This window comes from Nitrosomonas sp., from assembly GCF_024282095.1.
GTDB lineage: Bacteria > Pseudomonadota > Gammaproteobacteria > Burkholderiales > Nitrosomonadaceae > Nitrosomonas.
Genome location: NZ_JAMWZS010000007.1, coordinates 1 through 56,722, shown reverse-complemented (window position 1 = coordinate 56,722; position 56,722 = coordinate 1). Strand labels below are relative to the sequence as shown.

Genomic DNA, 56,722 nt, shown 5'->3' with positions numbered 1-56,722 from the left:
TATCGGAGATATCAAACCTGACGTACTGATTGGCGCCACCGGTGTGGCAGGAACGTTTGATGAGGCCGTTGTGCGTAAAATGGCAGCAGTCAACGAGCATCCGGTGATTATTGCTCTATCAAATCCAACTTCGCATACTGAATGCACTGCTGAACAGGCGTATCGGTGGAGCGATGGACGAGTTATTTTCGCCAGCGGTAGTCCTTTTGATGCGGTGCAATATGGCGATCGGTTATTTAAACCGGCTCAGGGTAATAATGCGTATATTTTCCCAGGGATTGGTTTGGGTATTTACGCCAGCGCTGCGCGTATTGTCACACAGCGTATGTTTTTAGCAGCTGCCCAAGTGTTGGCAGACATTGTTACCGAACAAGAAATTGATACTGGAGCAATTTATCCTGCATTGACGCGTGTGCGCAAAGTGTCGCATGCCATCGCGGTAGCTGTTTGCAATATAGCAATTGATGAAAGGCTGACCGATGCCAACTTGCCTGACGATTTGGAGGGCTATATTCAGTCGCTGATGTATGAACCGGATTACTGAAGGTCGTTGAAAAACTATTTGCGTTGCCGCTACGGTGTTAGAAACAGGTTCAAGATGCTCATTACATCGCGCATAAACTGCGCTTTTTCGCCTGTTTTTGCCTGGTATCGGCTGCCTCGAAAGCGTTTCTCAACGCCTGCTAATCGGGGCGACTAAATAGGTTGGTGACACCATCCAGCCCTACATGATTGATCGAGTAGGTTGCATAGTCTTTGACGATCGGTTTGGCGTGATAAGCAATACTGATTCCGGCTTCACCCATCATGCCCAGATCATTGGCGCCATCGCCGATAGCGATAATCTGTTCACGTTGAATTCCCAGCTCATCGCGCACTTGTTTTAATACCTGTGCTTTTCCTTCCCTGCCGATAATTTTCCCGATCACTTTTCCGGTTAAGCGGTTATTCTCAATTTCCAATACGTTGGCGGCGGCATAATCGAATCCCAACCGTGCTTTAATCCGCTCAGTAAAGAATGTAAAGCCGCCTGAAATGACCATGGTTTTTAAGCCGGCGATTTTAGCCTGTTGCAACATTTTTTCCGCACCGGGGCTGAGCCGGACACGCTCATCATAAACCCTCTGCAGCGCCTCTTGAGGCAGGCCTTGCAATAATGCGGTGCGGCGTGTGAGGCTCTCTTCAAAGCTGATTTCACCCCGCATGGTTTGCAGTGTGATGGCAGCAACTTGTGGTTTGATATTGTGCATGTCGGCAATTTCGTCAATGGATTCAATTGCCAGTAGTGTTGAGTCCATATCCATTGCGATCAATCTGAAATCAGAGAGTTTGCGATCGGGATTTACAAAAGCAAAATCCAATGTCGCTTCAGCACAATAATCCGCTACATCGGTTGTATCGGTGGCGTTTGTCAGCCGAAAGGCTTGACCGGTAATTCGTTCAATTCCATCTGCGTGGGAGAGTTTTGCGAGAGCCCGTAAATCACTGTTACTAACTTCCAATCCTTGGATAACTAGATTCATAAGTAGATAATAATTTGTAATGTGCAAGGGCCGGATGAAAATGGAGAATTCATCATGGGCTCCATTCGATGATCTGATTGCGGCCCGCATGTTTTGCGGCATACAGTGCGGAGTCAGCGGCTTTAATCATATCCAGCGGTGCGTGAAAATGCGCTGCGTCTTTTTCATTGGAGGCGACACCAATAGAAGCGGTAATATGAATGGTGTAATGATCATCCAATTTATAGTCAATGGCTGCAATCGCGTCTTTTAATCGGGAAATAAGATTTCTTGAAGCAGCCAGTGTTGTGCCTGGTAAGATTAAGGCAAACTCTTCACCGCCATAGCGGCTGAGTGTATCGTCCTGGCGCATTTGCTCGTAAATTGTACTGACGACAGTGACCAACAGCGAGTCGCCTGCGAGATGTCCGTGGGTATCGTTCACTTGCTTAAAATGATCCAGGTCGATGATGGCAATGGTGAGCGGGAGATTATATTGCACGGATAAATTAAATTCACGCCGCAATGTTTCATCAAAATAGATTCGATTATGAGCGCCGGTCAAGCCGTCGCGTTGCGACTTCTCTTCCAACTCCTTCACTCTCGACAGACTGTGTATTATCAGCAATTCTTTGGCTGCAGCCATGATTTCTGCCGCTCCGGCGGAATGATGAATACGGATATCAAATAATTCCTCGACGGATTTTAAGCCAACTTCCATGAGTTTAATCACATCCACCAGCGCAGCATCGTCAAGCCCAAGCCAATTTTTGGCCGCTTCTGTCAAGGCCGTCATTTTTTCAGTTTCTTGCGGAGCAAGAAAATAATCCGCCAGGTAACGAGATACCGCGACACAAGACTGAAGGTTGGGTCCCAAATCTTTGGGTTCCGGTTGGTTATGACTGGCGATGCAAGCCAGGGCGATATAATCAGGAATGTGCCATTTTTGCAACAGTGCGCAACCCAGTTCATCGTGTCCGGCACCAAATGTTTCACGCTCTTTTTTAAGTAGTAAGTCGTGATCAGCAGTCGACGAAAAGATTTTGCCATATTCTTCGGGCATGATGGATGAGAAGGCCAGGATGCCGATTTCTTGTACTAATCCGGCTAGAAACAAATCATCCAGAAAGTTTAGACTCAGCTTTTCTCCGAGTGCGCGGCAGGCAAGTGCTGACGTAATAGACCGACGCCAAAACATATCGTTATCAAAATCCGGTAGATTGCTCGACACCGGTTTCTTCATCAGTGAATTGGCTAATGTAAAAGACAGGGCAATGACGATGACCGAATGCGTGCCAAGAATGCTGACCGCCTGCCGGATATTGGTTGCGACGCGGCGGGATTTATATAAAGGTGCATTCGCTGTTTTAAGTAATTTTGCGGCAAGCACCGGATCCAATGAAATATATTGGCAGGCAGCTCCTATATCTGCATCAGGATCATTCGCCAATTCAATGATTCTGATAGCAACTGCGGGCAGACTTGGAAGTGTTGTGCAAAAATTAAGTCGTGATTTCAATTTATCGTCAAGCACTTTATTATCCTTAAAATTAGATAACACTTATATAGTATTGAATAATTGAATGATTATTTTCTATTATATTATAAAGATAGCATTCTCACTCATTTTCAAGAGAATTATTTGTGAGAACTGATGGGGATTATCCGTCTTATCCCTATTGGTATGGTAGGAATTCATTACTTATTCTTTTGGTTAAGCGAATGCTACGCTGTTGGTTTTTTCGTGAAATTGTTTTGATTATTTGGAACAAAGCGGTTATAAGATGACTAATATTCCATAGATTAAATGGTATAAATCTGTATAAGCGAGTTGCTTAAAAGAAAATTCTTGATAAAGGAGTCTGATGTGGATTTTGGAATAAAAATAGGAACCCCGGAGAAACAACGCGGAGCCTGTGCGGTGATCGGTATTTTTGAATCAAAAAAACAGACGGATTCGGCTAAGATCCTGGATAAAATCACGCAAGGGTATATTAAAAATATCCTTGCACTCGGTGACATGGATGGCAAGACCAATACGTCATTGTTATTGCATAATGTACCGGATACTCAATTCAAAAGGGTTTTGTTGATTGGATTGGGTAAGGAGCAGGAGTTCAAGGAAAAAACGTTCTTGACGGCACTCAATACTATATTCAGTGCTTTACAAAAAATAGCGGTTGCTGACGCAACGGTGTTTTTGTCCGATTTTCCTGTTAAGGGACGGAGCAACGAATGGAAGGTTACACAAACTGTTATCGCCGCAACCGGCAGTAGCTACCGATTTGATCAGTTGAAAAGTAAGCCGGATAACGCCCCGGGCAATTTACGCAAGATGGTGTTATGCATTGATGACCGTGCTGAATTGGCCGCTTGTGAAGTCGCTATGCAGCAAGGTTTGGCGATTGCACAAGGTATGAGTCTGGCAAAAGACCTCGGTAATCTTGCACCGAATATTTGCACCCCGACATATCTTGCCAAACAGGCTAAAGATCTTGCCAAAACCCATAAAATGAAAGCATCGGTATTGGAAGAAAAAGATATGGAAAAACTGGGCATGGGCTCGCTGCTGGCTGTGGCGAGCGGCAGTGAACAGCCGGCCAAGCTGATTGTGCTGGAATATCACGGATCAGGAAAAAAAGAGCATCCCATCGTATTGGTAGGGAAGGGAGTGACTTTTGATACCGGCGGTATTTCACTCAAACCCGGTGCCGATATGGATGAGATGAAATTTGATATGAGCGGTGCCGGCAGTGTGCTGGGAACACTGCATGCGATCGCTGAAATGAAATTGCCGATCAATGTGGTCGGAATCATTCCTACCACTGAGAATATGCCCAGTGGTAAGGCGGCTAAACCAGGCGACGTGGTAACCAGTATGTCCGGTCAAACGATCGAGATTCTGAATACCGATGCAGAAGGACGGCTGATTCTATGCGATGCATTAACTTATGCGGAGCGCTATAACCCGAAAGCAGTGATTGATATCGCTACATTGACCGGCGCATGTGTGATTGCGCTGGGGAATTTTACGACGGGACTGATGAGTAATGATGATGCGTTGGCCGCAGAACTGCTATCTGCTGGCGAGCAAGCGGGTGATCGTGCCTGGCAGTTACCTTTGTGGGATGAATATCAGGATCTATTGAGAAGTAACTTCGCAGATATCGCCAATATCGGTGGGCGGGCTGCCGGAACCATTACGGCTGCCTGCTTTTTGTCGCGATTTACCAAGAAATATCGCTGGGCGCATCTGGATATCGCAGGCACAGCATGGAAATCCGGTAAGGAGAAAGGCTCAACCGGGCGTCCTGTGCCGCTGTTAACGCAGTTTTTGATTGCGCAGGCTAAAGCTGCGGCTAACTAGATGGGGTTCTGAAAGCTTGCTGATTAGTGGGTGAGGGTCAATGGAATCATTCCATGCGTTTGTAAATTAATCAGCAAGTGTGATTCTTTCTTGTATGCAATGCATATTGATGATTCGATGACGCAAATTTTCTTCTATTCAGGGTCCGATGATAAGTTGAAAACGGCTTGTCGGCTATGTGCTAAGGCGGTACAACAAAAAATGAGCATAATGATCTATACACCGGATACGGCGTTAATTAAGCAGCTCGATGAATTGCTGTGGACGTTTTCCGCTACCAGCTTTATTCCACATTGTGCTAAGCAGGGTGACGAACAAATGATCGGTATGACACCGGTGATTTTGAGCGACCGGATAGATCCGGGTGAGCATTTTGATGTGCTGCTTAATCTGCATTATCAATTGCCACCTTTGTTTGATCAATTTGACAGACTGATCGAGATTGCAGGTGTTGCGCACGAAGACAAGCTGGCTGCCCGTGAGCGCTACCGTTTCTACAAAGATGCCGGCTACGAGATCCAGCATTACAATCTTGATGATGAACGGCCTGTTGAGTAAAACCGTGGCAATGACGGTCTTTTTATCATGAACGAAGATAACGATACAACAAATCTCGATGATGCCAAGATATTGGCTAAGTTTAGTAATTTACTGAATAAATACCAAAGTCAGGGCAGAATAACGCATCCGGGCGCGGCTACTGCACCGGACATTTCCCCAGCGGATGGAATTTTGCCGGCAGCGGAGTCGGATGACATACCTACACTCACTGAAATCGTGATACTTCACCCGTCGGTGATACAGCCGCAACCGAAGCGCCGGAAATCTATCCAACAGATACTGGATGCTGCGCTGGAAGATGTCCATATAGAAATGGATACGTCGGATAGAAAAGCTTTAGCGAATGCGTTGGAGGTTCGTCTGACTGGTCAAGTCAAATAGTTGCACTCAAAAACTTACGTTCTTTATGTGTTCCATCTGACAGATATCACCGGTAAAGTGGTGTAGATTGAAAATAGAATCTGCCGCTTAGCATACGTGCCGATAGGTCATCCGCTATAATGACAGCCTTGTTTGTACCATTTAATCCAACTTTAAATTCCATGGAACTCGAAAAAAGTTTTGACCCGAAACATATTGAAGACCGTTGGTATTCGATCTGGGAATCAACAGGTTATTTCAAGCCAATAGCTGCAACAGGCCAATCCGCGTATTGCATTATGCTGCCGCCGCCCAATGTGACGGGCACGTTGCATATGGGCCATGCGTTCCAACATACTTTGATGGATGCGTTGACGCGCTATCATCGCATGTTGGGCGATAACACGTTATGGCAACCGGGTACCGATCATGCCGGTATCGCTACGCAAATCGTGGTTGAGCGCCAACTGGATCAACAAAATCTTGATCGCCGCGAAATGGGGCGGGAAGCGTTTCTGCAGCGGGTGTGGCAATGGAAGGAAGAATCCGGTTCCACCATCACCCGGCAAATGCGGCGCCTGGGTACTTCCTGCGACTGGACACGCGAACGTTTCACCATGGATGCCGCTTTGTCACGTGCGGTGACTGAAGTGTTTGTGCGCCTGTATCGTGAAGGACTCATTTATCGCGGCAAACGGTTGGTAAATTGGGACCCGGTATTGCAAACCGCAGTGTCCGATCTGGAAGTGGTATCGACCGAAGAAAATGGCTCCATGTGGCATATCCGTTACCCCGTCGAACAAGCCGATGGCGCCCAGACAAATCAGGCAGAAGCTTTGATCGTTGCGACTACCCGCCCTGAAACCATGCTGGGGGATGTGGCGGTTGCGGTGCATCCTGACGATCCACGTTATCAGCACCTGATTGGGCGTCATGTGCGATTGCCGCTGTGCGAACGCACCATTCCGATTATTGCGGATACCTATGTCGATCTGGAATTTGGCACCGGTTGTGTGAAGATTACGCCGGCGCACGACTTTAATGATTACCAGGTCGGACAGCGGCATCATTTGGTTCCGATCAATATTTTCACTTTGGACGGAAAAATCAATGAGCTGGCGCCAACCGAGTATCAGGGCATGGATCGTTTTGATGCCAGGAAAAAGATTATCGCCGACCTGCAGGCGCAGGGCTTTCTGGTTGAAACCAAGCCGCATAAACTGATGGCGCCGCGCGGTGATCGTACCAATACCATTATTGAACCGATGCTGACCGATCAATGGTATGTCGCGATGGAAGGCCTGGCCAGACGTGGACTGGAAGTGGTTGCGCATGGCGAGGTTAAATTCACGCCGGATAACTGGGCGCATGTTTACAATCAATGGCTGGAGAATATTCAGGATTGGTGCATTTCGCGCCAACTGTGGTGGGGACACCGCATTCCGGCATGGTACGACGAAGACGGCAACGTCACTGTAGCGCATACGCTGGAAGAAGCGCAGCAACTCTCCGGTAAAAATGACCTGACACAAGACGACGATGTACTGGATACGTGGTTTTCATCCGCACTGTGGCCATTCTCGACATTGGGCTGGCCGGATGAAACGCCGGAACTGAAAACATTCCTGCCGACTTCGGTGCTCATCACCGGTTTTGACATCATTTTCTTCTGGGTGGCGCGTATGGTGATGATGTCGCTGCATTTCACCGGCAAAGTGCCCTTTAAGGAGGTGTATATCACCGGCCTGATTCGCGATGCCGAAGGCCAGAAAATGAGTAAATCCAAGGGTAATGTGCTGGATCCGCTGGATCTGATCGATGGCATCACGCTATCCGATTTGCTGGCAAAGCGCACGACAGGATTGATGAATCCCAAACAGGCCGAGTCCATTGAAAAAAATACCCGTAAACATTTCCCCGATGGAATTCCGGCTTTTGGAACCGATGCCTTGCGTTTTACTTTCGCCAGTCTGGCTTCGCACGGTCGTGATATCAAATTTGATATGCAACGGTGCGAAGGTTACCGGAATTTTTGTAACAAACTGTGGAACGCAACCCGCTATGTGTTGATGAATTGCGAAGGCAAAGATACCGGGCTGGATGATACATTGCCATTGCGTTATTCCGCTCCCGATCAATGGATGATCAGTCGCCTGCAGCAGGCGGAGCATGCCGTTGAACAGGCATTCGGCAATTATCGTTTTGATCTGGTGGCGCGTGAAATTTACGAACTGGTATGGGATGAATATTGTGATTGGTATGTTGAATTTGCTAAAGTGCAGTTAAATAGCGACCAGGATTCGGTGCAGCGCGCGACACGCCGTACCCTGGTGCGGGTATTGGAAGCCATGCTGCGGCTTGCGCATCCGGTCATTCCATTCATTACCGAGGAACTGTGGCAGAAAGTTGCGCCCCTGGCAGGGAAAACAGGTGAGAGCATTATGTGTCAGCCCTATCCAAAAACTGATGCGGCTAAAATAGATAACAATGCCATACAGTCGATTGCTTTGCTGAAAGACATCATCAATGCGTGTCGTACACTGCGCAGTGAAATGAATCTGTCTCCGGCGCTACGGGTGCCATTATTGGCAACAGGCAATCACTCGGTTTTGACGGAATTTTCACCTTATTTGCTGGCGCTGGCAAAATTAGCGGAAATTGATTTTAAGCAGGACGAATTACCCAATGTCGATGCGCCGGTTTCTATCGTGGGTGAATTTCGGCTCATGCTGAAAGTTGAAATTGATGTGAAAGTTGAACGCGAGCGTTTGATGAAAGAAATCGCGCGGATTGAAATAGAAGTTACTAAAGCAAGATCAAAACTGACTAACCCCAGCTTTGTGGAACGTGCACCCGCAAATGTCGTGGCGCAGGAACAGGAGCGATTAGCGGGTTTCGATGCGAAATTGGATAAGCTGAAAGAGCAACTCAGTAAGTTGAGATAATCGCTGGGTGGATCTGAAAGAGATCGCAGTGGTTGAATGCATCAGAATCAATTGGCATAGTGGATAATCGACTAACAAAGTTATTTTTCTATATTGAGTCAGTTCTATGATAAAAAAGATAAAAACTGATGATGTTCGACTCGGCATGTATATTCATGAGATCCGCGGGAATTGGTTGGAACATCCATTCTGGCGAAAATCATTCAAACTGGACAATCAAAAAGATTTCGACAAACTGCTGAATTGCAATCTGGATGGGATATGGATTGATACCAGCAAAGGTCTGGATGTTGCTGTTGCTGTCGATGAAAAGCCGACAGCATCTTCAGATGCGTTGGATGCTGATGCAATTCAACTACCTGTTGAGGCACCGCGACCGGCCAAAAAACCTGTCTCGCCGGTCTCGATGGAAGACGAATTAAATTCCGCAAAGAAAATACATAACAAAGCAAAAGAAGTGGTGACGACCCTGTTTAGCGATGTTCGCATGGGTAAAGCGGTTGCAATCGAAGAGGTTGCCTTGTTGGTTGATGAGATTAATCAATCGCTGGAACGAAATACCAACGCGCTACTCAGTCTGATTCGATTAAAAAATTCAGATGAATATACCTACCTGCATTCGGTTGCAGTGTGTATGCTCATGGTTGCGCTGGGCAGGCAATTGGATTTGAGTGGCGATCAGCTCAAACAGGTTGGCGTTGCCGGATTGCTGCATGATATCGGGAAAATGGCGATACCGAGCGATGTATTGAATAAACCCGATAAGCTGACGGACGAAGAATTTAATCTGGTTAAGCAGCACCCGCAACGCGGTTGGGAAATACTGAAATCATGTTATCAAGTTGACGAAGTAGCCCTGGATGTCTGTTTGCATCACCATGAACGTGTGGATGGGCGAGGGTATCCGGAAAAATTATCAAACGATGCACTGACTTTATATGCGCGTATGGGGGCGGTTTGTGATGTATACGATGCGATCAGCTCGGATCGTTGCTACAAAAAAGCCTGGGGGCCTGCTGAATCAATACGCAAAATGGCGTCATGGAAAGACGGTCATTTTGATGAGGTTATTTTTCATGCTTTTGTTAAAACAATCGGTATTTATCCCAACGGTACTTTGTTAAGACTCAAATCCGGCAGGCTTGGTGTCGTCATTGAACAATCGAAAAAAAGCTTAACCACGCCCATTATCAAGGTTTTCTTTTCCACTCGCGCCAATACACATATCCCCATGGAAATTCTAGATTTATCAAAAGGCACGGATAGTATTGAGAGTATTGAAGATCCGCTTAAGTGGCAGCTTGATGTCAATACAATACAAGGCGTGTGAGATTTATTTCAGTCCGGATTTCAGCGATCCGCTAGCAAGAGATGGTTGATAGCTGTTCCGGAACGCACGCATTCCAGTGCAGTTTTTGCTCAATGGCGGTAACCAGAGCAGAAGCGTTACCAGGCTCGCCGTGTACCACAAAAATTTTCTCGGGCATTGTCCGGAAGTGACTCAACCAGTGGATTAAATCCGCTTGATCGGCGTGTGCTGACAGTCCGCCAATGGTATAAATAGTGGCTCTTACGCGAACATCCTGGCCATAAATTTTGACTTGCCTGGCACCATCCACTAATCGCCTTCCCAGCGTTCTCGCAGCCTGAAACCCGGTGATCAATATGCTGCACTCGGGTCTGTCAAGATTATATTTGAGGTGATGTTTGATGCGTCCGGCATCGCACATGCCGCTGGCTGAAATGATGATGATGCCGTGCTTCATCTGGTTGAGCTGCATGGATTCTTCAATATCCTGCACAAAGTGAATGCGGGGTTTTTGCACACTTTGATTTATCCACTGCAATGCTTCCGAAGTTTCCTGATCCAGCAGTGCAATATGTTTGAGCGTGATTTCTGTTGCTGCCCGAGCCATCGGTGAATCCACATAAATATCCATGTCGCCCAGCTTACCCTGACGATACAGATCGGTCAGCAGGAACAATAGATCTTGAGTTCTGCCCACGGTAAAAGCCGGGATGATCACGTTGCCGCCTTTATGCACCAGTGTATCGTTGATGGCATAAACCAATTCGTCGGTCGTGTCGGACATATTGCGGTGCAAGCGGTTACCGTAGGTTGATTCGATCAACAGGATATCCGCTTGTTCAATGGGTGTGGGATCGCGCACAATCGGATGACCGGGTTGGCCCAGATCACCGGAGAATACAATTTTTTTGTGCCCTGAATGTTGCTTGACCCAGAGTTCAATGATGGATGAACCCAGAATATGTCCGGCATCACGGAAACAGCAGTGTATGGAAGGGTGGGGTGAAATGTCCGTATCGTAATCCACACGGTTTAATTGCTTCAGGAGCGCTTCGGCCTGCGTGACGGTATAGAGCGGTGCGAGCTCCTGCGTTGATCGGCTGCGATGGCGCGATTTATTGCGCCACTCGATTTCTTTTTCCTGAATATGCGCACTGTCTTTGAGCATGACCTGGAGTAAATCCGCAGTTGCCGCCGTGCAATAAACCGGGCCGCGGAAGCCCCATGCGCTCAAACGCGGCAGTAAACCGGAATGATCAATATGGGCATGGGTTAGCAAGACAAAATCGATGGTTTTCGGATCGAATCTAAATGCGGTGCGGTTCTTTCTATCCGCTTCCCGTCCACCTTGAAACATGCCGCAGTCAACTAAAAAGCGGATGGTTCCGGTTTCAATAAGATAACTGGACCCGGTCACTTCACCGACTGCACCTAAGAAAGTAAGTTGCATTGTATTAAAGCCCTGGCATTGATTTAGCAGCCTGTTAGCGTGTATTCAGCACATGCAGTGTACCACCGACCAGCAAGTCCATTTCCTGTTCACTGATGATATAAGGCGGCATGAAATAAATGGTTTTTCCCAATGGGCGTAATAGCAATTGTTGTTCCAAACCCGCTTGAAAACATTTTGCTGCAAAATCGCGATCTTCCGTTTCGACTTCGAAAGCCCAGATCATGCCGCAGTTACGGAAATTTTTCACTTTGGGGTGGGTCGCAAGCGGTGCTGCAATTGCATTCAGATACGCTGCTCTGGTTTTGTTTGTTTCGATGATGCTGTCCCGCTCGAAAATGTCCAGCGTGGCCAATGCCGCCCGGCAAGCCAATGCATTGCCGGTATGCGAATGCGAGTGTAAAAAAGCGCGCGCTGTTTTGTCATCATAGAAAGCCTGAAAAATCGCATCCGGTGTCATGACGACCGAAAGTGGCAAATAGCCGCCGCTTAAGCCTTTGGATAAGCACAAGAAATCCGGCGCGATGTCAGCCTGGTTACAGGCAAATAGGGTGCCCGTGCGGCCAAAGCCCACGGCAATTTCATCGGCGATTAAATGAACCTGGTAACGGGTGCAGATTTCTCGGGCGCGTTGCAGATAAACCGGATGATACATGCCCATGCCCGTTGCGCCTTGAACCAGCGGTTCAAGAATGAGTGCGGCAATCTGTGCATGGTTATCAGCCAGGTGACGTTCCAGCGCTGCTGCGGCACGGAGGGCATACGCTTCCGCCGATTCACCCGGGTCCGCATAACGCCAATCCGGCGTGGGAACGTGCGTGCACGGGCGCAGCAGCGGTGCATAGGTTTCTTTGAAGATGGCCACATCGGTCACCGATAACGCACCCAATGTTTCACCATGGTAATCATTCTGCAAACTGATGAAATGGTTTTTCTGCGGCTGCCCACACAAAAGCCAATAGTGGAAACTCATTTTTAACGCGATTTCAATTGCCGAAGCACCATCGCTGGCGTAAAAGCAATGTCCGAGCGAGCCGGGTGCGATGGTCTTGAGTCGCTCCGATAATGCTACAACCGGTTCATGAGTAAAGCCCGCCAACATGACATGCTCTATTTTCTCAAGCTGATCGCGAATTGCCGCATTAATCGCAGGATTGGCGTGCCCAAAGAGATTGACCCACCAGGAACTGATCGAATCAAGATAGCGCTTGCCGGCAGCATCATAAAGCCACACACCTTTGCCGCTGACAATCGGAACGAGCGGGTAGGTTTCGTGTTGCTTCATTTGTGTGCAAGGGTGCCATACCGTTTTGAGGCTTCTTGTCTGGAGTTGTGCGGAGGCGGGTGACGGCGGTGTAGGGGAGATATTCAGCATGTTTATTGGATGGAAAATTAAATTCAGTGGAGACTTGTTTCAGATTGTATCGGTGGCGATGGTAAACATCCAGCAGAAGTGCCGCATGATCGGGCAAAGCGGAAAAGATGCCGAAATCCGGGTGGGTGCTTGATGATTGATCACAGTTGCCTATGAGTATCAGTTTGCGCCAGAATTACGTGCCACAAAACGTTTGATACACACGCTCTGAAGGTGCCGGTGGGGTACGGTAATCGTAATATTCGGGAACATCGGCATATGGATTTGTCAGTGCCGCAAGCAGTCGTTGCATCGGTGAGTAATCCCCATGCTCAGTGGCTGCTGCCAGTGCTTCTTCAACGCGATGATTGCGCGGGATGATCGCAGGGTTATGCTGCTGCATCAGGCAGAGCGATGACTGCCTGGATTCGGATTGACGTGACAGTCTTGCTTGCCAATGTGCGTGCCACGCAATAAATGCTGCATCATGAAACACCGCATCGGTGGGCAAGGTTTCCGATGCCAGTGCACGGAAGCTGTTGGTGTAATCGGCCTGATGCGCTTGCATCCATGTCAGCAGGGTTTCGATGAGTTGCATATCTTCGGTTTCTTCAGTGAATAATCCCAATTTCTTGCGCATCCCGTTCAGCCAGTGGGTTTGATGAATATCCGGGAAAGCGTGGATGGCTTCTTCCGCTAACGCCACTGCCTGCGCTTGTACAGGGTGGAGTAACGGCAGCAATGTTTCAGCGAAGCGTGCAAGATTCCATTGCGCCATATGGGGTTGATTACGATAGCCATAGCGGCCATGATGATCGATCGAGCTGAAAACAGTATGCGGGTCGTACGCATCCATGAATGCACAAGGACCATAATCAATCGTTTCGCCACTAATGGTCATATTATCCGTATTCATCACGCCGTGAATAAAACCAACCAGCAACCACTTTGCCACGAGCGATGCCTGGCGTTCAATCACCCTTTTTAAGAGTGCGAGATAGGGATTCTCGGCTGAACTAAGATCCGGGTAATGGCGTTGGATAACATAATCGGCCAGAGTTTTAACGCCTTCTTTATCTCCCGTTCCCGCGATATATTCAAACGTACCGACACGAATATGACTGGCCGCTACACGGGTGAGAATCGCGCCGGGGAGCATGGTTTCCCGTATTACAGATTCACCGGTGGTGACGACAGCAAGGCTGCGTGTGGTGGGAATGTTAAACGCGTGCATTGCCTCACTAATGATGTACTCGCGCAGCATGGGTGCAAGCGCCGCACGGCCATCGCCACGCCGTGAGAAGGGCGTTTGACCGGAGCCTTTCAGCTGAATATCAAACCGTTCTCCCGCCGGAGTGAGATGCTCGCCCAGTAATATCGCACGTCCATCGCCCAGCATTGTAAAGTTGCCGAACTGATGGCCGGCATAGGCTTGCGCAATGGGGTGGGCCGAATCAGGCAGTACATTGCCGGCAAACAGCAGGGCGGCTTCTTCCTCGGACAGTGCGTGGAGATCCAATCCCAGCGATTCTGCCAGTGCATGATTCAATACCGCTATTCGCGGTGCGCGCACTGGTACCGGAAGAAGCTGCACATAGAAAGATTTGGGCAAGCGGGCGTAACTGTTATCAAATCGCCAGCCAATGCGATCGTCCGCAGATTTTGTATTTGTTTTTATGTGCACCATATCGTATGTCATGAGGTGAGTATTATTTGTCAAAACAGGCATTGTAGAGTATTAGCCGATGAGACATGCTGCGCGGGAATAGGTTGCAAAGTGCTTTGCTGGGAAATTCCGGTACAACCCCGCCAAATAGTAAGCAGCTAATAATCTGGGGTTGCCCGAATTATATAGCGCCTTACAGAGCATAAGTCTGCCTTCAATTTGACAAATCGGGAGAATTGAAGCAAAGAACGCCTCCGGAGATTGGGTTCATAGAATCTTGATTTGAGATTTTAAGAATGTGCTTGCTTTAAGTATCCACATCATTCAGTATCAACTATAGACTAATCATTTAAAGACTACGCGATGAATGTACCTAAGTTTCGCTCTATTTTCACACCCGCATCCAAACAAGAACGAACTAACAATTTTGAAAATTATTGGCTCTTTACCCAGCATCATAATGGTGAATTGCTGGAAGAAGATAAAGATTTAGTAAAGAAACGTAATAAATTCAACTCCTTTAAAGATAACCCGATTCAGTTAAGGGTGCCACTAGCCAATCCTGATGCTTTCTATCGTAATTATGTGGATATGCAGGATGATCCCAAGACTCTGGATCATATGACGCTAATGTTAACGGGTATGTATAAATTTGCTCGGCATGAGTGGGTTGGTATTAAAGGTGCTTGGGATGCCGTGCCAACTATGGATAATTCACATTCAATTGAAGACAAGATTAGTCGTGTACATTTGGCAGAAGAGTTCTGTCATGTTCGTTTGTTCGATGAAATGTTGCGTACCTGCGGTTTGGATAAAGTAGAGTGGGTGCCGTTAAGTCCGATTAAAGAAAAAATTTATGAGCAGTTTCCAAAGTTTCCCGATTTCTTACTGGATACACCTGCTTTTGTGACGGAATTAATGGGAGTTACCTACTATCGCCATTTAAATCGTTTAATTGATGAACTATTTGTAAATGAACCAGAAGTCCGGACGCGTCTCAAAGAACTGCTGGATGAAATCACTATTGATGAAGTAGCACACGTTGGACAGCGTAGAAATTTCATTGGTCCTATCGGGATCCGAGTTTCTAAATGGTTAGTTAAACCATTTTATACAATGTTTTTTAATGATATCCCAGAAGTTGGCATACTATTTGATGTGAAGCAAATGATCACTGATGGGGAATCTTTTGATTTCAATCAATTACCTGACTACATTATCGAGAAAAGCTGGGTTCCTTCTTACTGCAAAGTTTAAAAATGTGTAATTTGATGTGATGGAAACAATCTCGATGACCAGGAGAGATTATCTCGTTTTTTCGATTAAACGCTCATGGGGCTGCAATCTGTGGTAATAACAGATTTACTATTCAATTCGAGGAGAGAATCCCGCTCCGCTATTAAACCCCGTTTACACAAAATCTAGGAAACCCCTCTCAACCGAATGGATGCTTGGCGGAATGTTTGTGGGCGTCCATGTAAGGTCAATTATTCTTCATTGCATTAGTTTAAGGCCTTTTCCTGTTGATATTCTACAGATAGATCGCTTCCTTGCGCATGATAGTATTGCCGACTCTGACAATTCAGAAATTTAAGAAGCCTCCGCATCCAAGGGGATTCATCCTATAAAGCTAGATTTAGAAATCTAGCTTTTGTATTTGTAGGCGATATTCTTACATCGTGATAAGAATATTACCTAACCTCATTTAGGCCTAACTTCCATTTACTTCGACTTCGTGATGATTGAAAATCTACACATACGATTTATGTGTTTTTGATGTAAAGATTTTTTAATCTAAAGGAGTATTAAAATGGAATCAGATCAAATTCTAGATGAAATTAAAGATATCAATTTGAGCTATCTGCTGCTTGCTAAGCAGATGTTACGAGAAGATAAGGTGTCCGCAATGTATCGATTAGGTATTAATCAAGATATCGCCGCAATCTTGGAAAAATTAACTTCCGCTCAACTCATTAAAATGGCCGCTTCAAATATGCTTCTTTGTCGTTTCCGCTTTGATGATCGCCTGATTGCAGAAATGTTATCCAATGACACTCGCGATCAAGCGGTAACAAAATCACACGCAGCTATTTTAATGGCTGGAAAACCAGCAGAAGCGATAGTATAAGATTGATATCCAAATGAGAGGTCTATAATGCGCAATAAAAGCATTCTAACCGAAGCCAAGCAAATTCAATTGGCAACCGAGCTCATCACATTGGGCGCGCGATTACAGGTTCTGGAAATGAATACCGACCTGAGTCGCGAACGACTTGTTAAGCTATATAAGGAAATCAGAGGAGTATCTCCTCCTAAAGGTATGTTGCCTTACTCGGAAGATTGGTTCATGAGCTGGCAACCCAATATGCATTCCTCGTTGTTTATTAACATATATCATTATGTTACGACGAATACCAGTATTGATGGCATTGATGCATTGATTAAAAGCTACCGGTTATATATGGAACATATCAAAGTAAACCAACAAGAAAGAGTCTTAAGTTTGACCCGAGCATGGACTTTAATACGTTTTGTCGATAGCGGTGTATTGTGTATAGCGCCATGTGTCAGTTGTCATGGTCAGTTTGTTGTGCACTCTTTGGAAATTCACTCTAATCATGTGTGCGGTCTATGCAATATACCTTCGCGAGCCGGGAAAACCAAGAAAGCTGCTGTAGACTTTCATTAGCAATCCCGAGAATTAAGTAATTATTTGAGTAGGTTTTTAATACGAGTTAATGCCTGCTTTAGGTTTTCTAGTGAAGTAGCGAAGGATAAACGCATATATCCTTCACACCCGAATGCGGAGCCTGGGACAACGGCGACACCGGCATTCTCCAAGAGGTATTCGCTAAACGCGATATCGTTCTGCGTGCTAATTAATTTTCTTTTATAAAGATCATCCATCGCTTGGCGGACATCCGCAAACGCATAAAACGCACCATCAGAGGATAGGCAACGAACACCGCTTATCTGATTCAATTGCTCAGTCACAAAAGCATTGCGTTCTTTAAACGCAGATACCATTGGATTAATACAAGACTGATCACCATTGAGTGCTGCTTCAGCAGCTGCTTGGGAGATGGAACTGGGATTTGATGTACTTTGCGACTGAATGTTTTCCATTGCAGTGATAATGTGCGCAGGCCCGCCACAATAACCGATGCGCCATCCAGTCATTGAATAAGCTTTGGATACGCCGTTCAGGACGACAGTTTGCGGAAACAAATCCGGACAGGCATTGACAATATTAATAAATCTTTGATCCGATAACAGAATATGTTCATACATGTCATCGGTGGCGATCAGAATTTGTGGATGTTTGCGTAAAACTTCACCCAGCGCTTTGAGTTCATCCATGGTATAGACAGCGCCGGATGGGTTGCTGGGGCTGTTGATGACAAACATTTTGGTTTTGGGAGTAATTGCTGCTTCCAGTTGCTTTGCCGAAATTTTGAAATGCTGTTCGATACCGGTATTAATAAAAACCGGTTTGCCTTCGGCGATTAAGACGATATCAGGATAAGAAACCCAGTAAGGCGCTGGAATAATGACTTCATCGCCTGGATCGATCACTGATAAGACTAAATTAAAGAAACTCTGTTTACCACCACAAGAAACCAGAATTTGCTTGGCTTCAAAATCAAAATTATTTTCACGTTTAAACTTTGCCACAATGGCATTTTTTAAGCCGGGTGTCCCGCCGACGGCGGTATATTTGGTCAAGCCTTTATTGATCGCAGTTATGGCAGCATCTTTAATGTGCTGAGGTGTATCAAAATCAGGTTCGCCTGCCCCCAATCCAATGATATCTTTACCTTCGGCTTTGAGTTTGGCAGCACGAGCGGTCACAGCAAGGGTAGGGGATGGTTTGATGGTTTGAACGCGGTTAGAAAGTTTCACAAAAATCCTCGCACTAAAATAGGGTGATCAGCATGTTAAAATGACTCGAAGAAGCAATTCAATAATGGAATTATACTCGTGATCGTAACCTTCCCCAATAGTCCGTATCAACTACATCAGACATTTGAACCGGCAGGAGATCAACCGGCAGCCATCGCACAACTGGTTGAAGGTATTAGTGATGGCCTTGCCTATCAGACCTTATTGGGAGTGACCGGCTCAGGAAAAACCTACACGATTGCCAACATGATCGCACGTCTTGGCCGCCCGGCAATTTTAATGGCACCGAATAAAACGCTGGCGGCGCAGTTGTATGCTGAAATGCGCGAATTCTTTCCTGAAAACGCGATTGAATATTTTGTTTCTTATTATGATTATTATCAACCTGAAGCGTATGTGCCGTCACGAGATCTGTTTATCGAGAAAGACTCCAGCATCAACGAGCATATTGAACAGATGCGCTTATCCGCTACAAAATCTTTGCTGGAGCGCGATGATGCCATCATAGTGGCTTCGGTATCGTGTATATACGGTATTGGCGATCCGGTGGATTATCATGGCATGATTTTGCATTTGCGCACTGGCGAAAAAATTTCTCAGCGTGACATCATTAAGCGCTTGGCCGAGATGCAATACGATCGCAATGAATTGGAATTTAAACGCGGTGTATTTCGCGTCAGAGGCGATGTGGTGGATATCTTTCCCGCCGAAAGTGCTGAAGCGGCGGTGCGGGTGTCATTATTTGATGATGAAGTCGACAGCATGTCGTTATTTGATCCACTGACCGGCCGTATGCTGCAAAAATTATCGCGTTTTACCGTCTATCCTTCCAGTCACTATGTCACGCCGCGAAGTACTACGCTACGCGCAATGGAAACCATCAAAGCCGAACTGCGTGAACGCCTGGAATATTTCTATCAGGAGCACCGATTGGTTGAAGCGCAGCGCCTGGAACAGCGCACACGATTTGATCTGGAGATGTTGAATGAATTGGGTTTTTGCAAAGGCATTGAAAATTATTCACGTCATCTTTCCGGTAAGCAACCCGGTGAGCCGCCGCCAACTCTGCTCGATTATCTACCGAAAAATGCATTGATGATCATTGATGAAAGTCATGTTACCGTGCCGCAAGTTGGTGGCATGTATAAAGGCGATCGTGCGCGTAAGGAAAATCTGGTGAATTATGGTTTTCGCTTGCCATCTGCCTTGGATAATCGCCCGCTAAGATTCGAGGAATTTGAAAAAAGGATGCCGCAAACGGTGTTTGTATCAGCAACGCCAGCCGATTATGAAAAATTACATAGTGGGCAGGTGGTGGAGCAGGTGGTTCGACCCACGGGTCTGGTCGATCCAATCATTGAAGTGCGACCGGTGACAACCCAGGTGGATGATTTAATGTCCGAAGTCAATTTGCGTACAGCCAAGAATGAGCGCGTGCTAGTCACCACGCTGACTAAGCGCATGGCCGAGGATTTGACGGATTATTTTTCTGATCACAAAATCAAGGTCCGTTATCTGCATTCGGATATCGACACCGTCGAGCGCGTTGAAATCATCCGCGATTTGCGCCTGGGTCAATTTGACGTGCTGGTCGGGATTAATTTGCTGCGAGAGGGGTTGGACATTCCGGAAGTCTCGCTAGTCGCCATACTGGATGCCGACAAGGAAGGTTTCCTGCGCTCGGAAAGATCGCTGATTCAAACCATCGGCCGCGCCGCGCGCCATATCAACGGTACCGCAATTCTTTACGCCGACAGAATAACCAAATCAATGCGTTTTGCAATCGATGAAACAAAACGCCGGCGTGATAAGCAAACACAATATAACCTACAAAATCACATCACACCGCGGTCTGTGCACAAACGCATTAAAGATCTGATCGACGGCGTTTATAATTATGAATCTGCGCAGCAGAACCTTAAAGCCGCGCAAGTCCAGGCACGCTATGACGTCATGAACGAAACGCAGCTGGCCAAAGAAATTCAGCGAGTTGAGAAGCAAATGCTGAGTGCTGCCAAGAATCTGGAATTTGAACAGGCAGCGCAATACCGGGATGAACTGAAAAGCCTCAAGAATAAGCTGCTGATCGGTTTTACTGACATGACATAAGCTAGCACGCTTTATTTGAGATGTAGGATTGCATCGATGACATCATCGAGTGGTTTTTCGCCGCTTGATGTGGATGCTTTAAAGTGGGGCGTGTAGCTTATTCTTCTGCCATTTCGTTCGAAAACCCAGCTATTTGATTCCTCAGTAGAGGAGCCGTATTGCACTAACTCAACGTTCTCAAGAATGACAGTAGCACCTGATTTAAAGATTACCTGATAGGTACCTATACTACCTACCACTGCTTTTAAATGCTTTTCCATGATTTTTCCCTTTAGAAAGGTTTCGTAAAAATTACATATTGTAAAAAACACACCAATGTTCAGCCGTAACGCCCATTTTTCTGCAGTATTACTCCGATTGCCGGTAGCTGGATACGCCACATGACAACAGACATCCCCGCGCATGTTACCCACTCAAACCAATCATCCATGAAATCTACAATCATTGTTTCATAGTCTGACTGTTTTTTTAGAAGGATTTTCAGTTTCGATAGGATCTCAAATTTTGAGGGATAAGCTATTTTCCTATTTTTATATCTTTTATACTGATTGCTTCCAAAGCATCGAATTTTTTTGGATCCATCATCTCTTCCAATAATTTTTTTATGTCTGCAATACTGGTTTTATATAGATTTGTGTCTAATTCAATCGTGACTTCGACTTTCATTAATCAGCTCCTTTTAGCAATTGCCCTGTCGTAGCATACATAATTTGATTCTAAAATAATATTTGTTTGTACTGAATTGTAAATTAATCCAATGATCTAAAATGAGTGCCTATTGATGTGATCAGGCTGATATGAAAAACTATATTTGTAATGATGATACGTCATACGTTTGCCGTGATGTTTACTGCAAAATTAACTAACTTTTCGGAGGTTGCCATGAAGATAAGTCAATTACTGCGTGTGGGGGTGCTTTTGCTTATAATTCCGGTGCTATCGGGTTGTTGGCTGCTCGCAGCGGGAGGTGCAGGGGCTTACGGCGGCTATAAAGCGAAGGAAGAGGGATACACATTGCGGAATCCAGTCACAAAGGAACAGGAAGAAAAGCCAGCCTCGAAAGAAAAACCAGCCAGTGACCAGAAGAAGGAGTAGCGTAGAGCTATAAAAACGCTTGGTTAGATGATCAGATGGCGGGGTTTATTGTCTGTATAACCCCATGAAGAATGGTATCGGTGGCTTTATCGTTAGCTGGAAGATAACGAAGAATAAATGGAGAATTATGGAGAGTGAGCAACCAAATTTGTGTGATAGGACATCAAATTTCGAGCGGCATATCTTGCGCGAAGAACAGCAATGTCAGGTTGCTGTTCTTCTTAATTCTTTGATTAAATCTGAATTAACGCGTACGCCATGAATAAAAATGACAGTATTTGCGGCTTAATTTTCTCAGAAATTATTTTTTTACTTCCGTAGAAGTGACGAAAATCAGTGTGCTGAAGGTGCGATTCAGTGTTTTGCTGGTGAAGTTGGTCATTACCATATTTTCAATGAAACGGATATGATCGCCTTTATTGACTTTGGTCGTGGGGGCGGCAATCCAGAATCTATTGCCACCGTTTTCTAATTCCATATAGGTATAACCGGTGGTGTCAATAATGTCGATGACTTTTCCTTCATTGTTGGGCATTTTTCCACCGGACTCTTGTGCATTCTGTGGTTCATGGTGCAGCGCCATGACATTGGTGGAATTGAATAGCAAGCATCCAAGCAGGATGATCAAAGATAAAAACGAAATTTTCATGGTACTCCAAAGATACTGTGTTGTTCGGTGCAGTATGATACACCGCTATATTATTTAGTTCCAATACCGGGATGCATTGCTGACACTCTATCCTGGCGTACTTTTTCAAAAAAACAAATAGCGGCGGCGGCGGCGGCATTCAATGATTCGGTTTTGCCGGGCATGGGAATGGAGATATTCTCGTCAGCTGCTTGTATTATTTCTTTAGATAGTCCTGTTCCTTCGTTTCCGAATACAAATGCTACCGGCCCCACCAGTGAAATTTCAAACAGATTTTTACTGGCCTGGATGGATGTGGCAATGACCGTTCCGGGAAACTGTTGTGCAATCTGTTGTAAATCGCAGTTTTCATGGATATGCAAGAAAAAATGTGCCCCCATGGCAGCACGTAGTGTCTTGGGCGACCAAGCGTCGGTACATTGTTTTGATAAATAGATATTTTTGATATTCGCCGCGGCAGCCGAACGTAAAATAGAGCCGAGATTTCCAGGATCCTGGATTGTTTCCAACAAGACACTCGAGGTTTCTTTGCCATTGTCGGATTCGTTCTGCAATTCCGGCGTTGCAATAAGCGCGAGAATGCCTGTCGGTGTTTTGACAGGGGATATGGCACGAAATAGTCCATTGCTGGCGACGATTATTTTAGGCAGCGTATTGCCAAACAGTATATTGAGAAAGCGTTTATTTTCGGAAGCTTCAAAGTAGGCCTGACTGACAATCAAACTTTTAGGTGTGCCCAGCACTGAACTGTAAATCTGAACGAGATGTATGCCATCCAGCAGTGTTAACCCTGTTTTCTTACGATATTGTAATGACCCTTCCAACTTAATCAGTTGCTTAATGAGGGGGTGATCACGTGAGGTAATAATCGTCATGATTCAATCCCGCAGTCATCGATAAATTATCGCATTAATGATTCAGGACCTTATCAATCTTTATAACGATATTCTGCTGATAGGGCATGCGCCTGCAATCCTTCTCCATAGGCCAGAACAGAGGCAATTTTCCCAAGTTTTGCAGCACCTTGCTGAGAAACCTGAATGAGACTGCTGCGCTTCTGAAAATCATAAACACCCAAAGGAGAGGAGAATCGCGCTGTGCGAGATGTGGGTAGGACATGGTTGGGACCGGCGCAATAATCACCCAGCGCTTCACACGCATAGCGGCCGAGAAAAATAGCGCCGGCATGTCTGATTTTATCGACCCAGTGTTCCGGTTGATCAACCGATAATTCCAGATGTTCGGGTGCAATTTTGTTGGCGATTGCGCAGGCCTCATCCAGGTTTTGTACCTGAATCAAAGCGCCGCGATTTTCCAGCGAAGCGCGAATGACATCTTTGCGCGGCATTTCGTCCAGCAGACGATTAATGCTTTGCATCACCTGATCGAGGAATGCTGCGTCGGGTGATAACAAAATGGATTGGGCTAGTTCATCGTGTTCCGCCTGAGAGAACAGATCCATGGCAATCCAGTCAGGGTTGGTTTTGCCGTCACAAATCACGAGAATTTCAGAAGGGCCGGCAACCATATCGATGCCGACGATGCCGAATACCCGGCGCTTGGCGGCGGCGACGTAGGCGTTCCCGGGGCCAACAATCTTGTCAACTTGCGGTATTGTTTCAGTGCCATACGCCAATGCACCGACGGCCTGCGCGCCGCCGATCGTAAAAACCCGATCAACCTTGCTGATTGCCGCGGCTGCCAGAACCATGTCGCTTCTTTCCCCATTCGGTGTGGGAACAACCATGATCAATTCTTTTACCCCCGCTACTTTGGCGGGAATGGCGTTCATCAACACAGAGGAAGGATAGGAGGCTTTGCCGCCCGGTACATATAAGCCCACACGATCCAACGGTGTGACTTTCTGGCCGAGTAGGGTATCGTCTGAATCTGTGTATTGCCATGAACTGAGCTGTTGTTTTTCGTGATAGCTGCGGACTCGTTCAGCGGCTTGTTCCAGTGCAATCCGCTGGGGCGACGGTAAAGCTGCCAAGGATCGCTGCAAATGGTCTTGTGTGAGCTCGAGATCTTTGGCGGATGCTGCGGAAAGTTTGTCAAAGCGGTTGGTATATTCGATTAACGCAGCATCCTTGCGGGTACGGATATCGGCAAGAATTTTGGCTACTGTCGAATCGATCGCATCGTCTTGTGCATTTTCAAAAGCCAATAGCTTGTCAAGATTTGCATTAAAATCAGAGTCGGTTGAATTAAATCGTTTTATCGGGATCATGGTGTGAAGTGAATTCCTGCTGAAGCGACACTGGCAACCTATTGTTTGATAGCATCAGAAAACGCATCCAACACCGGTTGAATGATTTCTCTCTTAAGCTTCAATGCGGCCTGGTTAATAATCAATCTTGCCGAGATCGGCATGATTTCTTCCACCGCTTTAAGATGATTGGCTTTTAATGTATTGCCGCTCGATACCAGATCAACGATCGCATCAGCTAAACCCACTAATGGCGCCAATTCCATTGATCCGTACAATTTAATCAGATCGACATGGACGCCTTTGTCGGCAAAGTGTTCGCGAGCGGTCTGCACATATTTGGTCGCGATACGTAACCGCGCACCTTGACGCACGGCAGAGTCATAATCAAAGCCTTCAGGTACGGCCACCATCATCCGGCAACGCGCAATGTTCAGATCCAGCGGTTGATAAAGACCGGCACCGCCATGCTCATGTAACACATCTTTTCCGGCGATACCAAGATCCGCTGCGCCATATTGCACATACGTCGGTACATCCGAGGCACGCACAATGATCAAACGCACATTGGCGCGATTGGTGGCGAGAATTAATTTGCGCGACGATTCCGGGTCGTCCAGCGCGACAATTCCCGCTGCCTTTAACAGCGGTGCTGTGTCTTCAAAAATTCGCCCTTTTGACAGGGCGATGGTGATATCAGTCATAAATCAGGAGATTATCCGAGATTAGCTGCGGCAAAATCCCAATTGATCAGTTTATCCAATATCGTATTCACATAGTCTGCGCGGCGATTTTGGTAATCCAGATAATAGGCGTGTTCCCATACGTCGATGGTCAATAATGGCCGGATATTTTTGGTGATTGGAGAATCGGCATTGCCTGTTTTAGCGACAACGATCTTGTCTCCATCCAGCGCCAGCCATGCCCAGCCGCTGCCGAATTGCGTCATGGCTGCTTGGGCAAATTCCTTTTTGCACGCATCGATACTGCCAAACGAGGCTTCAATTTTTTGCTTCAGTGCTGCGGGTGGTTCGCCGCCGCCGTTCGGTTTCAAGCTATGCCAATAAAACATGTGGTTCCATACTTGCGCAGCATTGTTGAAAATGGCGGCTTTGTCAGCTTGTCCGGCGGTTGCCTTGATAATTTGTTCCAGTGATTGACCTGCCAGATCGGTATTGGCTACCAGGTTATTTAAATTATCCACATAAGTTTTGTGGTGCTTGCCATAGTGAAAGCTGAGTGTGTTGGCTGATATCACGGGTTCCAGCGCGTTATTCGCATACGGCAGCGGTGCCAGTATATATTGTGAGCCCGATTGAGCACTTTTAGAAAAGTTTTCAAGATTGCTGCTAGACATTATTTTCTCCTTAAAGAATACATTGCTGATACGACGAATGAGTGATGTCATGTTATGTTGATAAATTGTATTTGATTTGACTGGTTATTGGGCACTGTTTGTTTCAGTGGTAAAGGTGATTTTATTGTATCCCGCCAAACGAGCAGCTTCCATAATAGTGATGACAGATTGATGGGTAGCTTTTGCATCCGCATTGATAATGATAAATGGATCCGATAGATTCTGGGCTGCAGATTGTAATGCATTGCGCAGGCTTTCTATACTGGAAAATTTAACGGGTATCCGGTTGATCGTATAGTCACCCGCAGCATTGACAGTGATATCGATACTATTGGGTTTTTCGACATTTTTGTCGACTTCTTCCGCACTGGCTTGCGGCAAGTTGATTTCGAGTTCGGCAAATTTTGAATACGTGGTGGTAACGATCAAGAAAATGAGTATCACCAATAACACATCAATCATCGGAACCAGGTTGATTTCTGGCTCGTCGTTTTGTTTTCCGCGCTGAAAATTCATAAAAACCGTTTTTGTAGATAATTTAATAAAAACTGATTACGCTGAAATATAGGCCATTCAACAGGATGATACTGAGTGCGGCTAGTATAATACCAATTGCATTTTTATCGAAGCTATCAAAATAAATCACACGATTATTGCACAGACTTATAAAATAGCCAGTCGTGTTTTTGTAGCTTGATTGTGCAAGATTCTGTTCATCGTGATTCTCAAACTTATAGCAGACTGAAGTTAAATGATTAAACCATTGATTAGCGTAGTGATGGGTAGTAAAAGCGACTGGGATGTGATGCAACATGCGGTTGCGATATTGGATGAATTTCATGTCGCTTATGAAGCCAAAGTGGTTTCGGCGCACCGTACGCCGGATTTGATGTTTCAATTTGCCGAAGGAGCCAAGGCGCGCGGCATCAAATGCATTATTGCAGGGGCGGGAGGGGCTGCGCATCTGCCCGGCATGATTGCTGCAAAAACTACGCTACCGGTTTTGGGCGTTCCGGTGAATTCCAAGCACTTACAAGGACTTGATTCACTGCTGTCGATTGTTCAGATGCCTAAAGGCGTGCCTGTCGCGACGTTTGCCATTGGGGAAGCGGGTGCTGCCAATGCGGGGTTATTTGCGGTTGAACTATTGGCGGTAAATAATAGCGAATTGAGCGTGCAACTGAACGAATACCGGCAGAAGCAGACCGAAGCGGTGCTGGCTTCCGAGTTGCCGCAATAATGCGCATCATGCCTGGAGCCATGCTCGGTGTCCTTGGAGGCGGGCAGCTTGGACGCATGTTTGTGATGGCGGCTCAGCAAATGGGATACCGGGTGACGGTATTGGATCCCGCCAGTGATAGTCCTGCCGGGCGGGTTGCTGATGATTTCATCTGTGCAGATTATGCGGATCAAGCAGCGCTGGAAAAACTCAGCAGCCAATGTGCCGCCATTACCACCGAATTTGAAAATATTCCGGCGAAATCACTACGAACGCTCGCTAAATCTTGTGTCGTCAGCCCGGATGCATACAGTGTTTCCATTGCACAGAACAGGATTGCAGAAAAACAATTTTTGGGTATCAATGGTTTTGCCGTCGCACCATTCGCGGTCATTCAACAACAGGATGACATTGCGACGCAAGATGTCGCGGACTTGCTTCCCGGCATCCTGAAAGTGAGCCAGTTTGGTTACGATGGCAAGGGACAGAAAGCCGTTGCTGATGAAGCAGCGTTACTGGCCGCCTATGCGCAATTGAATCACCCGGTTTGCGTACTGGAAAAATTCATGCCGCTCAGAAATGAGATATCTGTTGTGGTGGCGCGCGGCACCGATGGAGAGTTAAAAACTTTCCCGGTTTCTGAGAACCAGCATGTCAACGGCATTCTCGATATCAGTATCGTGCCGGCAAGAATTTCGCAGCAATTAGCGCAGCAAGCGCAAAACATTGCCTGTCAGATTGTTAAAAATCTAAGTTATCAGGGCGTGCTGTGCGTGGAGTTTTTTGTGTTGCAGGATGATGAGCTGTTGATCAATGAAATCGCGCCGCGTCCGCATAACAGCGGACATTATTCCATCAATGCCTGCATCACGTCACAGTTTGAACAGCAAGTGCGCACACTGTGCGGCATGCCATTGGGAGAAACCACACAGCATAGCGCTGCCGTGATGGTCAATTTGTTAGGTGACTTGTGGCAAAGCGGCGAACCCGACTGGAGCCTGGTTTTGCAACATACATCGACCAAATTACATTTATACGGCAAAACCGCAGCACGCCCAGGCCGTAAAATGGGGCATTTCACGGTATTGAACACTGACATTGACATTGACACGGCATTACAAGAAGCGATCCACATTAAAAACACCTTGAACAAAATTTAATCCGAAACCAATGACGCATTCATCCGCTTTATTCGAAACCAATATAAAAAGCCTGCCATTGTTGCATCGCGGCAAGGTAAGGGATATCTACGCCGTCGGTGCCGATAAGCTGTTGATCGTGCAAACCGATCGCTTATCGGCATTTGATGTGATTCTACCGACCGCCGTACCAGGGAAGGGGAAGCTGCTGACAGCGTTGTCCGATTTCTGGTTCAAGAAACTGGCACATGTCATGCCCAATCATCTGACCGGCATTGCACCGGAGTCCGTGGTTGCGGAGAACGAACGCGAACAAGTGCGTGATCGCGCATTTGTCATCAGGCGCTTAAAGCCATTGCCGATTGAAGTGATTGTGCGCGGCTACGTGGTTGGGTCGGGGTGGAAGGATTATCAACAAACCGGCGCCATTTGCGGCATTCAACTCCCTGCTGGATTGAAACTGGCTGAGAAACTGCCGTGTGGAGCCATTTTTACACCGTCAACCAAAGCCGCCGCGGGTGCGCATGATGAGAATATTTCTCTGGCGGAAGTGGAAAAACAACTCGGGAAAGCACTGACTGCAAAAGTCAGTGAAAAAGCCATCCAGCTATACACCGAAGCGGCGGATTACGCAGCGCAACGCGGTATTATCATCGCGGATACCAAATTTGAATTCGGTTTGGATGACGCAGGCCAACTTTATCTGATCGATGAAGTGTTGACACCGGATTCATCCCGTTTCTGGCCCGCCGATCAATACCAGGCCGGACAAAACCCGCCCAGCTTCGATAAACAATTCGTGCGCGATTGGTTGGAAAAACAGGATTGGAACAAAAAAGCCCCAGCGCCTGAGTTACCCGATCAAATCTTGCAACAGACGATGGCAAAGTATCAGGAAGCGTTGCGGTTGTTGACGTAATAGTATTCTCTTACAGAGTTTCTGAATAACTGTCATTTCGAGCATAGCGAGAAATCTATAATGTTAATTCCACAAGATTCCTATTACGTTCGGAATGACAAATGCGCGTTGTTCTGGGGCTCCTAAAAAGGCGAATATTCTTCCAAATGATTCAAGCTGAATTTGTCTCGTGTCTGATGCGAAAAACGGGGGGCTATTTGTTAGTGATTGATGCATCTTATTTATTTGTGGATCTAGCAAGGTAGATTGGGATGACAATAGGAATCCCACATCTTTCCCGTATTAATTGCTGAGGTTTGCCGACTCCCCCTAGCTTACCGCTGCTGGTTTTTGCCGTCTATTTTTAAAGTATTGCTGGTATCAGACAATTTAAGTAAATCCAACAGGTTTGCACTCAGTGTACTGTTTCCACTACCCGTAAAATCGATGGTTTCGATGCCATCAACTTGCGATTCTCCGTGGTCTTGCCACGGGGTTGTTTATCCTTCGAAGTTTAGTCATTGTGAACCGATGCTGCCAAATTAAGGCGTAATGCGGCTGCCAGCAGCCGCTTATCCTGTGTCCAAAGCTTGGTATTGCCGGATAACTGTGTTGAAGCTAACAGATGCGCGTCGATCAGTCCGATGCCCAAGCCATATAAAGCATGTTTTTCAATGAAATAATTCACTTCATCGGTAAAAGCAATGGAGACTTGGGGCAGGTGATCCAGTGCGGCTAGAATCTCTTCACGCTGGCGCAGATTGCCCAACGCCAGTTCGCCACGAACAAAAGGATGACCTAATACGCTGTTATCAGTCAGCAGGCGGACTAAATGTGGATCGCTGTTGCGCAGATGGTTAATCCAGACCGAGGTATCGACCAGAATCATTCCGACAGTTATTCGTTAATTTGCCGGCGGGGAATGGTTTCCAATTGCGGTTCAGTGCCGCCCAGACTCGCCAATCTCTTAGCACTTTCCCGCTCGATCAGGGCTTTCAAGGCTTCTTTAACCAAAGCGGATTTTTCCTGTACATGAGTCAAGGCTTGCGCTTTTTCCAGTAATTCGTCATCCAATACGATGGTGGTTCTCATGATTTATCTCCGAATAGGTCATCGCATGATGCGCTTTATTGTGCATGAGGGCAAGTGGGGGTAAAAATCTTTACAGCTTGCAGGGCACACTCAATCAGTGCTTTGGTGAATTGCTTGAGAAGGCCATGCTCACCGATTGGATCTTCTGGCGGGGCGCTTTATTTGATTCTATGGATTGCTGCAGATTTGTGCGGATGGGTGGGTGGCGGAGGCGGTGAGATTCGAACTCACGGTAGAGTCACCCCTACGGCAGTTTTCAAGACTGCTGCCTTAAACCGCTCGGCCACACCTCCTTGTTGAAGGGCGAATCATACCTTTTAGTGCGCTTTTTGGCTAGCGATTACAAGCTTTAATTGATGGTAGATAATCTTTTCGGTATTGCCGATGGACTTCGCAAACCGCCTGAAGACGGTACTCCAACATTCCAAGCTTCAGTGAATTATGTCTAAATTCATACCGCTGAATACACTTTACATCTCTTATTTTCTGCAGCAAATCATATTACTTGCTACCTGGTGCAGGGCGGAGCGCTTCCGCATCCAGAAATTGTTGCAAGTGCGGTAATACGAGTAACGGTTTTTCTTCTTGAACCGCGTGACCAACATCACTGAGGACAACCAATTTTGAATTGGGCAGATCCTTATGCAGGCGCTCGCCAATCGCCAACGGGATAATTTCATCGTTCCTGCTCCATATAATCAAGGCGGGAATGGCCAGGTTGGCATAATTGTCCGAGAACTGTTGCAGATCTGTCGGCAGCATCTGCCGCGCGCTGGTTAGTGTGGCGTATTTTGCATTCGGCTTGTCCAGATTGCCGGCATAATGGTCTATGGCATCTTGCGGAATCAGTGCATCATTGAAATACACTTTTTTCAGCAGACTCTTTACTTGCAGGGCGTTTGGGATAGCGTGAATCACCAGTGGTCCCAGTACCGGAGTCGCTAATACCTCTACGAAATCCGGAAGATCCTGTGGATAGGCGATGCTGTCTATCAATACCAGGCTTTTCTGCAGATGCGGATGCGATGCGGATAAGTATATCGAAGTGACCAAAGCCACTCCGCCACCGTATGAGTGTCCAATGATGTGGAGGTTGTTCAAATTGTTTTCGAGGATAAAATTTCTTACCAACTTGGCCTGTTCGTAAACGGAATATAAATCATCGCGCGGTTTGGGTGACTCACCAAAGCCTTTCAGATCAACGGTGATGACACGGTATTTCCGGGCCAGTGGCTCAATGATATGCCGCCAACTATAGCTGCTGGCACCGAAGCCGTGGATGAGCAGCACTGGATCGCCTTTCCCCGTGCTGCTGGATGCCAGCTGCAGTTCGTTTGCCTGGTCCGGACTACGATATTGTGACCAGCCCGGAATATTTTTATCCATGACTGCACAGCCACTCAGACTGAGGATCACAAACAGAAACACGGATGCAGGCGCTTTCTTCAAGGGATTCTTCATGATTAAAGCGACCGAATGAGCATGACCATATCAAATATGCCGCCGCCGACAAAACCTAACACACCAAAAGCGGGAAGTAATGCGATAGCCCTGCAAGCTGCCTTCAAACGCTTGGCTTCCATATCGTCTGCAATCTTCATGTGACGTGGAATGGATAAAATCACGTAACAGATCAGACCAAGAAAGATGATATTTCCGATGGTAAGCGGGAGGAGATTGGTGAGATAGATTTCTATCGGGCCAAGTGTTTTTTCAGCGCAATACCCACAACTGTCGACCAGTGCGAACATCATGTCACGCCGAGCATTAATGATCTCAAAGAAACTCAGGGTAGTGTTGACAGCCCCCCATAAGGCAGCCAATAGCACAATGGGAAGGCCCAGTTTGTTGATGTCGTCCATGGCAATTCTCCTTTTTCCAGCAAAACTTGATGCTGATATAAACAGGATTATTTCAGTTGGTCATTCTTGTCCACCCGTTTTATAATCCGCACACAACATTAATCCAATCTTCCGGGCACTGTACACGGTATCTAATATGGTATGAATCCAAATTTAAATCAACTGCAGCCTTATCCGTTTCAGAAGTTGCGCCAATTGTTCGAAGGGGTGACGCGCAATACTGCGTTTAATCCGATCGAATTGCAGATTGGTGAGCCCAAGCACGCAACGCCTGATTTTATTCGCCAGGCGCTGATAGATAATCTGGGTGGTTTGTCCGCGTACCCGACGACGCTGGGGACATCCACGTTGCGCAATAGCATCGCGGCATGGATAAAACAGCGTTTTAACTTGCCGGAAATCAACCCGGATACGGAAATCATTCCCGTCAACGGTAGCCGTGAAGCGTTATTTTCGTTTGCGCAGGCGGTGGTGGATACCAGCGCTGCTCACCCGGTAGTGGTTTGTCCCAATCCGTTTTATCAGATTTACGAGGGGGCTGCGCTATTGGCGGGAGCGACGCCATATTTTATTAACACCTTACCGGATAACCGCTTTAAGCTGGATTTTTCACAGTTGAGCGATGATGTATGGTCACGCACACAATTGATTTATGTGTGCTCGCCGAACAATCCTACCGGTGGCGTGATGACGCTGCAGGAATGGCGGGAGTTGTTTGCGTTGTCGGATCGTTATGGTTTTGTGGTCGCTGCGGATGAATGTTATTCGGAAATTTATTTTGACGAAGCCAATCCCCCGTTAGGGGCACTGGATGCCGCGCAGCAACTGGGCCGTTCCGGTTTTCCGCGTTTGGTGGTATTCAATAGCCTGTCAAAACGCTCCAATGTGCCGGGGCTACGTTCCGGTTTTGCAGCCGGAGATGCCAAACTATTGGAAAAATTCCTGTTATATCGCACGTATCATGGTTCCGCGATGAGCCCCGTCGCTCAGGCTGCGAGTGCTGTGGCCTGGAATGACGCAGCACATGTGGTGCAAAATCGTCGTTTGTACGCACAGAAATTCTCTGATGCTATCGCATTGTTGTCGGATGCGACAGCAGTGCAGATGCCGGATGCGGGTTTTTATTTGTGGCTTAAAACGCTCATCAGCGATACCGAATTCACCAAACGGTTATATCAAGATTATAATGTGACGGTGTTGCCAGGCAGCTATCTGGCACGCGATGCGCATGGCATCAATCCGGGGAAGAATTATGTACGGATTGCACTGGTTGCTTCACCGCAGGAGTGTATCGAAGCGATGAACAGAATCAAGAACCTGATGACTCATTTGGGTTGAGCCGGGCTGAATTTTAATTATTAGGAAAAATTATGAATGAATTGAGAACCATCATTGAAGAAGCTTTTGATCGCCGTGCAGACATTACACCGCGCAATGTTGATGCCAGCTTGAAGGAATCCGTCGCGCAGGTTCTTGCCATGCTGGATAGTGGCAAATTACGCGTGGCCGAGAAAATCGATGGTGATTGGACGACGCACCAATGGATCAAAAAAGCCGTGTTGCTGTCATTCCGGATCGAAGACAACAGCTTTATCAAGGGCGGTTTTTCCAATTATTTTGACAAGGTACCGTCAAAATTCGCTGATTACAGCTCTCGTGATTTTCGTGATGGCGGTTTCCGTGTGGTGCCGCCGGCAGCCGTACGTAAGGGCTCATTTATTGCCAACAATGTGGTGTTGATGCCGTCGTATGTCAATATTGGCGCGTATGTCGATGAAGGCACGATGGTCGATACCTGGGCGACGGTAGGATCGTGTGCGCAAATCGGCAAGAATGTGCATTTATCCGGCGGCGTGGGGATTGGCGGCGTGCTGGAGCCGGTACAGGCGAATCCGACGATTATTGAGGATAACTGTTTTATCGGCGCGCGCTCAGAAGTTGTGGAAGGCGTCATCGTCGGTGAGAATTCAGTGATTTCGATGGGTGTTTATATTGGCCAAAGCACAAAAATTTATAACCGTGAAACCGGAGAAGTCAGCTATGGCCGTATCCCACCGGGTTCGGTTGTCGTGTCGGGCAATTTGCCGGCTGAGAATGGCAAATACAGTTTGTATTGCGCGGTAATCGTCAAACAGGTGGATGCCAAAACCCGTTCAAAAACAGGTATTAATGAGTTACTGCGCGGTATCTGATCGGATTGCGAACGCGATAAATAAAAAATCCCCGAAATGGGGATTTTTTATTTGGCGTGACGAGGTTTGATTAATTTTTAACAATCTGGTTATCCACTTTCTTCACGCCGTCCACGATCCAGGTATGCATATTGACGCGGGTAAGTTGATCATCATTTTTAACCGTGCCACTCAGGACGACATTGCCATCGTTCACTTTGATGTCGATTTTGGTGCCTTGTAAAACCGGATCCGACTGCACCGCAGAAGCGATGCGCGCAAAAATAGTCGAATCATCATAGACCGGTGCGGAAGGTGGAGGTACCCAGGATTTATGCGTTCTTTCAGCATAATTTTCGCAACCGATCAGCATCAGCGCAGTCATGAATAGCATGGCTAAAGTAAATAATTTATAACGAATTTGCATAGTGTTTCTTCCCTATCAATGTTTTTCTAATGAAGCTAATTATTGCAATATAAACGTCTGCCATTTGATTGCATTTGTTAGCTCTGGTTTTTGTTTTGTGAGATGTCTTGAATCATAACCCTACCAATGGGATATAGACAAGCCAGACTCAAGACATGGTTTTTTGTAAAAAGCACTGTACTTGCGTGGTCAGATCATCTGCCAGGCAATCAAGTTCTTGCACGGCATCAGTTTTCATGTGGCGCAGCCAGGTCAGTTGCCGTTTGGCCAATTGACGAGTGGCGGCAATGCCCATGTCGTGCAATTCAGTCGCATTGATTTTGTCATCCAAATAAAGGCAGGTCTGTCGGTAACCGACGCAACGCATCGATGGAGATTCGATACTGAGGTCGGGAAATTGTTGACGGATGGACTGCACTTCATCGATTAATCCACAGTTCAGCATGGATTCAAAGCGTTCAGCAATGCGCTGATGCAACTGACTGCGTTCGTTGGGAATGAGTGCAATGCTGATGGCGCGATAAGGAAATTCCGCTTGTTTGGGCGTTTTTAACAGCGCCGACATGGGTTGCTGCGTCAGATAACATACTTCCAAAGCGCGCTGAATGCGCTGGCTATCCGTTGGTTTGATGCGCGCTGCGGTTTCCTGATCCAATGCTTCGAGTTTTTGATGCATGGCCGGCCAGCCCAGTTGTTCGGCCATATCTTCCAGCATCCGGCGAAGATCCTGATCCGCTGACGGTAATGCCGACAAACCCTGCTGCAGTGCCCGGAAATATAGCATGGTGCCACCGACCAATAATGGAATCTTATTGCGTTGGGTAATCTCTTGCATGACATTCAGTGCATCATTGCGAAATTGCGCTGCAGAATACTGTTCGTTGGGATCAATAAGATCAATCAAATGGTGGGGTGTGTGGGATAGCGTTGCTTGATCGGGCTTGGCTGTTCCGATATCCATGTGGCGATAAACTTGAGCAGAATCAACGCTGATAATTTCGACCGGAGAATGCGCCGCAATATCCAAAGCGATCCGGCTTTTACCGCTCGCGGTAGGGCCCATTAAAAAAATAGCGGGCGGTAAGTGCATGAGATGTTGCATGACGCAATGATAAGTGAATGTTAGAAAGTATTGTATTAACAATGACTAGGTCGATCTCTTGCACTATGAGAATTTTATGATGAAATAGTCATTGGACAATCAGAGAAACTCGGCTAAACTTCGGCAAAATCAACTTCTCGTAGGAATAAGACATTGAAAACCTTTGCAGCCCTATTGTTTCTGGTCATATTGTATAGCTTAGGCTCAGCACTGTATTACATGTACAAAGATAAAGGCCAATCGACCCGCATGGTCAGGTCTTTGAGCATCCGCATCGGTCTATCGCTTTTTCTGTTTATTGTCATGATGATATCATATCGTTTGGATATGGTATCCGAGTAAGATATTCATTGCTTCAAGAAGCATTAACTGTATGCAGTACGATCAGCATTCTTGAAAAAAATATCCAAAGATGTCGCCATCATTGGGGCTGGTGCTGCAGGGATGATGTGTGCGATCGAAGCGGGTAAACGGGGGCGCGATGTATTATTGGTGGATCATGCCCACAAACTGGCGGAAAAAATCCGTATTTCCGGCGGCGGTCGTTGTAACTTTACCAATCGTTATGCCAAGGCGGAAAACTTTCTTTCCAATAATCCGCATTTTTGCCGTTCTGCGCTGGCTCGTTTTACCCCTCAGGATTTCATTGCGTTGATTGAGAAGCATGGTATTCACTATCATGAGAAAAAATCAGGGCAATTGTTTTGTGATGACAGTTCACAACAAGTCATTGATATGCTGCAACACGAATGTGAAATTGCCGGTGTGGACTGGCAAATACCTTCCCAAGTAAAGCAGGTTGAATATTTATCCGCGGATCAAGCATCGCAACATGCCGGGCGGAAATTCATGCTGACTACAGAGCGCAATACCATCATGACAAGCTCATTAGTGATTGCCACCGGTGGTTTATCGATTCCACAAATTGGCGCCAGTGCACTGGGTTATCAAATTGCCAATCAATTTGGCATCGGTGTGACGCCTTTGCGCCCCGGTCTAGTCGGTTTAACGTTTGCTGCTGAGGATTTTACTGCTTTCAAGGATATCTCCGGAGTAGCGATAGATGCTGAGGTCAGTTGCACAGGCGCTGCATTTCGTGAAAATCTGTTATTTACCCACCGTGGTTTAAGTGGCCCGGCGATTTTGCAGATTTCTTCCTACTGGCAACCGGGCGAATCGCTGCATGTCAATTTATTGCCGCAGCAGGATGCATGGCAGATCCTCTTAACGCATAAACAAAGCGCTATCATGTTACCCAATCTACTGACGCGTTATTTGCCTAAACGTTTTGTGCAAGCCTGGTGTACAGTAATGCTGGCGCAGCTGGTCATGACGGCAAAACCCATGAATCAATATCGTGACGGCGAATTACGTCAGATTGCCGATAAGCTTCACGATTGGCAAATCGTTCCCAGCGGCACCGTCGGCTATAAGAAAGCGGAAGTGACGCTGGGGGGGGTGGATACGCATGAATTATCATCCAAAACGATGGAATCCAAACGCATACCGGGCTTGTATTTTATCGGGGAAGTGGTCGACGTCACCGGTCATCTGGGCGGATTTAATTTTCAGTGGGCCTGGTCATCGGGTCATGCAGCGGGGCAAGTGGTTTAAATGACATTACACAATGCGCTTTAATCGCCTTTATCCTATTCATGCAATTTCACTGCCATTCATGGCGTTGCTATGGGTTGCGCCAACCGCAGCAGGGGTGTTTGAATTTGCCGGTGAGACCAATTCTGCCGGTGGAACCAACAGTGTCGATATGATCACCCACCCAACAGGCTATGATGGTACGGGAGGAAAACTGATCGTGACGGTGGGTATTTCGCCTGCTTCTGCGCATGCGGGCGAGATGGAGATATCAGTGCAGAATGCCATTAATACCTGGAACCGGCTGGTACCTACGATAGCCAATGTCATGACCACAGGAAACAATGTGCCGAGTGACCACTTTGATTTTGAATCGGTTGCTTTGCATGAGCTGGGACATTGTATGGGTCTTGCGCATCCCAACTTGGCGTCGGAATCGGGTCTTGCCGGTGGTGATAAAGACTATACGGCTGCTACCAAAGGTGCCAACACTGTATTTGATTTAGATCGCGGTGCTGATGGCATTATCGGCTCCAGCGATGATATGCGTGGTGATGATGTCAATTTGCACTGGTTCTTCAAAGGGGTTAATAATCCTTTCTTGCTACCTGAAGTGATTGATAAAACAACCTATAGTCGTAATCTCAACGATCTTCCAGCAGGCCATCAATACGTTACCAATGGTGACCGTGGTGTTTCCAAGCTGTTTAATATCGAAAAAACTGAAGCGGTCATGCAACAAGGCATACAGGCGGGTGAGTCGCAACGTACGCTAACCGCTGATGATGTGGCGACGCTGCGCTTGGGTATGAGCGGTATTGATATGATCGCGGGAACACCTGATGATTATACCGTTGAATTGCAGTATCAAGGGATCACTGAGAACGCCCATATCGTTTTGGCTTTTGATGACAAAGTAAGCTTTTCGGCCTGTAGAATTGTTGGCAATCATATCAATCGCGATGAGGATCATATTGCCATTCAGTCCGGTGAGATTTCATTCAATCCTGGTGTTTTGTGGTTCTTTAATCAAGAACTAACTGTCGCTCAGTCCATTCCTGACGTCTCGATATCTGTCAATGACAGAACGGATTCAATGCTATTAAGGCAAGGTGACAATCTGGTGTTGCGTGTCGCGCTTGATCCTGGCGCCAGAAACGGGAATCCGGCAGATTATTGGGTAAAGGCAATGACGCCAATAGGAACTTTCTGGCTCAACGATCGATTACAATTCGTGGCGTCGGATACACCAATCAGTGTTTATGGCGGCGCTTTGATGAATATCCCATCATTTACATTTTTTGACAGCACCACGCAAGATTTACCTTGGGGCACCTATTCCGTTACTTTCGCGGTGGATGACAATAGGGACCAGATTTATAATGCTACGTTTAAACATGCGGTTATTTTTACGATCAATCCATAACTGATCGACTAATCATATCATTCAGAAGGGTTTATTATGCTTTGTCCAAAATGCGGCACGGAAAATACCGATCAAGCGGAATCTTGCATCCAGTGTCACGAGAGTTTGTTACATCAACCACTCGTTAATGCGGATACCAATCAGCAGAAAAGTGAAACTCAAGCATCGGATACTTTAACGGTGCGCGCGAAGGAGTCAGCGCATGCATCGGATAAAGAAAAACCGGTGGTTTCAATGGGAGTCAATATTGCGATTATTATCGGCACGATCATTTTCCCGGTCGTAGGTGTAGCTATGGGATACACCTATCTCAAGAAGGATCATCCCGATGCAAGGAAAGCAGGAAGAAATTGGTTGGTACTTGGATTGATTGTGTTTTTAGTGGAGATCCTATTAATCAATTTGATGAAGAAATAGCTGATCAGAAGAATGCGATAGTCAGCTTAATCGGATGATCGGTTATTGCAATTAACTGGCAGGGGATTGAAAAACGTTTTCTAAGCAGCCGATATCTGGTAAAAACAGGCGAGAAAGCGCAGTTTATGCGTAATAAATGAGCAAGCCTGTGTTTTTAACACCGTAGCGGCAATGCAGATAGTTTTTCAACGGCCTGTCAGAACATCGGCTTATCGATGGTTGAGTTAAAACGTTGTATGCCGGCGAGGATCTCCGATTTTGCGGATTCAACGCCATCCCATCCTTGAATTTTGACCCATTTTCCCTCTTCCAAATCTTTGTAATGTGCAAAAAAATGCGCAATTTGAGAGCGAGTCAGTTGTGGCAAGTCTTCGCAGGACTCAATATCCTGATAAAGATTACATAATTTGTTGATGGGCACTGCCAGCAATTTTGCATCCTCTCCGGCTTCATCAGACATTCTCAGCATGCCGAGAGGCCGACAACGTACCACAACGCCGGTGATCAGCGGCACTGGCGATATCACCAAAACATCGACAGGATCGCCATCGTCCGAAAGAGTGTGCGGAATATAGCCATAGTTACAGGGATAATGCATGCAGGTCGACATGAAACGATCCACAAACATGGCGCCGGTTTCTTTATCGACTTCATATTTGATGGGATCCGCATTCATCGGAATTTCGATAATGACATTAAAGTCGTTCGGAATATCAGTTCCGGAACCAACACGATCAAGATTCATTTTTCCTCCAGCTGCAGACTAAGGGTTCTATAGTATAGCGGTAAGCATTCATCAGTGTCTCGGAAAAATAATCGTGTCATCGCGATGACGAGAATTTGACGATGCTGTGAGTCACTAAGCAAAATTTAACATCTGAAATTTTTGCTTTAACAGGCTGTTCTGTTATGTGCACTGCCGTACAGACTGCGTTTGGTTTCATGATTATATTACTCCAAAGCTTTGAGGCGATACCCGTATCGTCTCGTAATCTGGTTATTGGGAAAGATAACTTGCTCATCGCCGGTTATCTTGTTTCTTTACTTTGGGAAAATACTATGAACAATCAACAATGCAGAAGCGATTCCTTACTAGTGCACGCACTAGGAGCCGTATTTTTAATGATGATTTGTAACACAGCAGCAGCCGACTCCTCGGTAAAAGAGGATACCGCAACGCCATCTAATGTAGAGTGCTTGTTGAACTGGGCGCAAACTTTCTACCCTAACCTGTTTTCACCGTCGGTGTCAGGTGTGCAATTATCTGCGCCCTATACCTATCGCTATTACCCCGACACCAATGCTTATGTGGGCGTTTCCTCCGCCGACGACCATGTATATTACCAGGGACCGAACGATGCCTCGCCCAAGGATATCGGTGATTTATCCGCTTTGCTGGAAGAATCAGGGTGTGGGGCGAGGCCGTATCCCGTCATATTTGTTCATGGGATAGCCTCTTCCGCAGACACATGGGCAGCCTATCGAGACTATCTGATACATAATGCTGGCTGGGCATTCGGCGGAATACCTACTTACAATCAGGATACAAAAACAGTGAATATGAATTGCCCGACAGACCCAAACTTGCTGACTGGGTGTACGGGTAGCGCTGGCGACTTCTACACATTGAATTTCTCTGATAATCAGGGGTTATTTCTTGATGTTTTGGGAGGTGAGCTTGCAGAAATCATTCAAGCGGTTTTAGATAAGAACCCCGGCGCAACAAAGGTTCTTCTGATTGGCCATAGCTCAGGTGGTCTTGCTGCAAGAGAATATCTGCAGGGATTAGCGCGCGTGTTCGATGCAACCACGACCATTCCGTATCGGGACGATGTTGCGAAACTCATTACCATTGGAACTCCGCATCAAGGGAGTTTTTGGGCCGAGGCATGTCACGTTAACTTCGATATTTTCGACATTTTCAATAAAGTCGGGATTTGCGATCTTCTGCCTGGGGGTATCGATTCAAACAGTGTTGCAATCGAGGATTTACAACCTAACAGCTCGGCTTTGAATGTACTTAATGACGTGACCACTCATCCCCTTCCAACCAATGTATCGTATATTTCGATCATTGGAACGGGGCAACCCACTTTGTCCAGCTTGGTTGATTTTCAAGCAGGCGATGGAATCGTATCAGATGTTTCCCAGAACCTGGCAGCGATAACCGGGAATCTTCCTCTGCAACAGAAATCCACCACGATTGATATTCTTTTCCGAGCATGTGGTAATCGAATAAAACTACCTGTCATTGAGGATGCCGGACAGACTCACTCCTGTGAGACAACTGATATTAACGTAGGGGCAGAAATTTTGAGAAATTTACAATAATTGACACACGCTGAAGGCCGGGAAGAAAGAATGACCATCTACTTTGGTCGCGTGCGTGGCAGTTTTGCCTGAACCTCATTGAGCCGCCCAGCACGCAATTCGACAACGGCTTTTGCCACGGCAAGTGCGACATTGCGTGTTTCTTCCTGCATCGCAATATCCTTGTCCAGGACATCGTGACTGGTCGCATAGGGTTCAAAATATCCGATGTAGCGATCCAGTCGTGCCTGAGCGCCAGCGTCGATAAAACCCATCCAGTCGAGCCAGTCGGATAAAGAACGGCGTGAGCCTTCAATACCCGCCACATCGCCGTGAATAATCACGCCGTAGGCACGTCCGGCCAGGTGCTGTGGATAATCCCATCCGGCCATCTCGAGTGCTTTCGCTTTACCTGCATTCTTACCCGAAGTCGAGGTAGGATCAGGGTTCCCGCCGTCAGCGCAGACCATGCGGTCTATCATCAGTTTCAGAGGGCCTGGACTCTGGTACCAATACACTGGGGTTACGATGATCACTGCATGAGCGGCCGTCCAGCGCTCATAGATTTCGGCCATCCAGTCATTGTTTTGATTGAGAGAGTGATTGGGATAGCAACTGCATGGCCAGTGACACAAAGGCATCGCCGTCGACACACAACCTTTGCACGGATAGATATTGCGGCCGTATTCCGAGGTAATCAGGCTAAGATCGAGTAAATCAACCTGAATATCAGCCTGCTCTAGTGTTTCGCGAACAATCTCCGCAAGACGGAAGGATTTGGACATCTCGCCTGGGCAGGTTCCATCGTTGCGTGCCGAGCCACAGATCACCAATACTTTTGACGGAGTTGAAGGCTCATTCCAAAGCCGTTTGGCTTCTTCTATGCGTTGTTTTGTGTCCATCCATTCGACTGATAATTTGTAATCCGGATCAACATATCCTGGCCCCGCCTGTTGTGTGAAGGGCGCCTTGCGGCCATCCATGTAGGCTTGCCAAGCGATTTCTTCAAGTCGCGCAATGGATTCATCCTCATTGCGGAACGATGGGTCAATGAATGTGGCACGGAACCTAACACTAAATTCAGCGCGATCAAGCCGACCTGACGTCTGGCCTTTGCGAATCTCGATCACCGTCGATTCTCCCGCTTGATTCGTCGGATTGGTATTGTTGGCTTTCTGTTTTTCCATAACATGCTCCTTAATGAAGGAAAAGCGACGACGGATAGGGTGGATTACACCCAATGATTGATTAGATCAAGATTAATGGGCTCGGAAATTGTCGTCTGTACGGTAACAAACACAAACTTGCACTGCGTCAGCCACCACACAACTTGTATAACTGGAATGCTGACTGGATGCGATTCATCCTAACGATTAGATGCTTACAGGATAAAAAGGAAATAAGTGGTTGCGTAGCATCAATCTTAATTTGTTCGCTACCGCACGGACTGTGTTTATTTTTGCGTGTAATAATTAAAACTAATGATGGGAAGCGTCACCTTATGCTGTGGTCATGGCTAAATTAATTTCAAGTGAGTCGCTTGAACAAAATTCTAATAAACCAAGGAGTCTTAACATGATTGCAACTGTGCCGGATGTGATCTTTAAAACACGTGTTCGCGACGAGAGTATCGGTGGCGATAACCCATTTCGCTGGCAGGGTGTCAGTACCGATGACATTTTTAAAGGGAAAAAAATTGTTGTTTTGGCTCTTCCCGGCGCCTATACACCTACCTGTTCAAATAAACATTTGCCTGGATATGATGCGCAATATCAGGAACTCATTGCTCAGGGTGTTGATGAAGTTTATTGCTTGAGCGTTAATGATGCCTTTGTCATGTATCAATGGAGTAAGCATCTGGACATCAAGCACGTAAAAATGCTGCCTGATGGAAACGGCGATTTTTCCAGAGCAATGGGCATGCTGGTTAAAAAAGAAAACCTTGGTTTTGGCAGCCGCTCATGGCGCTATTCAATGGTTGTCGAGGATAAAGAGATTAGCCAATTATTCAGCGAACCCGGTAAAGCTGACAATTACCCGGATGATCCATTTACTGTCAGTGATGTTGATACCATGCTGGATTATTTAAAACATAGCAAATGAGTCTGGATTGCCTTTGATTATGTCTTTCAATTCAAAGATCAGTTCGAAGTGGCAGCAGGTTTTGGCTGGACGGTGGGTAGATCAACTGGCAACTGGTCAGGCTTGAGCGAAAAGACTCAGGAGATTTTTGAATGTACACAGCGTCTACAATTATCTGCTGCCGAAGAATTTGCACCTCGTGCGCGTGAGACGGACATGATCAGTCTCTCTTGCGATGATAGATGGCAGATTGTGTAACTGGGGAATGCATTCAACAAGATCAAGCAACGAGAAACATTTTTTGGCTTAAACAATAACGCACGAGATTATTACTGTTACTTTGCCATCATCAGCCTCAACCCAACGGGCTGAAATTAAAAAGGAGATCGCGATGCTGAAAACCAATCACTTTAGTCGCCTCACGAAAGGCGTCAGTTCATTACGAATCACAGCAGCTTTGAAGAAGCAGCAAGAGGGAAAAATAGGTTACATTTTGCTGTGGCTTGTAGGCGTCCCCATACCGATCTTATTTGTCATCTTTCTGTTACGTGGTTGCGACTAGTTCACTAAATCAGGAAGAGGGGTTGCAATAGGGATTATGAAAAACACGTTAGTCGGTATGTGTGCGTTTTTTTCTTGATACTTAATGACCATTCTGAGCCTGTTTTTAACACTGTAGCGGTAACGCTCGCTGATAGATTTTTCAACGAGCCTGCTGATGATAGTTATGGCGGCTGCGGTATAGCGGCAATGAATACGTGGATTTGCGCACTTTTGATTCGTTCAAGGAGAATGATATGCTCGTGACATTTACAACCGATGCTTATGCCGACATCATCATGTTTGGAGACATCGCACTTGCCATGCTGCAAATGATGGGACACAGCAAGACTGTACCCGGCGCTATTTTGGCAGCGGACGTTCCTATGGCGTTGAATCGATTAAGAGCAGCCATAAGCGCAGAAAAAACCTCACCGTCAGTTGAGAATGAAGATGCTGAACCGATGGTGAGTATGGCTGATAGAGCGTTGCCACTGATTAATCTTCTGACCGCCGCAGCCGAGGCTGAGTGTAACGTAATGTGGAAATAAATCGTTATCTATTTGTGCAATCTGCACGGCAACTCCAATCTGATTTTTTTCCCATTCATCAGCCGGCGTACAGGTAACAGGATCGGATAAGTTGTGATTGGTGTCATTGTTTTATTAGAAAAAACCTAAAATATCTGATGCCGATTCAACGCCTGCTAGAACCATTTTTTTATTTCAGAACGCTCATACGCAATCTTTGTGCAAAAACATTCAGAGAAGTTACTTGAAGGCATTTTACTTTTTTACACTAACCTTCCAGTTTTTCTGCGAGATTCGCTATTTTTACGTCATATCTTCCCATACCGACTGAATCTCTTTCAATATAATCGCTATGGATTCAATTCCCCGCTACTTGCGGCGCGGGGTGCTTTATTCTTCTGGTAATGCTTGCCAGGGGTTGATTGCCATTCGCTCATGGCTTAACTTTAGGTGTTGGTGTTGTACATTCATACGACCAACTCATGTGTTGCCTAGCATAAACACCACCATTTGATTGGCAAGATTCTTTTTCGTTATTGGAATATATTAACGAAGCTATCAGTATTACAAATATAAGTAGCAGATATAAAATAACTTTTGTGTTTTCGCTCATGATTCACCTCAATATTTGGCCAATATGTTCCTGGCGCATTTCTTTATCACAGAACCTGCGAATGCCATATTGTTTAGTCATTACCCCAATTTTGTGAATTGTTCTAATATTGCTTTGTATAGCCAAGTTGCTCCCCAGGCTGTTATAAGAACCATGAACAGAATTGCACAAACATATAAGATGTTCCGAAATGTTTTCTCAAACATGTTCTTACCCCAATCTTAGGTTAATTAATTTGTGACTTGAATATATACTTATTATCATCTCATCAAAGTCAGAATTCTTTCCATACAAATCTGCCCATAAGAAAATACCCAGTGTGCACATGAGTTACCTATGAATATTGTTTTATTGATTGATGCCATTTGATCTTCCTGCACTGACAGTTTGGTACAGGCATATCATCGAAAATACATGTTGATAATTATCAGCACGACTGCAAAGAAAGCTGTGTAATACGAATATTTTTTTGCATCTCGTAAGTGATCATCTTTAGACGGGAATTCAATGTTATTAGTATCATCACCATATTTTTTATTAATATATTGATATACTTGCTCATAATTTGAATACATGTAGCGATGATAAATCGTCATCGCAAAAGCAGCTGACAGACCAATCCATCCTAATAGTTCAATCATCACTTATTCCCCAGTTTTCGCCGCCTTTTCGATTAGCAAGCCCGTGGATTGCCATCTGCATGCTCTTGTTTCTAAGGCTTGAATCGCCACCTGAAGATCACCAACAACTGAGAGATTGCATATGGAAATAGACGTTTCCTGTATGTCGTCAATGCAATATGGACAGCGGGTAGCCTGAATTAAGAGACACTTTAGCTCATCAGATTTAAAAATCTTGATGGGTTATCGTAATACATTTGCCGTCGCTTCGCTAATTGGGAATTGTGAATCAGTTACGGCGCGACATGACCGCGGCTCGGGTGGCGCTGTCAGCCAGGGCGGTAAGCAGAGTGGCTGTTTTTTCTGCCCCTGGGTTTTTCGAGAATTCATGAGCGGTGTGGGCTAGGAATTCTCCAAGTTGTGCATCAGGAAATTGTTGTGCGATGAATCCTGTGAGTGTGATCAGGGCAATTTCGATAGCTTCAATTTCTTTGTTCATGGAAGCACCTTTTAAGATTGGATGCGGCAGTTGAATTCTAGCTTTTCAAGCACCTTCCTTGGTAGCTCAGAACTGCTGTTAATTAATTAGGAAAAATAGATGAGTGTGGTTATTGATGATCGACAGGGAGGTGTGAGTGCTATGTTCGTTATCGAACAGAGAAACTTAGAAGCTTGCATGATAATGATCATGAGTATTCATCCTCCTATAATGATGAATCTACCGCACCAACCAGAGCTTTCACCCCATGGCTTAGTCGGATGGTTGGATTGTGCAGTGCTAACCCAGTGCGTTTTATTCCCCTTTTACGCACTGGGTTTATTGTCAGTTTACACTGATCTGGGTCTGATCTAGCGGGTCGTCAACTCATTGATTTAAGAAGCAAATAGCCAAGACTGACTTGCCACTCTTTTTGACCCAGCGTGCTTCGGTATTCACGCTAGGTTGCGTCACTTCGATCACGCGCATGGCCGCTTGGGCATCTGCTTCATCGTCCCGGCCTTCGCGGTCGTTAACCACTTCATAGGACGGCTTGTTCTTAGGCTTGCGTTGACTGTGTGTGATGCTCGCATCCACATGACATCCCTGGGTTTTACCATGACGCCGTGCGTCTGTATCTGCCCATTGATCATCGCCAGCAATCCATCCCATGCGCCAGCTGCGGTCAGTCGGGTCCTGAAACGGGACAATACCGAATGATCCGGCACATCGTCTTCCAGATACAAACCCAAAAAGCGCATGACGTGCAGATTCGAGTTAGCCATGTCTTCTACCGCTTCATCGCTGAGACCACCATGCCAGATTCCTGCTAATAGCATTTTGAGTAGCAGTAATCCCGGATAGGCCGGACGGCCTGCGGCGGCTGACATCAAGTTATGAGAAATTCATATTCATTAACTCATTCGGTATTTTTCTTTGCAATCCCAGCGTGATTGGATAGCTCTGAGCTTTAAGCGCTGAGTTACAGCGCTAGTAATAAATAATACAACTGAGGTTATAGTTTGGCGGATTCAATTTTTTAACGTATCAGGTTCTTCTGTTTTTTTGGGGATGGGCAGAAATAGCCAAAATGGACTTTTCCATGCCTTTAACGCTTCAAGAAAGACATGAAGTCGTGAAGGCAGGAATTTCCTTGTTGGATAAACGGTATGGACCACAATTTCAGGAGAAGACCATTCGGGCAAAAGGCGAATAAGCGTGCCGTTTCTGATCTGCTCATCACAATACGTCATCGGCAACAAGCCGATGCCATGTCCCCGATAAGTAAAGTCGCTGACCGACTGAAAATCGCGGCTGGCTATTGGACCAGCTACTTGTATCTTCGCCGTTTTACGCCCATTTACCAGCTCCCACTCTGTCTCATTATTTCTTCCGCCAAGGATGACGCATTGATGCTGCATTAAATCCCGTGGCTTAGAAGGAAGTGGTCGTCCTTTTAAATAATCTGGTGCTGCGACGACATAGCGGATACTCGCACCGATACGCTTGGTAATGAGCGTTGAATCCCTCAGTCCTCCAAAGCGGATACCGACATCGAGGTTTTCCGCTATCAAGTCAAGATAGGAATTGGTGATGAAAAGATCGATTTTGATCTTCGGATAATTGCTCTGGAAGTCTGAAAGAAACTTATAAAACGGTTCCTGCCCCATAATTACCGGCGCAGTGATTCTGAGCATGCCTTCCGGGTTTTTCTGGATCTGCGTTAAGACACTCTCGGCATCATATAGATCGCTCAGCGGCCCGTTGCACTGATTGTAATAATCGCGGCCCTGGCCGGTGAGGCTCAACTTACGTGTCGTTCTTTGCAGCAGCGTCACGCCCAGCTGCTCTTCAAGGTTGGAAACCGCACGGCTCACCGTTGAGACAGGCATACTCATAGCCTGTGCGGCGCGACTGAAGCTTTTGAACTGCGCCACTTTTACAAAAACTGCGATATCGTTCAAATTCACCATGTTCAATTTTTGCATAAATGGAAAAGAGTTTCCACAAATTTCCATCTAATCAAATAATCCTATTTAATGCACAATCTTCTTCGTCAACTCATTACAGCAAAGGAGAATCTTATGATTAAGCAAAGAACCATCATCGTCACCGGAGGCTCGCAGGGTATCGGCGCGGGCGTTGTCAATGCCTTCCTTGAGCGTGGTTACAATGTTGTTGCGACTTCGCGCACCATAACCAAATCCAAGAAGCTTGTGCAGTCTGACAATCTTGCGTTAATCGACGGGGATATCGGACAGGCCGTTACAGCGCAGAAAGTCGCCGAAACTGCAATCGCCAGATTTGGCTCCATTGATGCGCTGGTCAACAACGCCGGTATCTTTTTATCCAAGCCTTTCACCGACTACACAGCAGAGGATTTCAGGTCTCTGATTTCGACCAATGTGGAAGGCTTCCTCTACATCACGCAATTCGTTGTCAAGCAGATGTTGAAGCAGAAATCCGGGGGTAGCGTCGTTAGTATTACGAGTTCGTTGGTAACGCATCCGATTGCCGATTTAAGCGCTTCGGTTCCAATGATTACCAAGGGCGGCATAACGGCAGCTTCACTAAATCTTGCCAGCGAATATGCAAAGGAGGGTATACGTTTTAACACCGTTGCTGCCGGTATTGTCGATACGCCACTGCACAAGGGTAACTCGAAGGAATTTCTTAAGTCACTTTCTCCCATGGGGCGCATCTCGGACACGAAGGAAATCGTCGATGCAGTCATTTATCTGACGGAAGCGCAAGCTATTACTGGGGAAGTGCTGTACGTGGATAACGGCGCACATGTCGGCAAATGGTAAACGCGGAACAGAAACTCAAGACTCTCGGCATCACGCTGCCGTCGATGCCGATGCCGCTCGGAGCTTACGAAATGGCGGTGCAGGCCGACAATCTGCTTTTCCTCACCGGCATGCTTCCGATTAAAGGGCGTGAGCCGCAATTTATCGGGAAGCTCGGCAACGAGCTGAATGCAGAAGAAGGGCGAGAAGCTGCGCGTATGGCAGCACTAAACGCGCTTGCCGTCGTTCGTAAGCATTTAGGTTCACTCGATAGAGTAAAACGTATCGTCCGCACCAGCTTCTTTTTGGCGGTCTCGAATGATTTTATCGACCACCCGAAAGTGGCAGATGGAGCTTCTGAGCTTTTCCGTGATGTCTTTGGTGCGGAAAGACTATCCGTTCGTTCGGTGGTTGGTGTTTTGAGCGTGCCGCTTAACACGCCTGTTGAAATAGAAGTCACTTTTGAAGTTAGTCCTTGAGTCCACCCCGTATAGCTAATGGCAATTTCTTGGCGAATACTTTTGCATATAGCCGCAACGCTCATTACAGCATAGCTGGCTTAAGCAAAAGAAATTCGACAGGAAAGATCTATGAAGAATCCAGTTTATTGCCGCACTGCCAAGTGAACTGTCTTTCTATTTCTTATAGTGGGAGGTCGGGTTGAAAAAAGCGCTGGTGCTGCTGTGAACTAGGATCGATTTTGTCAATTTGTTATTAAAAGCCATCAAGATAGTTAAAAACTGTGATGAATCAAGAGCAGTTGCAGCTAATGGTTTTACTGATTAAAAAACAAAGGTTTCCCCAATATACATTATTGTATTGACTAAGCTAGGATGCTTACATGTCACTCTGGTTGAAGTTATTACAATCATGTACACCCAAATACACTCTTAAAGTGTGCCATCTCGTGAGACAGTGACTGATTATTTTCTGAAATGCATATAGAGCTTCAATCTTAATGTGATGAAAAAAACTTGTGAAAATTTTTGTGATCGTATCATTGATTATTTGGGGCCTGACCGGCTGCGCAACTAATGGCTCTTCTTACCAATCGTCACAAAATGACGAATGTGCTTTAGCTGGCAGAGCGTTTATGCACTCCTGCATCAGTCGAAGATGACCATAAGAGCTAACTTCTGCCAGATCAACACGTGCCGCCGCCAAGGAAACGGCAGGGTAACTGTCAATCGAGTAAGTTTTTTCCTTACCATCAATGCGGTATTTAATGCGCCAAAGCGCTCCGCCAGCAGGTGTAATAAAGAGGTACAGCCCTCCGCCGTCTGAAAGCTTCTTTGCCATACGCTTTTTGAGCCACGAATGCCTTGCAAGCCTTATCTGTCAACCTTCCACCGATACTCCGATTATGCGCGGATTTTATCGGATCATAAAAAATTTTAACGGATAATTAATATGTGATAATACAAATGAAAACACCGTCTTTTGGACGGTGTTGGATGTTACTGGGAGGCGACGGGAATCGAACCTTGGTCTATTTCTGGTATATCAGTCATTTATTGCTTACCTCTGCTATTTTTGTGTCATTCTGGAGTATTTCTAAGGATTTTAAGGGTTTCATGATTACCCAGAAAGATATTCTAGTAGCTCAGCGGTTGCAGCATTTTTCATTAACCGAGCACGAGCTGGCCCAACATTATATATATTCTCAATTAAGCTTTCTTCAGTATTCGAATGTAATTGTTCTATAGTATTAATGCCGGCACTTTTTAATTTGCTTTTTTGCCATGGGGTTAAGAGGCTTAGCACGTCTATTGATTTCTCTAACATGTTTTTCAATGATTTCTCATACTGTATATCATTGTAATCAATTACAATTATTTCTGCTGCTTTCGTGTAAGCACTATGATTTTTCCCAAACTCCGGGAACTTTTTGAGTGACAAAGATTTAAAAAAGTCTTTAGATTCGCCATGAGGATTGCTCTCTAAAGAAATTATGCAACCGTATTTAACCTCATAGCGTGTACCTAGCTCGGCCCTCGTTGCTCTTACAGATTTATCAATTTCTCTAATAATGCCTGTATAAGTAAGAAGCCTCAGTGCTTCTTTAACAACTTGAGGTGCATCTTTGTGTATCCAGAAATATATGGTTGCTTCATCAACTCCCTTTACTTTACGAGAATTATTATAATTTTCGATAGCTGGAATGACTGAGTTTTCTAAGAAATCTCTTCCCCAGTCGATTATGTTTTTATGGCCCTTATATTTTTCACCTAGCTCAGTATGCTCGGCCCATACTTGTTCCCTATAGAATGACTTTATCAGCTTATTTACGTCTGAAACACTGAATTTATCTAGATCTTGAATTGTTTTAAGCAACATTCTGGGATTTCCACCTGAGGCGAAAGCTAGTGTATTAAAAAGCTCTCTTTGCCTATCAATCTCATCTATTTGTTTTTTATCTGCCTGTTTGCAAACAATGTCCTTGAAATATTGAAGATAATCTGAGTCTTTAATATTTCGCTCCAGTTTTTTGTATATGCAGTCGTGGGTTAGTTCAAACGAATCGCCAAAATAGGTAACTCCAGGATAAATGGCTGCATTACATGTAATGTATGGAGATCGAAGGTCTTTGAATAGATTAAAGAATTGTCTTTGCTGTTCAGGTCTAAATACATGAGCGGCCTCATCAAAGAAAAAATAAATTCTATCCAAGGAGTTTTCTTCACAAATACTCTCTATAGCTTCCTTAACATCTTCAATATCAGGCAATGATGAAATATCTAAAGAAATATTGCCCTTGTAAGATTCTTCAAAGATCTTAACGATATTTTTTAGGTCTTTTTCAATCTCAAATTCATTATTATTTACATCATTACTAAGAAGATTAGCTGTTGTACTTGAAACTACAATTCCTTTTTTGCGTAGTTTATTTACTAACGATTTTAGTGTCTTAGCTAACATCCAATGATAAAACTGAAGATGATCGTTTGTATTTATTAATGAGCTTTTGTTGAAAGATACAAAAACAGCTACTGAAGATTCACTTTCTGATTCAATTTCTAATTCAGAAACTTTCATTAAGAATGATTTGCCAGTACCCCGTGAACCTTCTAACAAACAGGGTTCTGGCGATTTTAGTGCTTTAATTATGTTTATGTCTGATGAATTTACTACAGATAAATTTAAAATTTCAGTTTGTTTGATACTTTCAGTGCGCAGGTAGAATTCGCTCATTATTACACCTTAGGTCCGCCAAATATTTCTCGAATATGTAATATGTGTACAAATTCCTCAGGGATGCATTGAAGAGATTCTAAAGATTCCTTAGATAGGGACTTAGCATATCTACAAGTAAGAACAAAAAGTATTATTTCCACAGTATCTGAAAATGTTTCGAAATATGTTTCTAAAAGTTTTTTATTGTAACTAAGTTGTAGACCACTTTTTTCCCATGTTTCATTATTACCATGGACAAATTCAGAAAGATTCCGATATGTTGAAATAGCCTTTCCCCTATATTCTGCTGCTTCTGAAGATAACTCTTTGAAAAAAGCATTTGTAAATCGTGATGATAGAACTCCATTATCTTCATTAATCAATTCAGACCATTTTATGTCAGCACGACCATTAAGCCATTCTATGAGATCGAGTTTATGAACAGAAAAATGAGCTGCACCTAATCCCATTTCAAAAGCTAGACGAAGTGAGGAAAATGCCTGTCTGTACATTCCCATTGTTGCATTTAGCGTCGCAGATTCTAATTGAGAGCTGACAGTGATTAGAATGTTTTTTTCTGATTGATCATAAATGTGATCTGTGAACTCATATATACATGAGGATAAGTGATGGACTTTACCAAGTTTACTTTGACACTTTAGCGATTTTATGAATATCTCGTGAGTTTCCTTTTCTAGCTTGGTGAGGTATTCCTTGATATTCATAACATTCCTTAATTGGCTGTCGATATAAATGTAACGCTAAAAATTCTTCGATTAAAGTTGCGGAGTGACTATAATATTGTTTTCTCAGTTCATGCAGAATTTATGGGTAGCTTCTTAATTGATATGCGTTTGTATGGGTTGTTTTATCAGAGACTCTGCAGGAATACCTAGCTCTTGATGTAGTTTCCAAATCATTTTAAGTGTCAGGGAGCGTTTGCGGTTTAAAACCTCATACACTCGGTTACTTTTTCCAATCATCGGCTCCAGGTCTTTTACGGTTAGGCCTTTCTGTTCCATTTCAAATTTAATGGCTTCAACAGGATCGGGTAAGTCGAGAGGAAAGTGTTTATGCTCGTAAGCTTCAATCAACGTCACCAGAACATCCAGTTTTTCACCTTCCAGCGTGTTGGATTTAGTCATCATTAGTGTTTCAACTTCCTTTAATGCTGCGCGGTAATCGGTGTCAGTTTTGATTGGTTTGATGTCCATTATGTTGTTCCTGGTACTAAATCGTTTGCGCATCGATCTGGTCATATAGGGCATGGGTGCCTATGAAACGGATATAAACAATGCTGTAAGCGTAGTTAATCCATACCACTAGCCGGTATTTATTACCGGCAATATTGAATACGACTCTGCCGTCTTTGAGAATACTGGTACTTTTGAAATCCGCTTTTACTTCCGCAGGCGTTGTCCAGTTCGCTTTTAGTGCGTGTCTGTACCAAGCAAGTGTTGGTTGAATTGCATCATTGTAAGACGGATCATTTTCCCAAAATGCTTTCAAGGTCGACAGAGCAATAATTCTCATGGAACAGAATAATAGTCCCATAATGGGACTTTGACAACTATTTCGATTGCGGAATCCACCGTCCATAAACCTTGATGATCATTCCCCAATCCTTATGTCCCATTTGCTGGGCAACCCACATATAGTGTTCGCCTCTGGATAGCATCATTGATGCGAAGGTGTGGCGGGTTTGGTAGGGGCTGCGGTATTTGATATTTGCTATTTCCAATGTCGGAATCCAGATTTTTTTGCGGATAGGTTGATCGTTTGCCCACGGCTGATTGGTGTCCTGATCGTGGAAAACGGTTACATTCTGTTTTCCGGTAAAGGTTTGCTGATTGAGCAGGGCTTCTTTGGCTTGCGGTTGCAGCGTGACTTCTCGTTTCCCCGATTTGGTTTTGGTTTCTTTCATTTGTCCACGAACATAAGCGCTGCTGACAAATACTCGGTTGTTTTCAAAGTCGACATCCTTCCAGCGAAGCGCGATCAATTCGGAAGTTCTAAGACCTGAATAAAATGCAAACTGAATCAGGTTTTTTGCCTGGCCGGTAAGTTCGTTCAGAATTCTGGCGATTTCATCTTGTGTGAACGGCTCAGGTTCACGAGTTTTGTTGGGAAGATTCTTAACCCTTTGCAGTGGGTTTTTGTCGATGATTTCGTCGTGATACAGCTCCTCGAACGTTTGACGCAGCGGGGTCAGGATGTTGCCTTTGCGTTTGTTTGAGCAAGGAAGCTCCGATAACCATTCCTTAACTTTGCTGGCGGTCAGTTCGGCAATGGTGAGATCGCCAAAGGTTGGAATCAAATGATGATAGATGGCGCTGTTATAGTCTTGCAGCGTACTAATTTGCAGCTTGGCTTGGTTGCGGCGCAGCCAGTTAACAAGCGCTTCCTTGATCGTGTAGAGATCGGGGCGGGTTTTCCTGAATTCCTTGGCTTTCTTGCTGTACGGAAAATGCCGGAAATAATCGAAGGTGCCGATTCTGATTTCGTGTTTGATGGCTTGCAGCTTAAGGCCTAGTTCTTTCAGTGCGGTTTTGGTCGGCGGCATGGGGATAGTTTCCCGGCAGCGCACACCCTGGAAAGTGAACGATAGCTGGATGCTATTGCCACGAACCGTTATGCCTCTTTGCCTTGCATCCATAGATTAGCTGCGGACATGCTTATAAAAACTTTTTTATTCGCGGACTTGAACCAATGTATTCCAAATCTCCATTGCCCCTTTTTCAAATACTGCCGAATGGCGTTTTCAGATAAGCCCGTCAGTTCCGCACATTTCTTGACAGTCACCAGTTGTCGATCGGAGTGATTCATTTCTTTTCCTCCCCGTCATTACCGGCAATATGCTTGGCTACATGCTTTTCAACTTCCGCTTGATCCTCGATCAAACCCTTATCCACTACTTTGCGTTTACCCATCACAACCGCCCAGAAACTGCCAAGTTTTTGCGTGATGGCATAACCCACACTCTTTGTTTCGCTATAGTGCGTTGCCTCCGGGCAAACATCCTGAAACTTAATACCCAGGATATTTTCGTATCGGCGATAGGTCAGCGGATTATGAAGTATTTTAAGAACGCGCCAGCCGAAGTATTGCCCCATGATCAAAGCACCTAATGCGCTTTCGAGCGTAGTGCCAACGCCTCTAAATTCTTTGATATTCTTTAAAAGAATTTGCTCTTGTTCTTCACTTAAATTTAGATCAAACAGTTTTCTCTGATTGGTTTCCATGATCAGTAGTGTTCCTGCTAGTTAATATATGTCCTGATAATACACTACTTGTCATGGCAGTCAATAAGATGCTTGTCCTACTCGTCGAGAAGCTTCGCCTGCGCATAAAACTCCTCCTTAGTGAATTGCCGCATCTCGCCGTGAAACTTGATGACGATCTCGATCTGATCATTAATTGTCAGTACGCCACAGATATGGCCGATTTGCGTGATGCTGTATTTCTTTCCGGGTTGCAGCGCATCCTTTTTGAGGACGGCCAAACGGTAGATCAAGGACACGGCTTCATCTAAAGTAAATGGATTCATAACGCCTTTTAATGGATCATTTTTAGTGTTGAGGTGGGTTCTCATGGATAACCTCCGGATGATAAAAAGGGGTTGGTACAGTTATTGATACAAGTCCAAGAGAAACAGCTCCGGCGTGACATTGCGTGCGCTCGGCTTGCGCCTCGCTCCTTAATGTCACATCCTCGCTGTTGACTTTGAAAAGCATCCAAACATGCTTGCGGGTACTTAAATTCATTCCTTTCCAGACGATACCGGCAACCCGTAATGGAACAGTATCTCCATAACGTCCAGTGACGATTGAAATCGCTTCACCAACTACTGGATTGAGTTGCTGGCTGTGTTCGTAATAAGGTTTGATGGCTTGCGAACGGTGCGGGGTTTCAGGCTCGCCCATTGCCAACATGAACGCCGCCCAATCACTGGCGGTTGCTGATTGGCGGATAGCTTCAAGTTCCGGGTCGTCGGTTTTGTCCAGTTTTCTTAATTGCCGCCAGACGGTCACACTTGGGCCGCCAATTTGTTGAAACTGACGAATGCCCCAGGTATTAGCCCAAGCCGAGATACGCTCCGCCGCTTTTACAGAGTCATTGCCGTACAAGTCTTGATCCAATGCATAGCCGTCGATATTTTTGGCGATGTACTTGGCAATGTAACCCGCAGCCGTGCCTTTTTCCGGATCAATGGCAACTGCCTTAAACCGGTGTTCTTGCGCACCTGGTTCATCACCACTATCAAGAAGTGCGTAATGGCGCATAACTCTGCGCACAGCTTCACGGTGTTTATCTGGCATGAATAACAGTAAGTGCCAATGTGGGGTGCCGTCGTGATGAGGTTCGACGACACGGAAGCCATAAGGTTGAATACCTTGGCGATGC

The 56,722-nt window shown here is 45.8% G+C and carries 63 protein-coding genes and 1 tRNA gene (1 of these 64 cut by a window edge); 27 read left to right on the top strand and 37 right to left on the bottom strand.

Annotated features, from left to right (window positions below):
- Positions 1-544, top strand: partial view of an NAD-dependent malic enzyme gene (locus Q0K92_RS03600; protein ID WP_297324438.1) — the 3' end only. The gene continues 1,067 nt to the left of window position 1, outside the view; the window shows 544 of its 1,611 coding nt (coding positions 1,068-1,611); its start codon lies beyond the left edge, outside the window; it ends in the stop codon at positions 542-544.
- A 139-nt stretch (positions 545-683) separates the two neighbouring features.
- Here Q0K92_RS03600 and serB read toward each other — a convergent pair whose 3' ends face one another.
- Complete coding sequence (gene serB, locus Q0K92_RS03595; protein ID WP_297324437.1) at positions 684-1,523, bottom strand: phosphoserine phosphatase SerB; 840 nt, start codon at positions 1,521-1,523, stop codon at positions 684-686.
- Positions 1,524-1,575: 52 nt separating this feature from the next.
- Complete coding sequence (locus Q0K92_RS03590; RefSeq protein WP_297324436.1) at positions 1,576-3,036, bottom strand: GGDEF domain-containing protein; 1,461 nt, start codon at positions 3,034-3,036, stop codon at positions 1,576-1,578.
- Positions 3,037-3,369: 333 nt separating this feature from the next.
- Here Q0K92_RS03590 and Q0K92_RS03585 point away from each other — a divergent pair, with 333 nt between their 5' ends.
- The 5 genes from Q0K92_RS03585 to Q0K92_RS03565 all read left to right on the top strand — a co-directional run bounded on the left by Q0K92_RS03585 (position 3,370) and on the right by Q0K92_RS03565 (position 10,065).
- Positions 3,370-4,869: a leucyl aminopeptidase gene (locus tag Q0K92_RS03585; protein WP_297324435.1), complete on the top strand. Its 1,500-nt coding sequence runs from the start codon at positions 3,370-3,372 to the stop codon at positions 4,867-4,869.
- A gap of 99 nt (positions 4,870-4,968) precedes the next feature.
- The gene (locus Q0K92_RS03580) at positions 4,969-5,427 is read left to right on the top strand and encodes a DNA polymerase III subunit chi (RefSeq protein ID WP_366083998.1); all 459 of its coding nucleotides are present in this window, start codon (positions 4,969-4,971) and stop codon (positions 5,425-5,427) included.
- Between the two features lie 27 nt (positions 5,428-5,454).
- A complete protein-coding gene (locus tag Q0K92_RS03575; protein WP_297324434.1) occupies positions 5,455-5,811 on the top strand; it encodes a hypothetical protein in 357 nt (118 codons plus the stop codon).
- A 161-nt stretch (positions 5,812-5,972) separates the two neighbouring features.
- Entirely contained in the window at positions 5,973-8,735 is a 2,763-nt protein-coding gene (locus tag Q0K92_RS03570; RefSeq protein ID WP_297324433.1) for a valine--tRNA ligase, read from the top strand.
- Between the two features lie 106 nt (positions 8,736-8,841).
- Complete coding sequence (locus Q0K92_RS03565; RefSeq protein ID WP_297324432.1) at positions 8,842-10,065, top strand: HD-GYP domain-containing protein; 1,224 nt, start codon at positions 8,842-8,844, stop codon at positions 10,063-10,065.
- Between the two features lie 31 nt (positions 10,066-10,096).
- Here Q0K92_RS03565 and Q0K92_RS03560 read toward each other — a convergent pair whose 3' ends face one another.
- Positions 10,097-11,494: an MBL fold metallo-hydrolase gene (locus Q0K92_RS03560; RefSeq protein ID WP_297324431.1), complete on the bottom strand. Its 1,398-nt coding sequence runs from the start codon at positions 11,492-11,494 to the stop codon at positions 10,097-10,099.
- 34 nt (positions 11,495-11,528) lie between these two features.
- The gene (bioA, locus tag Q0K92_RS03555) at positions 11,529-12,869 is read right to left on the bottom strand and encodes an adenosylmethionine--8-amino-7-oxononanoate transaminase (RefSeq protein ID WP_297324430.1); all 1,341 of its coding nucleotides are present in this window, start codon (positions 12,867-12,869) and stop codon (positions 11,529-11,531) included.
- Here bioA and Q0K92_RS03550 point away from each other — a divergent pair.
- A complete protein-coding gene (locus Q0K92_RS03550; RefSeq protein WP_297324429.1) occupies positions 12,868-13,002 on the top strand; it encodes a hypothetical protein in 135 nt (44 codons plus the stop codon). The two genes, bioA and Q0K92_RS03550, sit on opposite strands and share 2 nt — an antisense overlap.
- Before the next feature lie 42 nt (positions 13,003-13,044).
- Here the strand turns inward: Q0K92_RS03550 and Q0K92_RS03545 are convergent, their stop codons facing one another.
- The gene (locus Q0K92_RS03545) at positions 13,045-14,547 is read right to left on the bottom strand and encodes a protein adenylyltransferase SelO (protein WP_297324428.1); all 1,503 of its coding nucleotides are present in this window, start codon (positions 14,545-14,547) and stop codon (positions 13,045-13,047) included.
- Between the two features lie 330 nt (positions 14,548-14,877).
- Here Q0K92_RS03545 and Q0K92_RS03540 point away from each other — a divergent pair, with 330 nt between their 5' ends.
- From Q0K92_RS03540 to flhC, 3 genes are all read left to right on the top strand, one after another.
- Positions 14,878-15,771, top strand: coding sequence for a hypothetical protein (locus Q0K92_RS03540; RefSeq protein WP_297324427.1), 894 nt, complete (start codon positions 14,878-14,880; stop codon positions 15,769-15,771).
- A gap of 553 nt (positions 15,772-16,324) precedes the next feature.
- Complete coding sequence (gene flhD / locus Q0K92_RS03535; RefSeq protein WP_297324426.1) at positions 16,325-16,642, top strand: flagellar transcriptional regulator FlhD; 318 nt, start codon at positions 16,325-16,327, stop codon at positions 16,640-16,642.
- A 27-nt stretch (positions 16,643-16,669) separates the two neighbouring features.
- Entirely contained in the window at positions 16,670-17,203 is a 534-nt protein-coding gene (flhC, locus tag Q0K92_RS03530) for a flagellar transcriptional regulator FlhC (protein WP_297324425.1), read from the top strand.
- A gap of 20 nt (positions 17,204-17,223) precedes the next feature.
- Here flhC and Q0K92_RS03525 read toward each other — a convergent pair whose 3' ends face one another.
- Positions 17,224-18,417, bottom strand: coding sequence for a pyridoxal phosphate-dependent aminotransferase (locus Q0K92_RS03525; protein WP_297324424.1), 1,194 nt, complete (start codon positions 18,415-18,417; stop codon positions 17,224-17,226).
- 78 nt (positions 18,418-18,495) lie between these two features.
- Between Q0K92_RS03525 and uvrB the strand changes: the two genes are divergently transcribed.
- Positions 18,496-20,526: an excinuclease ABC subunit UvrB gene (gene uvrB / locus Q0K92_RS03520; protein ID WP_297324423.1), complete on the top strand. Its 2,031-nt coding sequence runs from the start codon at positions 18,496-18,498 to the stop codon at positions 20,524-20,526.
- A gap of 11 nt (positions 20,527-20,537) precedes the next feature.
- Here the strand turns inward: uvrB and Q0K92_RS03515 are convergent, their stop codons facing one another.
- Positions 20,538-20,930, bottom strand: coding sequence for a hypothetical protein (locus Q0K92_RS03515; protein WP_297324422.1), 393 nt, complete (start codon positions 20,928-20,930; stop codon positions 20,538-20,540).
- A 112-nt stretch (positions 20,931-21,042) separates the two neighbouring features.
- Positions 21,043-21,192, bottom strand: a complete 150-nt coding sequence (locus Q0K92_RS03510) for a hypothetical protein (RefSeq protein ID WP_297324421.1) — start codon at positions 21,190-21,192, stop codon at positions 21,043-21,045.
- 150 nt (positions 21,193-21,342) lie between these two features.
- On the opposite strand from Q0K92_RS03510, the gene Q0K92_RS03505 reads away from it, so the two are divergent.
- A complete protein-coding gene (locus Q0K92_RS03505) occupies positions 21,343-21,621 on the top strand; it encodes a hypothetical protein (protein ID WP_297324420.1) in 279 nt (92 codons plus the stop codon).
- Between the two features lie 301 nt (positions 21,622-21,922).
- On the opposite strand, the gene Q0K92_RS03500 is transcribed toward Q0K92_RS03505, so the two are convergent.
- The 6 genes from Q0K92_RS03500 to Q0K92_RS03475 form a co-directional block, all read right to left on the bottom strand.
- Entirely contained in the window at positions 21,923-22,270 is a 348-nt protein-coding gene (locus Q0K92_RS03500) for a hypothetical protein (protein WP_297324419.1), read from the bottom strand.
- Between the two features lie 50 nt (positions 22,271-22,320).
- A complete protein-coding gene (locus Q0K92_RS03495) occupies positions 22,321-23,145 on the bottom strand; it encodes an RNA methyltransferase (RefSeq protein WP_297324418.1) in 825 nt (274 codons plus the stop codon).
- Positions 23,146-23,198: 53 nt separating this feature from the next.
- On the bottom strand, positions 23,199-24,497 hold the full coding sequence (hisD, locus tag Q0K92_RS03490) for a histidinol dehydrogenase (protein ID WP_297324456.1): 1,299 nt from the start codon (positions 24,495-24,497) through the stop codon (positions 23,199-23,201).
- Positions 24,498-24,538: 41 nt separating this feature from the next.
- A complete protein-coding gene (gene hisG / locus Q0K92_RS03485; RefSeq protein WP_297324417.1) occupies positions 24,539-25,183 on the bottom strand; it encodes an ATP phosphoribosyltransferase in 645 nt (214 codons plus the stop codon).
- A gap of 11 nt (positions 25,184-25,194) precedes the next feature.
- A complete protein-coding gene (locus Q0K92_RS03480; protein ID WP_297324416.1) occupies positions 25,195-25,836 on the bottom strand; it encodes a superoxide dismutase in 642 nt (213 codons plus the stop codon).
- 84 nt (positions 25,837-25,920) lie between these two features.
- On the bottom strand, positions 25,921-26,352 hold the full coding sequence (locus Q0K92_RS03475; protein WP_297324415.1) for a biopolymer transporter ExbD: 432 nt from the start codon (positions 26,350-26,352) through the stop codon (positions 25,921-25,923).
- Positions 26,353-26,587: 235 nt separating this feature from the next.
- On the opposite strand from Q0K92_RS03475, the gene purE reads away from it, so the two are divergent.
- Genes purE through Q0K92_RS03460 form a run of 3 tightly spaced genes read left to right on the top strand, consistent with a single transcriptional unit; the run spans position 26,588 to position 29,113 of the window.
- The gene (gene purE / locus Q0K92_RS03470) at positions 26,588-27,076 is read left to right on the top strand and encodes a 5-(carboxyamino)imidazole ribonucleotide mutase (protein WP_297324414.1); all 489 of its coding nucleotides are present in this window, start codon (positions 26,588-26,590) and stop codon (positions 27,074-27,076) included.
- Positions 27,076-28,215, top strand: coding sequence for a 5-(carboxyamino)imidazole ribonucleotide synthase (locus Q0K92_RS03465; protein WP_297324413.1), 1,140 nt, complete (start codon positions 27,076-27,078; stop codon positions 28,213-28,215). The genes purE and Q0K92_RS03465 overlap by 1 nt, the downstream gene beginning before the upstream one ends.
- Positions 28,216-28,225: 10 nt before the next feature.
- The gene (locus Q0K92_RS03460) at positions 28,226-29,113 is read left to right on the top strand and encodes a phosphoribosylaminoimidazolesuccinocarboxamide synthase (RefSeq protein ID WP_297324412.1); all 888 of its coding nucleotides are present in this window, start codon (positions 28,226-28,228) and stop codon (positions 29,111-29,113) included.
- A gap of 493 nt (positions 29,114-29,606) precedes the next feature.
- On the opposite strand, the gene Q0K92_RS03455 is transcribed toward Q0K92_RS03460, so the two are convergent.
- From Q0K92_RS03455 to Q0K92_RS03435, 5 genes are all read right to left on the bottom strand, one after another.
- Complete coding sequence (locus tag Q0K92_RS03455; RefSeq protein WP_297324411.1) at positions 29,607-29,981, bottom strand: type II toxin-antitoxin system VapC family toxin; 375 nt, start codon at positions 29,979-29,981, stop codon at positions 29,607-29,609.
- A gap of 8 nt (positions 29,982-29,989) precedes the next feature.
- Positions 29,990-30,184, bottom strand: coding sequence for a type II toxin-antitoxin system VapB family antitoxin (locus Q0K92_RS03450; RefSeq protein ID WP_297324410.1), 195 nt, complete (start codon positions 30,182-30,184; stop codon positions 29,990-29,992).
- A gap of 203 nt (positions 30,185-30,387) precedes the next feature.
- Positions 30,388-30,477 (bottom strand) — tRNA-Ser (locus tag Q0K92_RS03445).
- Between the two features lie 208 nt (positions 30,478-30,685).
- Complete coding sequence (locus Q0K92_RS03440; protein WP_297324409.1) at positions 30,686-31,645, bottom strand: alpha/beta hydrolase; 960 nt, start codon at positions 31,643-31,645, stop codon at positions 30,686-30,688.
- Between the two features lie 2 nt (positions 31,646-31,647).
- Positions 31,648-32,046 (bottom strand): hypothetical protein, encoded by a 399-nt coding sequence (locus Q0K92_RS03435; protein ID WP_297324408.1) that lies wholly within the window; start codon positions 32,044-32,046, stop codon positions 31,648-31,650.
- A 141-nt stretch (positions 32,047-32,187) separates the two neighbouring features.
- On the opposite strand from Q0K92_RS03435, the gene dapC reads away from it, so the two are divergent.
- Together dapC and dapD are read left to right on the top strand one after the other, a co-directional pair.
- Positions 32,188-33,384: a succinyldiaminopimelate transaminase gene (gene dapC / locus Q0K92_RS03430; RefSeq protein ID WP_297324407.1), complete on the top strand. Its 1,197-nt coding sequence runs from the start codon at positions 32,188-32,190 to the stop codon at positions 33,382-33,384.
- 32 nt (positions 33,385-33,416) lie between these two features.
- Positions 33,417-34,238, top strand: a complete 822-nt coding sequence (dapD, locus tag Q0K92_RS03425) for a 2,3,4,5-tetrahydropyridine-2,6-dicarboxylate N-succinyltransferase (RefSeq protein ID WP_297324406.1) — start codon at positions 33,417-33,419, stop codon at positions 34,236-34,238.
- 70 nt (positions 34,239-34,308) lie between these two features.
- Here the strand turns inward: dapD and Q0K92_RS03420 are convergent, their stop codons facing one another.
- Positions 34,309-34,644 carry a BON domain-containing protein gene (locus tag Q0K92_RS03420; protein ID WP_297324405.1) on the bottom strand — a complete coding sequence of 112 codons (336 nt, stop codon included), beginning with the start codon at positions 34,642-34,644 and terminating at the stop codon, positions 34,309-34,311.
- A gap of 148 nt (positions 34,645-34,792) precedes the next feature.
- The gene (gene miaA, locus Q0K92_RS03415; RefSeq protein WP_297324404.1) at positions 34,793-35,746 is read right to left on the bottom strand and encodes a tRNA (adenosine(37)-N6)-dimethylallyltransferase MiaA; all 954 of its coding nucleotides are present in this window, start codon (positions 35,744-35,746) and stop codon (positions 34,793-34,795) included.
- 153 nt (positions 35,747-35,899) lie between these two features.
- Here miaA and Q0K92_RS03410 point away from each other — a divergent pair, with 153 nt between their 5' ends.
- The 4 genes from Q0K92_RS03410 to Q0K92_RS03395 are packed head-to-tail and all read left to right on the top strand — an operon-like array spanning position 35,900 to position 39,182.
- Entirely contained in the window at positions 35,900-36,088 is a 189-nt protein-coding gene (locus tag Q0K92_RS03410) for a twin transmembrane helix small protein (protein ID WP_297324403.1), read from the top strand.
- Positions 36,089-36,148: 60 nt separating this feature from the next.
- Positions 36,149-37,360, top strand: coding sequence for an NAD(P)/FAD-dependent oxidoreductase (locus Q0K92_RS03405; RefSeq protein WP_297324455.1), 1,212 nt, complete (start codon positions 36,149-36,151; stop codon positions 37,358-37,360).
- 13 nt (positions 37,361-37,373) lie between these two features.
- Positions 37,374-38,765: a hypothetical protein gene (locus Q0K92_RS03400; RefSeq protein WP_297324402.1), complete on the top strand. Its 1,392-nt coding sequence runs from the start codon at positions 37,374-37,376 to the stop codon at positions 38,763-38,765.
- A gap of 36 nt (positions 38,766-38,801) precedes the next feature.
- A complete protein-coding gene (locus Q0K92_RS03395; protein WP_297324401.1) occupies positions 38,802-39,182 on the top strand; it encodes a hypothetical protein in 381 nt (126 codons plus the stop codon).
- Between the two features lie 196 nt (positions 39,183-39,378).
- On the opposite strand, the gene ppa is transcribed toward Q0K92_RS03395, so the two are convergent.
- A complete protein-coding gene (gene ppa / locus Q0K92_RS03390; protein ID WP_297324400.1) occupies positions 39,379-39,927 on the bottom strand; it encodes an inorganic diphosphatase in 549 nt (182 codons plus the stop codon).
- Positions 39,928-40,304: 377 nt separating this feature from the next.
- On the opposite strand from ppa, the gene Q0K92_RS03385 reads away from it, so the two are divergent.
- On the top strand, positions 40,305-41,513 hold the full coding sequence (locus Q0K92_RS03385) for an alpha/beta fold hydrolase (protein ID WP_297324399.1): 1,209 nt from the start codon (positions 40,305-40,307) through the stop codon (positions 41,511-41,513).
- A 38-nt stretch (positions 41,514-41,551) separates the two neighbouring features.
- Here Q0K92_RS03385 and Q0K92_RS03380 read toward each other — a convergent pair whose 3' ends face one another.
- On the bottom strand, positions 41,552-42,679 hold the full coding sequence (locus Q0K92_RS03380; RefSeq protein WP_297324398.1) for an NAD(P)H-dependent oxidoreductase: 1,128 nt from the start codon (positions 42,677-42,679) through the stop codon (positions 41,552-41,554).
- A 388-nt stretch (positions 42,680-43,067) separates the two neighbouring features.
- Here Q0K92_RS03380 and Q0K92_RS03375 point away from each other — a divergent pair, with 388 nt between their 5' ends.
- The 3 genes from Q0K92_RS03375 (at position 43,068) to Q0K92_RS03365 (ending at position 44,665) form a co-directional block, all read left to right on the top strand.
- A complete protein-coding gene (locus Q0K92_RS03375; RefSeq protein ID WP_297324397.1) occupies positions 43,068-43,595 on the top strand; it encodes a peroxiredoxin in 528 nt (175 codons plus the stop codon).
- Between the two features lie 370 nt (positions 43,596-43,965).
- On the top strand, positions 43,966-44,136 hold the full coding sequence (locus Q0K92_RS03370; RefSeq protein WP_297324396.1) for a hypothetical protein: 171 nt from the start codon (positions 43,966-43,968) through the stop codon (positions 44,134-44,136).
- Between the two features lie 235 nt (positions 44,137-44,371).
- Positions 44,372-44,665, top strand: coding sequence for a DUF1840 domain-containing protein (locus Q0K92_RS03365; RefSeq protein WP_297324395.1), 294 nt, complete (start codon positions 44,372-44,374; stop codon positions 44,663-44,665).
- A 993-nt stretch (positions 44,666-45,658) separates the two neighbouring features.
- Here Q0K92_RS03365 and Q0K92_RS03360 read toward each other — a convergent pair.
- From Q0K92_RS03360 to Q0K92_RS03345, 4 genes are all read right to left on the bottom strand, one after another.
- Positions 45,659-45,901: a hypothetical protein gene (locus Q0K92_RS03360; protein ID WP_297324394.1), complete on the bottom strand. Its 243-nt coding sequence runs from the start codon at positions 45,899-45,901 to the stop codon at positions 45,659-45,661.
- Positions 45,902-46,166: 265 nt separating this feature from the next.
- On the bottom strand, positions 46,167-46,376 hold the full coding sequence (locus Q0K92_RS03355) for a hypothetical protein (RefSeq protein WP_297324393.1): 210 nt from the start codon (positions 46,374-46,376) through the stop codon (positions 46,167-46,169).
- 458 nt (positions 46,377-46,834) lie between these two features.
- The gene (locus Q0K92_RS03350; RefSeq protein WP_297324392.1) at positions 46,835-47,245 is read right to left on the bottom strand and encodes a transposase; all 411 of its coding nucleotides are present in this window, start codon (positions 47,243-47,245) and stop codon (positions 46,835-46,837) included.
- A 141-nt stretch (positions 47,246-47,386) separates the two neighbouring features.
- Entirely contained in the window at positions 47,387-48,343 is a 957-nt protein-coding gene (locus tag Q0K92_RS03345) for a LysR family transcriptional regulator (RefSeq protein WP_297324391.1), read from the bottom strand.
- Positions 48,344-48,439: 96 nt separating this feature from the next.
- Between Q0K92_RS03345 and Q0K92_RS03340 the strand changes: the two genes are divergently transcribed.
- A complete protein-coding gene (locus Q0K92_RS03340) occupies positions 48,440-49,165 on the top strand; it encodes an SDR family oxidoreductase (protein WP_297324390.1) in 726 nt (241 codons plus the stop codon).
- A complete protein-coding gene (locus Q0K92_RS03335; protein ID WP_297324389.1) occupies positions 49,159-49,623 on the top strand; it encodes a RidA family protein in 465 nt (154 codons plus the stop codon). Before Q0K92_RS03340 ends, Q0K92_RS03335 begins: the two co-directional genes overlap by 7 nt.
- A gap of 565 nt (positions 49,624-50,188) precedes the next feature.
- On the opposite strand, the gene Q0K92_RS03330 is transcribed toward Q0K92_RS03335, so the two are convergent.
- From Q0K92_RS03330 to Q0K92_RS03285, 10 genes are all read right to left on the bottom strand, one after another.
- Positions 50,189-50,443: an Arm DNA-binding domain-containing protein gene (locus Q0K92_RS03330; protein WP_297324388.1), complete on the bottom strand. Its 255-nt coding sequence runs from the start codon at positions 50,441-50,443 to the stop codon at positions 50,189-50,191.
- 279 nt (positions 50,444-50,722) lie between these two features.
- Positions 50,723-52,336 carry a hypothetical protein gene (locus tag Q0K92_RS03325; RefSeq protein ID WP_297324387.1) on the bottom strand — a complete coding sequence of 538 codons (1,614 nt, stop codon included), beginning with the start codon at positions 52,334-52,336 and terminating at the stop codon, positions 50,723-50,725.
- A 2-nt stretch (positions 52,337-52,338) separates the two neighbouring features.
- Positions 52,339-53,043 carry a hypothetical protein gene (locus tag Q0K92_RS03320; RefSeq protein ID WP_297324386.1) on the bottom strand — a complete coding sequence of 235 codons (705 nt, stop codon included), beginning with the start codon at positions 53,041-53,043 and terminating at the stop codon, positions 52,339-52,341.
- Positions 53,044-53,157: 114 nt separating this feature from the next.
- On the bottom strand, positions 53,158-53,532 hold the full coding sequence (locus Q0K92_RS03315; RefSeq protein ID WP_297324385.1) for a transcriptional regulator: 375 nt from the start codon (positions 53,530-53,532) through the stop codon (positions 53,158-53,160).
- Between the two features lie 16 nt (positions 53,533-53,548).
- Complete coding sequence (locus Q0K92_RS03310; protein WP_297324384.1) at positions 53,549-53,851, bottom strand: type II toxin-antitoxin system HigB family toxin; 303 nt, start codon at positions 53,849-53,851, stop codon at positions 53,549-53,551.
- Between the two features lie 37 nt (positions 53,852-53,888).
- Positions 53,889-54,974, bottom strand: coding sequence for a DUF3596 domain-containing protein (locus tag Q0K92_RS03305; RefSeq protein ID WP_297324383.1), 1,086 nt, complete (start codon positions 54,972-54,974; stop codon positions 53,889-53,891).
- Entirely contained in the window at positions 54,950-55,144 is a 195-nt protein-coding gene (locus Q0K92_RS03300; RefSeq protein WP_297324382.1) for a MerR family transcriptional regulator, read from the bottom strand. Before Q0K92_RS03300 ends, Q0K92_RS03305 begins: the two co-directional genes overlap by 25 nt.
- Positions 55,141-55,560, bottom strand: coding sequence for a hypothetical protein (locus Q0K92_RS03295; RefSeq protein WP_297324381.1), 420 nt, complete (start codon positions 55,558-55,560; stop codon positions 55,141-55,143). The genes Q0K92_RS03300 and Q0K92_RS03295 overlap by 4 nt, the downstream gene beginning before the upstream one ends.
- A 77-nt stretch (positions 55,561-55,637) precedes the next feature.
- The gene (locus tag Q0K92_RS03290; protein WP_297324380.1) at positions 55,638-55,910 is read right to left on the bottom strand and encodes a hypothetical protein; all 273 of its coding nucleotides are present in this window, start codon (positions 55,908-55,910) and stop codon (positions 55,638-55,640) included.
- Positions 55,888-56,722 (bottom strand): replication endonuclease (locus tag Q0K92_RS03285; RefSeq protein ID WP_297324379.1); only part of this gene is annotated, 835 nt, incomplete at its 5' end. The genes Q0K92_RS03285 and Q0K92_RS03290, both read right to left, overlap by 23 nt.

Excerpts from the sequence above, each read along its gene's own strand:
- Q0K92_RS03355 (WP_297324393.1), bottom strand. The coding sequence starts at position 46,376 with ATGAACAAAGAAATTGAAGCTATCGAAATTGCCCTGATCACACTCACA.
- Q0K92_RS03435 (WP_297324408.1), bottom strand. The coding sequence starts at position 32,046 with ATGGACGACATCAACAAACTGGGCCTTCCCATTGTGCTATTGGCTGCC.
- Q0K92_RS03385 (WP_297324399.1), top strand. The coding sequence starts at position 40,305 with ATGATGATTTGTAACACAGCAGCAGCCGACTCCTCGGTAAAAGAGGAT.
- ppa (WP_297324400.1), bottom strand. The coding sequence starts at position 39,927 with ATGAATCTTGATCGTGTTGGTTCCGGAACTGATATTCCGAACGACTTT.
- miaA (WP_297324404.1), bottom strand. The coding sequence starts at position 35,746 with ATGCAACATCTCATGCACTTACCGCCCGCTATTTTTTTAATGGGCCCT.
- Q0K92_RS03515 (WP_297324422.1), bottom strand. The coding sequence starts at position 20,930 with ATGCGCGGGGATGTCTGTTGTCATGTGGCGTATCCAGCTACCGGCAAT.
- Q0K92_RS03460 (WP_297324412.1), top strand. The coding sequence starts at position 28,226 with ATGACGCATTCATCCGCTTTATTCGAAACCAATATAAAAAGCCTGCCA.
- Q0K92_RS03480 (WP_297324416.1), bottom strand. The coding sequence starts at position 25,836 with ATGTCTAGCAGCAATCTTGAAAACTTTTCTAAAAGTGCTCAATCGGGC.
- Q0K92_RS03510 (WP_297324421.1), bottom strand. The coding sequence starts at position 21,192 with ATGAAAGTCGAAGTCACGATTGAATTAGACACAAATCTATATAAAACC.
- Q0K92_RS03380 (WP_297324398.1), bottom strand. The coding sequence starts at position 42,679 with ATGGAAAAACAGAAAGCCAACAATACCAATCCGACGAATCAAGCGGGA.
- Q0K92_RS03565 (WP_297324432.1), top strand. The coding sequence starts at position 8,842 with ATGATAAAAAAGATAAAAACTGATGATGTTCGACTCGGCATGTATATT.
- Q0K92_RS03395 (WP_297324401.1), top strand. The coding sequence starts at position 38,802 with ATGCTTTGTCCAAAATGCGGCACGGAAAATACCGATCAAGCGGAATCT.
- Q0K92_RS03315 (WP_297324385.1), bottom strand. The coding sequence starts at position 53,532 with ATGGACATCAAACCAATCAAAACTGACACCGATTACCGCGCAGCATTA.
- Q0K92_RS03545 (WP_297324428.1), bottom strand. The coding sequence starts at position 14,547 with ATGACATACGATATGGTGCACATAAAAACAAATACAAAATCTGCGGAC.
- flhC (WP_297324425.1), top strand. The coding sequence starts at position 16,670 with ATGCGCAATAAAAGCATTCTAACCGAAGCCAAGCAAATTCAATTGGCA.
- Q0K92_RS03375 (WP_297324397.1), top strand. The coding sequence starts at position 43,068 with ATGATTGCAACTGTGCCGGATGTGATCTTTAAAACACGTGTTCGCGAC.
- Q0K92_RS03400 (WP_297324402.1), top strand. The coding sequence starts at position 37,374 with ATGCGCTTTAATCGCCTTTATCCTATTCATGCAATTTCACTGCCATTC.
- Q0K92_RS03500 (WP_297324419.1), bottom strand. The coding sequence starts at position 22,270 with ATGAAAATTTCGTTTTTATCTTTGATCATCCTGCTTGGATGCTTGCTA.
- Q0K92_RS03505 (WP_297324420.1), top strand. The coding sequence starts at position 21,343 with ATGATGATACGTCATACGTTTGCCGTGATGTTTACTGCAAAATTAACT.
- Q0K92_RS03570 (WP_297324433.1), top strand. The coding sequence starts at position 5,973 with ATGGAACTCGAAAAAAGTTTTGACCCGAAACATATTGAAGACCGTTGG.
- Q0K92_RS03325 (WP_297324387.1), bottom strand. The coding sequence starts at position 52,336 with ATGAGCGAATTCTACCTGCGCACTGAAAGTATCAAACAAACTGAAATT.
- Q0K92_RS03420 (WP_297324405.1), bottom strand. The coding sequence starts at position 34,644 with ATGCAAATTCGTTATAAATTATTTACTTTAGCCATGCTATTCATGACT.
- Q0K92_RS03370 (WP_297324396.1), top strand. The coding sequence starts at position 43,966 with ATGCTGAAAACCAATCACTTTAGTCGCCTCACGAAAGGCGTCAGTTCA.
- Q0K92_RS03320 (WP_297324386.1), bottom strand. The coding sequence starts at position 53,043 with ATGAATATCAAGGAATACCTCACCAAGCTAGAAAAGGAAACTCACGAG.
- Q0K92_RS03475 (WP_297324415.1), bottom strand. The coding sequence starts at position 26,352 with ATGAATTTTCAGCGCGGAAAACAAAACGACGAGCCAGAAATCAACCTG.
- Q0K92_RS03295 (WP_297324381.1), bottom strand. The coding sequence starts at position 55,560 with ATGGAAACCAATCAGAGAAAACTGTTTGATCTAAATTTAAGTGAAGAA.
- Q0K92_RS03550 (WP_297324429.1), top strand. The coding sequence starts at position 12,868 with ATGTTTATTGGATGGAAAATTAAATTCAGTGGAGACTTGTTTCAGATT.
- Q0K92_RS03560 (WP_297324431.1), bottom strand. The coding sequence starts at position 11,494 with ATGCAACTTACTTTCTTAGGTGCAGTCGGTGAAGTGACCGGGTCCAGT.
- Q0K92_RS03440 (WP_297324409.1), bottom strand. The coding sequence starts at position 31,645 with ATGAAGAATCCCTTGAAGAAAGCGCCTGCATCCGTGTTTCTGTTTGTG.
- Q0K92_RS03575 (WP_297324434.1), top strand. The coding sequence starts at position 5,455 with ATGAACGAAGATAACGATACAACAAATCTCGATGATGCCAAGATATTG.
- hisG (WP_297324417.1), bottom strand. The coding sequence starts at position 25,183 with ATGACTGATATCACCATCGCCCTGTCAAAAGGGCGAATTTTTGAAGAC.
- flhD (WP_297324426.1), top strand. The coding sequence starts at position 16,325 with ATGGAATCAGATCAAATTCTAGATGAAATTAAAGATATCAATTTGAGC.
- Q0K92_RS03495 (WP_297324418.1), bottom strand. The coding sequence starts at position 23,145 with ATGACGATTATTACCTCACGTGATCACCCCCTCATTAAGCAACTGATT.
- Q0K92_RS03455 (WP_297324411.1), bottom strand. The coding sequence starts at position 29,981 with ATGATTCTGGTCGATACCTCGGTCTGGATTAACCATCTGCGCAACAGC.
- bioA (WP_297324430.1), bottom strand. The coding sequence starts at position 12,869 with ATGCTGAATATCTCCCCTACACCGCCGTCACCCGCCTCCGCACAACTC.
- Q0K92_RS03305 (WP_297324383.1), bottom strand. The coding sequence starts at position 54,974 with ATGGATGCAAGGCAAAGAGGCATAACGGTTCGTGGCAATAGCATCCAG.
- Q0K92_RS03335 (WP_297324389.1), top strand. The coding sequence starts at position 49,159 with ATGGTAAACGCGGAACAGAAACTCAAGACTCTCGGCATCACGCTGCCG.
- Q0K92_RS03465 (WP_297324413.1), top strand. The coding sequence starts at position 27,076 with ATGCGCATCATGCCTGGAGCCATGCTCGGTGTCCTTGGAGGCGGGCAG.
- dapD (WP_297324406.1), top strand. The coding sequence starts at position 33,417 with ATGAATGAATTGAGAACCATCATTGAAGAAGCTTTTGATCGCCGTGCA.
- Q0K92_RS03345 (WP_297324391.1), bottom strand. The coding sequence starts at position 48,343 with ATGCAAAAATTGAACATGGTGAATTTGAACGATATCGCAGTTTTTGTA.
- Q0K92_RS03450 (WP_297324410.1), bottom strand. The coding sequence starts at position 30,184 with ATGAGAACCACCATCGTATTGGATGACGAATTACTGGAAAAAGCGCAA.
- Q0K92_RS03290 (WP_297324380.1), bottom strand. The coding sequence starts at position 55,910 with ATGAGAACCCACCTCAACACTAAAAATGATCCATTAAAAGGCGTTATG.
- Q0K92_RS03540 (WP_297324427.1), top strand. The coding sequence starts at position 14,878 with ATGAATGTACCTAAGTTTCGCTCTATTTTCACACCCGCATCCAAACAA.
- purE (WP_297324414.1), top strand. The coding sequence starts at position 26,588 with ATGATTAAACCATTGATTAGCGTAGTGATGGGTAGTAAAAGCGACTGG.
- Q0K92_RS03350 (WP_297324392.1), bottom strand. The coding sequence starts at position 47,245 with ATGTCAGCCGCCGCAGGCCGTCCGGCCTATCCGGGATTACTGCTACTC.
- serB (WP_297324437.1), bottom strand. The coding sequence starts at position 1,523 with ATGAATCTAGTTATCCAAGGATTGGAAGTTAGTAACAGTGATTTACGG.
- dapC (WP_297324407.1), top strand. The coding sequence starts at position 32,188 with ATGAATCCAAATTTAAATCAACTGCAGCCTTATCCGTTTCAGAAGTTG.
- Q0K92_RS03330 (WP_297324388.1), bottom strand. The coding sequence starts at position 50,443 with ATGGCAAAGAAGCTTTCAGACGGCGGAGGGCTGTACCTCTTTATTACA.
- Q0K92_RS03300 (WP_297324382.1), bottom strand. The coding sequence starts at position 55,144 with ATGAATCACTCCGATCGACAACTGGTGACTGTCAAGAAATGTGCGGAA.
- Q0K92_RS03580 (WP_366083998.1), top strand. The coding sequence starts at position 4,969 with ATGCATATTGATGATTCGATGACGCAAATTTTCTTCTATTCAGGGTCC.
- Q0K92_RS03340 (WP_297324390.1), top strand. The coding sequence starts at position 48,440 with ATGATTAAGCAAAGAACCATCATCGTCACCGGAGGCTCGCAGGGTATC.
- Q0K92_RS03310 (WP_297324384.1), bottom strand. The coding sequence starts at position 53,851 with ATGAGAATTATTGCTCTGTCGACCTTGAAAGCATTTTGGGAAAATGAT.
- Q0K92_RS03365 (WP_297324395.1), top strand. The coding sequence starts at position 44,372 with ATGCTCGTGACATTTACAACCGATGCTTATGCCGACATCATCATGTTT.